Source organism: Exiguobacterium sp. SH5S4 (genome assembly GCF_004337045.1).
Taxonomy (GTDB): domain Bacteria; phylum Bacillota; class Bacilli; order Exiguobacteriales; family Exiguobacteriaceae; genus Exiguobacterium; species Exiguobacterium aurantiacum_A.
The window spans coordinates 56,330-114,000 of the sequence record NZ_SJUQ01000002.1; the positions used below are offsets into that span (position 1 = coordinate 56,330).

The following is a 57,671-nucleotide window of genomic DNA, read 5'->3' on the forward strand; positions in this document are numbered from 1 at the left end:
AAACAAGGCGTCATCGAGTTGAAGCGCGAGCGCTTCAGCTTCCCGTCGTGTCGCCGTATAGATGACGGCCGGTGTCGGCATTTCTCGAACGAGTTCGATCAGTCGCGGCATCTTTTGTTCCGTCTCGAGCCGTTCGACGATGAGACGGATCTCAGGTCGATTGGCCGAATGGACGAACTGGGACGGCGAGAATAAAGCTAATTTCTCGATAATATCCCGTTTCACGTTTTCCGGGGCCGTCGCCGTGACGGCCATGCATTGCGGGCTTCCGAGTTGTTTACGGAGCTCCCCGAGCCGTGCGTATTCCGGCCTGAATTCGTGACCCCATTGCGAGATACAGTGCGCTTCATCGATGACGAGCATTTGAATCGGAGTCCTTGCGAGCGCCCGGGTCACGTGCGGCACAGCGAGCTGTTCGGGAGATAGGTATAAGAACCGATAGCGCTTCAAATGATTCAGTATGTCTTGCTTCTCTTCTAACGTCTCCATCGACGTCAGTCTCGCCACGCCACGCTCGCCGCGCTCCCGAATATGGAGCATTTGGTCTTCGATCAACGACAAGAGCGGTGAGACGATAATCGTCAAGCCTTCATTCTTTAAATACGACGGGAGTTGGAACGTCAATGATTTCCCGGCACCCGTCGGCATGATCGCCAACACGTCCTGCCCTTCGGCGACCGCTTCGATGACGTCACGCTGTCCGGGACGAAACGTCTCGTGACCGAACACACGCTTCAACGTTTTTTCATACAAATGTCTCACCTCGTTTCAATCTCGCGAACACTAACCGAATTTGGAAGTAACTGAGATTGTCGGTTTTCTCGAAGATCGGCTTTAGCGCCCAGCTGTCTTCTTCCCGTAACCGTTCGACTTCGGCAATCGCGTCGGCTGGCACGAATTGATCGAGCGGGAAGTCGTCCAAATACATCGCCATCTCGACGACGTGGTCTTCGATCGTGCTCGTGCGCAGGCGCCTGATCGATTGTACTTGCGCGAACGTGCGACCGGCCGAAAACAAATCGAACGATTCACGCGCCGATAACGTCATCCGCTCATCCGACAATCCGTGGGCAAACCCTAGTATTTTAGCATCTCGCGGCACAGTCCGTAACAGCGCGTTCCATCCGGCCAAGAAATAAAGCCGTGCCGTCCGAGCATCGACGTCAAGGAGCGTCGCGATCTGTTCATACGTGTATCCCGTCTCGAACGCCCCGGTGAAACGATAGACGACTGCCGTCGCATATGGATCACCGACCGTTTCAAGCGCTGTTTCGAGTTCTTGATGAAACGAGGCGATCAGTTCTTTCCACTCTCGTTCCGTTCGCACGATTTGCTTGACCCACCGCTCGGCCATCCGATCGGCTTGAACCGGATAAAACGTGCGCTCGTGTTCGAGTGACATGAACGTCTGGATAAATAAACTGAGACGTTTCCATGTCATCGTCGTATAGTCCCGGTACTCGCCACCGAGCCGGTCAAACAACTGGCTGACCGCGTCCGGACTAGCGAGCATACTTCCGGCTTCGGTTAACGTGAACGTCGCCCGATTGAGCCAGCCTCTTTTCTCAAACGAGACTAACAGCTTCTCATAATCATATTTCGTATAAGGGAACAGTCCGAAAATCGGTTCAAGGTCATAAAAAAAAGCATCTTGGAGCGTCGTCGCCGAACGTTTTCCGTTTAAAACGTGAAACAGGCTACGTTCGCTGCGCTCCCCTTTTAAGCGTTGAATCGATAGGAGCAACACTCCGTCGGCTAAATGAACCATCCTTCCACCCTCTCTCATTATCACTATCCCTCCAAAACGTTATTCGTTTCCTCATTGAAATATTAGGGTATGTAGACTACAATTACTCATAGTCAGTAGAAAGTCATTTCTATGCAGAGAGACGAAATGTTTGGAGGGTTACAAATGGCAAAATTTACTATCGTTGACAAAGATACATGTATCGCATGTGGTGCTTGTGGAGCAGCTGCTCCCGACATCTTCGACTATGATGACGAAGGTCTCGCCTTCAACTTGATGGACGACAACACAGGCACAGTCGAAGTACCTGACGAACTGTCGGAAGATTTGATGGACGCGTTCGAAGGATGTCCGACCGACTCAATCAAAGTCGCTGATGAATCGTTCGATGGCGACGCACTCAAATACGAATAAGAGAGACATGTGTGTCAAGTTGACACACATGTCTTTTTTTAACGGGCCGCTCTTCTAAACCCGGCCGCCTCGGCCTCTCCTTCCGTACAGAACATTTCCTCCGGGTTCGTGCGTTCATAGCTCGCACCGCCCGGCACGTGATAAATTTTCTCGCCGTCCCGATTAATGTTCCCTTTAATGTCACACGCTTCGCTCGGCTCCGGTCGAGGTTTCGCCGGTCGCGCCGCTCCATGGTCGAAACCGTTGCCGGTCACGTAGTCCTCGATGCTCCAAATGCCGAGCAGCTCGCGCCGGGCAGCGCGTTCGACATCGCGGAACGCATCGATGTGCTGGGTGTTCGGGGCGTAAACGTACGCGACGCGTGCGAGACCGCGACGCAGCAGCTCTTCATTGAGCATCGCATCATCATACCATACGTAAGCGAGCGTCCGCTGATAGCGGTCGTAGCGCCCGACGTCGTACTCGAGGACGATCGTCTCACCTTCCGGTAACCAACGCGCGACGAACGCCTTCGCGTCCTCACCGAACGGTTGGACCGGCAACGTCGGATGACTCGTCTCAGGCGTGTCGACGAGCAGGAGTCGAACCGACTCGGTCGCACCGCTCTCAAACTCGACTTTAAGCGTATCGCCATCGATGACGCGGTCTAACGTGACCGTCTCCGTCTTGCCGATCGGCGCTTTAACTTTTGTCCCGACGTCCGCTGCCGGGTAATCCGACTCGAGTTCGACGAGCGATTCCGGCGGCTCGATTTGCTCGGCGAACCAGTCATCGACCGAGCAACCGGCTAACGAAACGCTCAGCACGAGAACGAGCAGTAGTTGCCACCATTGTTTCAATTGTCTCACCTCTACACCAGTATAACAAAAAAGGTTGTTTGACTTAAGCGTCAAACAACCTTGGCAAAACGAGACATATGTCCTTTCCCTCGTCAGCGCTTCCCTTTAATATACGGGATACCAACTGATCTCGGAGCGTCCGCTCGTCCGACGACACCTGCTAGGGCGAGGATCGTCAACGCGTACGGCGCGATCAAGAGCAATACTTGCGGTACGTTATTGATGACCGGCAAGTTACTGCCGATGATCGATAGCGCTTGGGCGAACCCGAAGAATAGACCAGCGCCCAGGGCACCGAGCGGGTTCCATTTTCCGAAGATCATCGCAGCAATGGCGAGGAAGCCTTGTCCGACGATCGTCGTCCCACTGAAGTTGGTCGTAACCGTGACGGCATAGACCGCACCAGCCAAACCACCGAACGCACCTGAGAGCATGACGCCCATGAAGCGCATCTTCGTGACGTTGATTCCCATCGTGTCCGCCGCCATCGGATGTTCACCGACTGAACGAAGACGAAGACCGAACGGCGTCTTAAAGATGACGAACCAGACGACGAACGCGAGGATGATCGCGATGAACGACGTGTATTGGACGTTGATGAAGAACATGCGGAGCACCGGGATGTCTGACAGAATCGGCACGTTCTCTTTGGCGATCCGATACTCGATGAAATCGGTCTGTCCTTTATTGTAAAGAACCCGAACGACGAAGATGGCGAGCCCGACGGCGAGCATGTTGATCGCGACACCGAGAACGGTTTGGTCAGCCCGCCAGAGGATGGCAGGAACGGCCAAGAACAGCGAGAACAGCGCGCCGACGACCATGGCGATCAACAGTGAGAGCCACGGGCTGAGCCCGCCAAATCCCATATCGGTCAGTGTGAGCGTGACGATGATCCCCGTCGCCGCACCGATGACCATGATGCCTTCTAGAGCGATGTTGACGACACCCGAACGTTCACTGAAAATGCCGCCGAGCGCCGCGATGATGAGTGGAGTCGCATAGGCTAACGCAACCGGAACGACGATGTAGAGTACTTCTAAGAAGCTCATTTTTTCTCCACTCCTTTCTTACGGTTTCCTTTAAGTTTTTCAATCACATAGTTTAAAGCATACCCTGACGCCACGAAGATGACGATGGCGGCAATGATGACTTTGACGAGTTCAGACGGGATGTTGGCCCCGAGTTGCATCGCAAGTCCGCCGATGTTGAGACCGGCGAACAAGATGGCTGCCAGGAAGACACCGACCGCCGTGTTCGCACCGAGCAGGGCGACAGCGATCCCGTCGAATCCGACGCCGGTGAACGACGCGCTGAGCGTCATTCCGTTGAACGTCCCGAGACCTTCCATCGCGCCGGCAAGTCCGGCGAACATTCCAGAGATGACGAACGAGAGAATGATGTTCCGGTTAACGCTCATCCCCGCATACTGCGAGGCGTGTTTGTTAAATCCGACGGCACGAAGCTCATACCCGAGCGTTGTCCGTTGCAAGATGTAGTAGTAGACGATCGCTGCGAGCACGGCGATGAGAATACCCCAGTGCAGACGCGAGAACGTCGTCAATTCTTGCAGCAACGGCGAGGCGAGCGAGGCCGAGTCTTTAATATCATCGGTCCGTTCGTTCGTCACACCGATGACGCCACGCAAAATCGCGTTCGTCGTGTAGAGGGCGATATAGTTCATCATGATTGACGTGATAACTTCATGGACGTGGAACTTGGCTTTCAAGAAACCAGGCACGAACGCCCATAGCGCTGCCGCGAACATGGCCGCGAGAAGCGCGAGCGGCAAGTGAATGAACATCGGTAAGTCAAAATTGATCCCGACATAAACCGCTGCCACCCACCCGATCAAGACTTGACCTTCGACACCGATGTTGAACAGTCCGGTCCGGAAAGCGAACGCGACGGCCAAACCTGAGAAAATGAGCGGTGCTGCCGCACGGAGCGTCTCACCGATCGCATACGGGCTGCCGACCATGCCGCTGAACAGTGATGAGAACCCTTGGACCGGGTTGTAACCACCGATGAGCATGACGATCGCACCGACAAGTAGTCCCATCAAGATCGACAAAAGCGGGATAAGAAGTCGATTAAATTGTAGCTTGTTCATACTGTTTCTTCCCCTCTCTTACCGCCGGCCATCAAGAAGCCAAGCTCTTGCTCGGTCGTTTCTTTCGGGTCGCGAATTCCGACGATCTTTCCTTCGTATAAAACGGCGATCCGGTCGGAGACGTGAAGGATTTCTTCAAGCTCGAACGAGATGAGCAGGACGGCGCGTCCTTTCTCCCGTTCTTTAATGAGTTGCTCGTGAATGAATTCGATGGCACCGACATCGAGCCCCCGCGTCGGTTGCGCGGCGATCAACAAGTCTGGTGACCGGTCGACCTCTCGGGCGATGATCGCTTTTTGTTGGTTACCGCCAGATAACGCGCGGGCCGGCACGTCGATTGATGGAGTTCGGACGTCAAACTTCTCAATCAACGCTTTCGCTTTCTCAGCGACGGCTTTATAGTTCATCAAGCCACGCTTTGAGAACGGCTCTTTATAGTACGTTTGGAGCACCATATTGTCACGGATCGAGTAGTCGAGGACGAGTCCGTGCTTGTGACGGTCTTGCGGGATGTGCCCGACACCGGACTCTGTCACTTTACGCGGCGTGAAGCCGGTCACGTCTTTCCCGTTCAATAAGATTTTACCTGCTTCAGGCTTTTTCAGACCTGAAAGCGCTTCAATTAATTCAGTCTGACCGTTCCCGTCAATCCCGGCGATACCGAGAATCTCCCCAGAACGAATTTGTAAATCCAAGCCTTCGACGACTTTCAGTCCGCGGCTGTCTTTGACGACGAGCTGTTGAACGTCGAGCACGACTTGCTGTGGATCTGCCTTGGAATATTCCGCATCAAAGTTTACTTCACGCCCGACCATCATCTCGGCTAAGCTATCTTCATTCACGGTCTCGTCGACTTCGACGGTACCGATATAGCGTCCGCGACGAATGACCGTACAACGGTCGGCGACTTGCATGATTTCTTTTAATTTATGCGTGATCAAGATGATCGATTTGCCTTCTTCAATGAGACGCTTCATGATTTGAATGAGTTCTTGGATTTCTTGCGGCGTCAAAACAGCGGTTGGCTCATCAAAAATCAAGATTTCAGCCCCGCGGTAGAGCGTTTTCAAAATTTCGACACGCTGTTGCATCCCGACCGAAATATCTTCGATTTTGGCATCAGGATCGATGCGAAGACCGTATTGCTCCGAGATGTCCATTACTTTTTTACGAGCCGTCGCCCGGTCGACTGTCAATCCACTTCTCGGTTCAGACCCGAGGATGATGTTCTCGGTCACCGTGAACTTCTCGACGAGCATGAAGTGTTGGTGTACCATGCCGATTCCAAGTTCGTTGGCGATGTTCGGATTTTCAATATTCACTTTCTCCCCGCGCACTCGAATCTCTCCACCTTCTGGTTGGTAGAGACCGAACAAGACGTTCATAAGCGTTGATTTCCCGGCACCGTTCTCGCCGAGCAGCGCATGAATCTCGCCTTTGCGAAGTTGGAGGGTGATGTTGTCGTTGGCTACGAACGTTCCGAACTCTTTGCGAATATTGAGCATTTCAATTACATATTCCAAGAAAGTCCACCCCTAACTTTAAGTAAAGGGAGACCGCATGGGTCCCCCCTAACTCAATGAATTATTTTACTGTCTTCATGAACTCTTCGAACTCAGCGTCAGTCGCTGGCGCCGTGAGTTCTCCGTCGATCAACTGTTGACGGTACTCTTCTACTTTGTCAAGAATCTCAGCAGATACATGCTTGTCAGATGTTTCAGCGATACCGACGCCGTCATCTTTCAAACCAAATTCGATGATCTCGCCACCTGGGAAGTTTCCATCCATCGTCTGTTTCGATACTTCGTAAGTCGCCGTATCAACACGTTTGACCATTGAAGTAAGGGTTACATCTTCAGGAAGTCCTTCTTCGTACTGGTCACGGTCAACTCCGATGACCCATACTTTTTCACCGTTCTTCTTACGGTTTTTCGCTTCTGTGAAGACACCGACACCCGTTCCGCCTGCTGCGTGATAGATGATGTCAGAGCCTGCTCCATACATACCTGAAGAGATTGCCGTTCCTTTTTCAGCTGAGTTGAAGTCTTCAGCGTACTTGACGTCAATTGTCGCGTCTGGGTTGACGGCCATGACACCCGCTTTATATCCGTTCTCGAACTTCTTGATCAAGTCTGACTCGACGCCGCCGATGAAGCCGACTTTGTCCGTTGTCGTTGTGAGACCTGCGACGACACCGACGAGGAACGAACCTTCTTGTTCTTTAAACGTGATTGACGCGACGTTCGGTGCGTCAACGACCATGTCGACGAGCGCAAAGTTGTTGTCCGGGAACTGCTCGGCCACTTTCTTGATGTCTTCACCCATCAAGAAACCGATACCGTAGATCAAGTTGAAGTTATCGCGTGCCAATTGCTGCAAGTTTGGCTGATAGTCCGCTTGTTTCGAAGATTGAAGATATTTGTAGCCTTCGTTTTCAGTCAAGTTGTTGTCCGCTCCGAACTTTTGAAGACCTTCCCAAGCTGATTGGTTGAACGATTTGTCGTCAACGCCGCCAGTATCGGTTACCATCGCGACTTTGAAGTCGCTGCCTTCGCCGCCTTCGCCGTTTGAAGTAGTACCCTCGTTGTCATCCCCACCGCATGCTGCGAGTACTGTTGAGAGCGTGAGACCTGCTGCTAAAGCTGAAAGAATCGTTTTTTTCTTGTTCATCATCGTCGTGTTTCCCCTTTCGGATCATAACAATTAAGGTTGTCATGTCATCAGTCGTCTTTACACCGGTATAAGAAAGCGCTTTCACGCCATTCCCCAAAAATAACCATTTCCGCCTTACAAGAACTTGCTTAGACGCGTTTGCGAACGACGTGGAAGTCGAAGCGGTCCGCTCGGAAAAAGTTTGCCGAATCGAGCAACGGTAAATCGCTCTCATCGTAATGCAGTTGTTTTAAAGCGAGTAACGGTTGGTCCGTTTGAAGTTGGGTCGAGATCTCTGAACTGACACTCGGTTCGATGTGCGTGATCGCGTATGCGACCCGACGTCCTACCTCTTTTTCAAGCGCATCGAATAACGACTTTCCTTCTGTCAATGCTTCAGGATTAGAAACGAGATGGGCTGGAATTTTATCCACGCAGTATACGACCGGTGTTTCATCTGCGTAACGAATCCGGACAATCCGATAAATCGGTGAGTTCGGTTCAATTTTCAGACGCTCAGCTTCTCTCTCTGTCGCTAACACTTTTTCGGCCACCAATACTTTTGTTCCTGGTGTCATCTTGGCGCGCATAATCATGTCCGTCACACTGAACAGTTCCTCGATCCCAGAAGTGAATGGGGGTTTTGAACTGATGAATGTCCCGACACCATGTTTCCGCACGACAAATTTCTCGTCTTCGAGAATGCGAAGCGCTTCTCGGAGCGTCGCTCGACTGACTCCTAGTTGCTTCGACAACTCGAATTCTGAAGGAAGTTTCTCTCCTTCACGATAGACACCATCGTCGATATCCTGCTTGATTTTCTCAATCACGCGAAGATAGAGCAAGCGATGATCGAGCTTGATCGACATGGGCCTCACCACCTTTACCTATTTCTTACCAGTGCTCAGACATCTGACGTATGAATGTCCTTGCCAATTCTAAGTATAGGGATTCCGCAAAAAGAACGCAATACTTTTTTGTTCGGAATCAAGGAAATGTTTTAAAGCCAAGGGATTATGTATACCACTTAGTCTATATTACCTGTTCTACGAGTTTTTGAAAAGAAATCGTAAAATGAAAACGGTATTAAAAAATGAAAGCGTTTCAACGTTTTCAGTAGTATGTCTCAATAGGTCATATAGTCCAGATGTGCTATATAACTTCTACTGTACATGTTTATCCGACGCGAGGTAACTGAATTGACGATACTTTTAAAAACAAACAAAAAACGAACTATTTCGAACGCATTCGTTCTTATAGTTCGTTTTTAGTATTATGCATCTTGTTGGTTAACGAGTACTTTCCGTGGCTTCGATCCTTCCGAAGGACCGACGTACCCTGCTTGTTCGAGCGAATCAATCAAGCGGGCCGCCCGATTATAACCGATTCGGAATCTTCGTTGAATCATCGAAGTCGACGCCGTTTCTTGCGTCAAGATGAATTGGACGACTTCTTCGAACAACGAGTCGTCCGAGTCGATCGTCGTCACTTCTTCTTCTTTTGGCATCATCGCCTCGACGTACTGGGCCCGCTGCTGGGCGATGACATGGTTGACGACCGTCTCGACTTCCTGATCAGAGACGAACGCCCCTTGGACGCGTACCGGCTTGTTCATTCCGTTCGCGAGCATGAGCATATCACCTCGACCGAGCAGCTTCTCAGCTCCCCCGCCGTCGAGGATCGTTCTTGAATCGGTCGCTGACGAGACCGCGAACGCGATCCGGGACGGGATGTTCGCTTTAATGACACCCGTGATGACGTCGACGGATGGACGTTGCGTCGCCAGTACCATATGGATACCGGCCGCTCGCGCCATCTGGGCGAGCCGCATAATCGCGTCCTCGACATCGTTTGAGGCGACCATCATCAAGTCGGCCAACTCGTCCACGATGACGACGATGAACGGGAGCCGTTTAGCGTCTTCGTCCTCTGACTTGTCGACGAGGTCGTTGTAGCCCTCGATGTTACGGACACCGTAGCGGCTAAACAGCTCGTAGCGGCGCTCCATCTCGGCAACGACTTGCTTGAGCGCTTGAGCCGCTTTTTTCGGATCCGTCACGACCGGCGTCAATAAATGTGGGACGCCGTTATAGACGTTCAACTCGACCATCTTCGGGTCGATCATCATGAGGCGGACTTGATCTGGCCGCGTCCGCATCAAAATAGACACGATCATCCCATTGATACAGACCGACTTCCCGGAGCCGGTCGACCCTGCGACGAGTAGATGAGGCATCTTGTTCAACGCGATCGTGACCGTCTCACCGCTAATACTGCGACCGAGCGCGACGAGGAGCGGTGCCTCATCGCGTTTGACAGGCTCCGCTTCTAACACTTCACGCAGACAGACCGGCGCGACTTCTTGGTTCGGGACTTCGATGCCGATGGCCGCCTTCCCTGGGATCGGTGCTTCGATGCGAATGTCTTTGGCGGCAAGTGCGAGTGCGAGATCATCACTCAATGAAGTGATCCGGCTCACTTTGACGCCGATGTCCGGTTGCAGCTCGTACTTCGTGACAGTCGGACCGAGATGGATTTTGAGCACTTTCACCCCGACGCCGAACGACTTGAGCGTTTGGACGAGTTTCGTCGCGTTCGCCTTCAATCGTGCGTTCTCCCCTGACAAGTCGGTCACGACCGGTTCACTTAAAATCGTGAACTTCGGCAATTCGTATGTCGCAGACACGTCCTGAGCCGCTGTCATCATCATGTCCTCGGTCGGGATATCTGATACGACCTCGCTCTTCACGGTCTCGTCAGACGCTTTCTGACGCTTCTCGGCGTCGACGGTCTCACTAAACCCGACAATCGGGATATCATGCATGACGATGGCGTCCGCCTCGGCCTCCACTTCTTGAGGCTTGGCTGTTGACTCGGACGCGCGTGCGTCGACCCGCTTCTTCTCAGTCGGTTTCGGTTTGGCGGGTGTACGTTCCCGGTCACGCCATTCTTGTTTAACCGCAACGAAACTTTCGAGCAACCGGTTCCCGATCGTCCGCCAAATCGCCGGAGACAGAAGCGAGACACCGACGACGAGGCTGATGATGCCAAGGAAGATAATCCCGAAGTCCGATAGCAAGTATTGGTTCAATCCGTAGAGCGCCCCGTTCACCACTCCCCGTTCCGTTCCCCACACCATGTCCCCGAACAATAGGAAGGACACGAACAGCAGGAAGATGCCGGCTCGTTGGATCGGACGGAAATCGTTCAAGAATACGAGCAAAATGAATGCGACGATCAAATATGTGAGTGCACCCCAGCCCCCAAACAGCGTCGTCGCAAACGTCGCTGTCTGAGTCCCGACCCAGCCGAACTCGAACAGCGAAAAGATGAACGCGATCATCGACAAGATAAAGCCGGCCCAACCATATGTACGAAGTGGGATTGGCTGTTTCCGCTTACGATTCCTCGTCGTCGGTCGCGGCTTACGCTTCACCGGGGTCTTTCTCGTTTTTTGTGCCAACTTCTATTCCTCCTAAAAAAAGAGGCAAAAGTCAGATGACTTTTGCCTCGATCTCAATTCTTTAAATTTCCATGATGATCGGCAAGATCATCGGACGACGTTTCGTCTGTTCAAACAAGAAGACGCTGAGCCGCTCGCGGATATTTGATTTCAATTCGGTCCAATCACTTCCAGCTTCGAGACTCTTCTCAATCTGTTTCGTGACAATCCGGTTCGCTTCTGAGATCATCACTTCTGATTCGCGCATATAGACAAATCCACGCGAGATGAGTTCAGGGCCTGAAATCAACTTCTTCTGTTTACGGTTCAACGTGACGACACAGAGGACGACACCGTCTTGCGACAAGAGGCGACGGTCGCGGAGAACGATATTCCCGACGTCCCCGACACCGATTCCATCGATCAAGACGTTGCCGGCAGGAACTTTACGGCTCATCCGGGCTTTGCGGCCCGTGAACTCGACGACGTCACCTTTCTCGACGATAAAGATGTTACTTGAATTGATCCCGACCTGTTGGGCGAGTTTCGAGTGGGCCATCTGCATCCGGTACTCCCCGTGAATCGGGAGGAAGTATTTCGGCTTGACGAGGTTGAGCATGAGCTTGAGCTCTTCAGCCGAACCGTGACCGGATACGTGCACTTTACGCTGGTTATAGATGACGTTCGCACCAGAACGGAATAAGAGATCGATCGTTTTCGAGACCGATTTTTCGTTACCCGGAATTGGCGTCGCCGCGATCACCACGGTATCATTCAAGCGAATATTCACTTGTTTGTGGGCGTTACGCGCCATGCGCGTCAAAGCCGCCATCGGCTCACCTTGTGAACCGGTCGTCAAGATGACGACTTTATCGTCCGGCAAACGGTTCACTTGCGAGAGCTCGACGAGCGTCTTCGGCTTGAAACGAAGGTAGTTCAGACGTTGTGCGACTTCGACGATGTTGACCATGCTGCGTCCGACGACTGCGACTTTACGGTCGTTCGCCTCGGCTGCAGCAAATACTTGTTGCAAACGATGGACGTTCGAAGCGAACGACGCGACGATCACACGCCCCTCGGCTTGATAGATCACATCGTTTAATTCAGCACCGACTAACGATTCAGACCCTGTTTGGCCTGGTCGTTCCGCGTTTGTTGAATCTGACAATAAACAGAGCACACCGCGCTGACCGATGGCTGCTAACTTGTTAAAGTCAGACTGCTTCCCATCGACCGGCGTGTAGTCGAATTTAAAGTCGCCGGTATGAACGATCGCGCCTTGTGACGTTTGAATGCAGACACCGACACAGTCAGGGATTGAATGGTTGACGCGGAAGAAAGTGATGAAATGATCAGCGATAGTCAATTTCGTTTTAGCGTCAATCAATCTAAGGTCGACTTCTTTCAATAAGCCTGCCTCTTTTAACTTGAGCTCGATTAAACCGAGCGTCAATTTCGTCCCGTAGACCGGGACATGCTTCAAGTCACGGAGTACGTAGCTGAGTCCACCGATATGGTCTTCGTGACCATGGGTGATGAAAATAGCGCGTACCCGATCTTTGTTTTCTTTTAAATACGTAATGTCCGGGATGACGATATCAATCCCGAGCATCTCATCGCCTGGAAACATAAGGCCGGCATCGATGACGAAGATGTCGTCGTCTAGTTCCACGACGTACATGTTCTTCCCGATTTCGCCTACGCCACCAAGCGCAAAGACGCTAACGTTCTCTGTCTTCTTCTTTGACACTAACAAAAACCTCCTAGATGATTCATATTCTGTTTCGTTCACTTATCGCTACTGAATATTGTATCGGAAAAAACGCTTATATGCCACCATTTCCGTTCAATCGACTAGAGGTTTCATCACATCAGCGAGCGGCATCGTCGCTTTAGTGTCCGGCCGCTTGCCGGCTGCGAGCTGTCGAACCGATAAGCCGAAGTCCATCTGCAAGTGTGGATAGTCCGGAAAACTTCTCCAATCCCCACCCCATTCGAAGCCGAGTGCCTTTCCGAGTTCACCGAGTTCTTGCCAGTCGGGTTCCCCCGACTTATTGTGATCTGCGCTCAAATCGTAGTCGGCCCGGTTATCGTGGATGATGACAAAATCGACCGCGAGTCCATAGTTATGATAACTTTGTCCCGCCTTGGCGTTCGTCACGACTTGCCCTGGTTTTGAGCGTCCTTGCGCGTAGAGCGCATTCTGCTCATCGGCCGAACGATAGCCTGACGTCAAGCGGACCTCAAGCCCGAGACATGAATACGCCAGTCTTACGAACGATTCGCCACGATCTCGCACATGAGGATGCAAGTTGGCAAACGCCTTGTCACTACGGTCGACAATCGTTTGTTCCGAGCGCGGGCTCCGTTCGCACATCCCGGCTTCGAACGTCGGTTCATCGACCCAAGGCATTGGCCCGGGCCGCGAGAACGTATACGCCAAGAAGATCCCAATCAAAAACGCCGTCATCGCAAACGTCAAAACGCCTGACCATTTCATCTTCTTAACCGTTTACGGAGTCCTTTGACGAGCGGTAACCCTGTCTCGAGGGCAAAGTAGAGCGGCCGGTTCAAGACGAGGTCGAACTCGCCGACTTTCTCGATTTGATCGCTGCCCCAGCCCGATTTAAACGCATACAGGCCCGCATATTCATCGTCCGGCTCCGTGCTGCCCGATACACCACCGAAATCATAGCGCTCGGCACCGCTTGCCTTGGCAGATTGCATCATCGTCCATTGCATCAAGTGGTTCGGCATGAACTCCCGAAACTCGTTCGAGGAAGCACCGTATAAGTAATACGAGCGGCGGCCGGCGAGCGTCAACAAGCCGCCCGATAACACGAGACCGTCCGGATAGCTGGCATGAAGCTGTTCGAGTTCCGGCAAGGCCGCTTCAGCTTTCACGAGTTGATCGCGCGTCTGTTTCTGACGATTCGACAAACTGATCCGTTTTTTCTCGACCGTTTCTTTTTCCAAAGACCGTTCGATCTTGTCAAGGTCCCGTTTTGCCTTGTCGAGCGTCGCCATTTGTTGATCGAGCGCGAGTTTCGGTTCAAGTTTCGTCAAAAACAAACGAGCGTCATTCGGCTGCAGGCAATCGTACAAGTTCTCGAAGTAATCGAGCCCGCGAATGGCGAAGCCGTCACGCTCACCCGTGACTTTCATCAGTTCGGCGAACGTTTTCAAGCCGTCCCGACCGACTTCGGTACAGACAATCCCTTTACGCTCGGCAAGACGGACGTTATAGCGAAACTTATGATGGAACTTGGCGAAAATATCTTTCTCGCTCGGACGGAGGTCCGTCTCCATCGTGAAACGGGGTTGGGCATAGTCAAAGCCGCCGCCGTACCCTTTATGTGTAAAACCGAGGCTAGACATTTCCGTAAGTAAGCCCGGTACTTCGTCCCGGTCGATGTTCGGATCGATTTTGATGACGATCGCCTTTTTCAGTTTGGCGACGCGTTTCGCTTCCTCGGTCAAGGCACGCAATGATGCCACGTCATCGTAATCGACGACGAAACCGCGCGGTGCGTAACAAAGCGTGAACGGTAGCTTTGGCACTTGTTTGAATAAAAGAAGCGCCACTCCTGTCGTCTCACTATTTGTAGCGACGGCAATCCGCTCAGCGGACCAACCGTTTTGTTTTTTGACGTCTGCCCAACTCGAAAGTTGGAGCAAGTCGCCGCGGTCGTGTGCTTTGACGAAATCGTCATGCTCTGTCTCTGTCAAGGTAATCGGTTGTACTGCCATAAATCAAGATTCCTCCGTATTTAAAATTGTCGCCCGGACGATCGCTTCCTCATCGAGCGGGATTTTCTCGTTACCGATGATTTGGTACTTCTCATGTCCTTTACCGGCCAACACGACGATATTATCCGCTTTGGCTAGACGCGCGGCGTAAGACACCGCTTCTTCGCGGTCGCCGATTTCAACAAAGTTGTCATGGGTCATCCCGGCGGCAATGCCGCTCGTGATCGAATCATACGCCTCAAAACGTGGATCATCCGTCGTGATGATGACGGTACCGGCATATTTTGAGGCCATCTCGCCCATTGTCGGACGTTTCGTCACATCGCGATTCCCGCCCGTCCCAATCAAGAAGACGATGTTCTCTTTAGGGACACCGACAAGCGACTTCAAGCATTGCTCAATCCCGTCCGGTGTATGGGCATAGTCCGCATAGACGTTATACCCAGGCACGTCGAGTCGTTGCATCCGTCCTTTGGCCGGATGAATCGATTCGAGCGCTTGGATGATCTCAGGTAAGCTGTACCCAGCCGCGAGCAGGCAACCCGTCGCGAGCAACAGGTTGTATACGTTGAAACGTCCGATGAACTGGACCGTCACCGGCAGACTCGCTCCCTGATAGTTGAGACGGAAACTCGTGTCTGACAGTGTCTGAACGATGTCTGACGCTGTCACGTCCGCCATTTCGTCGATGGCGTACGTGATGACACGAGCACCCGTCATCGTCTCGTAAAGCTTGCTGTACGGATCGTCCGCATTCAAGACGGCAACTTTGTCGCGCGACGCCATCTGTCCGAGTTGGGCGAACAGCAAACCTTTGGCCCGCGCATAGTTTTCAAACGTCCCGTGAAAATCGAGATGGTCGTGCGTCAAGTTCGTGAAACCGACGATGTCGAAGTCCGTTCCGATGACACGACCTAGTTCAAGTCCGTGTGATGACACTTCCATCATCACATCGGTCACCCCTTCACCGCGCATGCGAGCGAGTAGCTGCTGAAGCTCAGAACTTTGCGGCGTCGTGTTCTTGCTCGGGACGACCGTATCGTTAATCCGGACCTCGACCGTACCGATCAATCCGGTGCTATGTCCAAGCTTTGATAAAACGTCACGTAAAATCGTCGTCGTCGTCGTTTTTCCGTTCGTCCCCGTGATGCCGAACAGACGCATCTGTTCAGACGGATAGTTATAAAATGCCGACGCTAATAAGCCGACCGTACGCGAACTATCGCGCACGAGCAGGTTTGGGACGCTGATGTCGAGCGGACGCTCACTGACGACCGCGACCGCTCCTTTACTCACCGCTAAGTCCGCATAGTCGTGGCCGTCGACGGTGTAGCCTTTAATCGCGACAAACAGCGTTCCGGGTACGACTTCCCGTGAATCGGTCGTGACATGGGTCACGTTGATGCCCTCTATAGTTGGTTGATTAATCAATTGTATCTTGGTTACTAAATCCGTTAAGTTCAAGTCTTTCCCTTCTTTCACCTGTATCCTGTCCAATGTAAAGAATACCTCTTAATCAGTGTAGAGAACTTACAATCTGGTTTCAAGTCAGTCTTCGGACGGAAGAACATATGATTTTGCTGGGACGTGCCCAAGCAGCTCCCGAATCAAGGCGTTGACTTCATCGGTTTCGATGCGGTCGATTTTATTGAGCACTTCGTCCAAATCCTCGACTTCGTCAAGTAAGACGAGGTTACGCCCGTTCCGGTTCATTCGGGCGCTCGTACTTTCGTTGCCGAGGACGAGCGAACCTTTCAACTGGCGTTTGCCTTTAGCGACTTCTTCTTCGGTTAACCCCTGCGCCTTGAGCGCTTCAAGTTCACGCTCCATGATCGTCTCGACTTGAGTGAGCGTTTCCGGTGACGTCCCGATATAAATCGTGAACGTGCCATGGTCAACGAACGTCGTATAGTACGAATAAATCGAGTAAGCTAACCCTTGTTCTTCACGAATCGATTGAAACAGCCGTGACGACATCGTCGCACCGATCGCGTTGTTTGCCAGCGCGAGGTGTGGGAGCCGGTCGTTCGTTGCCGAAATCGCCTCAAAATTCCAACAGAGGTGCGCCTGCTCCGTCTCTTTATGCTTTTTCAACACATCACTGTATAGAACCGGAATTGTCGATTCTTTCGGTGATTCCCCTGATGGGAGTTCCGCAAACCTCGACGTGACCGCTTCGACCAGCTCGTCGGTCACATGACCGGCGATCGAGACGACGACACGGTTGCCTGTATACATCGATTCGACATACCGCAACAATTGATTGCGAGAGAAGCTGAGCACGCTCGCTTCCGTCCCGAGGATCGGCTTCGCTAATATGTCTTCACGGTAGACGGCATAGGCGAGCAACTCATGCACGAGGTCTTCCGGTGTGTCTTCGTACATTTTAATCTCTTCTAACACGACCCGCTTCTCTTTTTCAAGCTCAGTCTCATCAAAGACTGAATGGAACAACATGTCGGCCAGTGCGTCGAAGGCGATGACAGCATGTTCATCGAGCGTCTTGACGTAGTAGCATGTATGGTCTTTTGAAGTGAAGGCGTTCACACTGCCGCCAAGTTCATCAAAAAACGAAGCGATTTCTTTCGCCGTTTTTGTTGTTGTGCCTTTGAACAACATATGTTCGATCAAGTGGCTGATCCCGATCTCATTGTCTTCTTCGGTCCGTGTCCCGGCTTTGATGAATACACCGGTCGATGTACTGCGGACGTCTGCCATTGGTTCGACCACGATGCGGACGCCATTCTTTAAGGTAATCCATTCCATTTTATCACTCCTATGAAAAAGGCCATCGCACCAGACGATGGCCAAAATAATTAGTTTGTTGGTCTTGACGGACGACGGTCTCCGTCACGACGCGGAGGGCGGCTGTCACGTGGCGGACGGCTCTCGCGTTGTGCTTTACGTTTCGCTTCATACGCTTCTCGCTCTTCCGGAGAAAGCCCTTCGACGATCAACGTTTTGTGCGAGGCGTTGACGCGACCTTTGTCGTCAATTTCTGTGACTTTGACTTTGATCGTGTCACCGAGCTTGACGACGTCTTCCACGTTGGCGACGCGGTCGAGGCTGAACTCAGAGACGTGGACGAGTGCGTCTTTGCCTTTGAACAACTCGACGAACGCGCCGAACTTCTCGATCCGACGGACTGTCGCGTCGAACACTTCGCCGACTTCGACTTCACGGACGATGTCACCGATGAGTGCCATCGCCATATCGATGCCATCTTGATCGGTCGAGGCGATGAACACCGTACCATCTTGCTCGATATCAACCTTGACACCGGTTTGGTCGATGATGCTGTTGATCATCTTACCACCAGGCCCGATGACGTCGCGAATCTTATCTGGATTGATTTTCATCGTGACGATCTTCGGAGCATACTTCGACAACTGTGGACGCGATGAGTCAAGCGTTTCGAGCATATGGTTGAGAATGTGGAGGCGGCCTGAACGAGCTTGTTCGAGCGCTTCTTCTAAAATCTCACGCGTGATGCCGGCGATTTTAATGTCCATCTGCAACGCCGTGATCCCGTCTTTCGTTCCAGCGACTTTGAAGTCCATGTCGCCGAGATGGTCTTCGAGACCTTGAATGTCAGTGAGTACTGTATAGTGTTCGCCTTCCATGATGAGACCCATCGCGATTCCCGCGACCGGTGCCTTGATTGGAACTCCGGCGTCCATGAGGGCGAGTGTCGAGCCACAGATTGAAGCCTGTGAACTCGAACCGTTCGACTCGAGCACTTCTGAGACGAGACGGATCGTATACGGGAAGTCTGCTTCTTTCGGGATGACCGGAAGAAGCGCACGTTCACCGAGCGCACCGTGACCGATCTCGCGGCGACCTGGCGCGCGAACCGGACGAGCTTCACCGACCGAGAACGGCGGGAAGTTATAATGGTGCATGAAACGTTTGTTATCTTCTAGACCGATGCCGTCGATGATTTGAGCGTCACCGATGACACCGAGTGTCGCGATCGACATGACTTGCGTCTGCCCCCGTGTGAACAAACCGACACCGTGCGCACGCGGCAGCACGCCGACTTCTGACGCGAGTGGACGGATGACTTCCGGGCGACGGCCGTCTGGACGTACTTTATCGACCGTGATTAAACGGCGGACCTCGTCTTTGACGAACTTGTTCAAAATACCAGATACTTCTTTCAACTTGGCCGGCTCGTCAGCGAGACGCTCTTCATATGACACGACATACTTCGCGATGACTTCGTTAATTGCTTCGTCACGCGCATGTTTCTCTTCAACTTGGACGGCAGCGTTAATTTCTGGACGAGCCGCTTCAAGTTCTTGTGATAACGCGTCGTCAAATTTAGAGACCGTGTATTCAAACTTCGGTTTCCCGACCGCTTCGACGATTTCCATTTGGAACGCGACAAGCTTTTTGATTTCTTCGTGACCGAACAAGATCGACTCGAGCATGACGTCTTCCGGTACTTCGTTCGCGCCTGCTTCGACCATGTTGATCGCAGTTGCCGTTCCGGCGACTTGAAGTTCAAGCTCTGTCTTCTCGAGTTGTGCGACCGTCGGGTTGACGACGAACTGTCCGTCCACACGTCCGACCGTCGCTCCAGCGATCGGTCCGTCAAACGGGATGTCCGAGATCGACAAGGCGATTGACGTTCCGAGCATACCGGCCATCTCAGCCGAGCAGTCCGGATCGTTCGACATGACGTAAATCATGACTTGGATGTCGTGACGGAATCCGTCTGGGAATAATGGACGGATTGGACGGTCGATGAGACGTGACGTTAAAATCGCATTCTCACCAGGACGACCTTCCCGACGAAGGAAACCTCCTGGGATTTTACCGACCGAGTATAATTTTTCTTCATAGTTGACCGTAAGCGGGAAGAAATCTAAATCCTTTGGTCCTTTTGAAGCTGTGACCGCGGCGAGCACGACCGTGTCTCCGTACCGGACGAGTGCAGAACCGTTCGCTTGCTTCGCGAGTTGACCTACTTCTACAGACAGCGGACGACCGCCCCATTCTGTAGAAAAAACTTGTTTCGTACCTAACATGTACATTCTCCTCTCAAACCTTATCTAGTTTATTATGTAACTCATTCATATGTTTGTCTAATGATTTTCCTCCAAAAAAAGAAGAAACGGACTAGGAACGAGTGTCCCAGTCCGTCATTTGGTCCGTTCGGATTAACGACGGAGACCAAGGCGTTGAATCAATTCACGGTAACGTGTTACGTCCTTGTTACGAAGGTACGTGAGCAAGTTACGGCGACGTCCAACCATTTTCAAAAGACCGCGACGTGAGTGGTGGTCTTTCTTATGTGTGCGAAGATGATCGTTCAAAGTGTTGATTTGTTCAGTCAAAACAGCAACTTGAACTTCCGGTGAACCAGTGTCACCTTGTTTTGTCGCGTATTCCGCGATGATTTCGTTTTTACGTTCTTTTGAGAGTGCCATTGCCTCTCCACCTCCATTTAATAGAAAATTGCCGCGTTGCCGAGCCGTCGTTGGTGAATCGTCCAGCCAAGCGAAGCGGTGTACTTTGCGTACCAAACTAGAATACATGACCCCTGCTCCAAAGTCAAGATAGGATTGCCCGAGCCGCCGTCTCATCTCGTTTCAACTGCGCGATCAGCGAATCGAGTCCGTCGAACGCCCGTTCATCGCGCAAATAGTGAACCCATTCGATTTCGAGCAATTGTCCGTACAAGTCCTCCGAAAAATCAAATAAATGACTTTCAATTGAGACGTCTCCGGTGTCATAAAACGTCGGCCGTCGACCAACGTTCGTCATCGCATCAAACGTCCGGCCGTCTTCTAGGCGGACGCGGGTCGCATAAACGCCGAGCCGTGGCATGACATAAGACGCATCCATCACCATGTTCGCGGTCGGATAGCCAATCGTCCGCCCTCTGGCGTCACCATGGATGACTTCGCCACAGATGACGTAAGGCGCCCCTAACAGCTCACTCGCCAGGTCGACACTGCCTGCGCCAAGAAGTTTGCGGATCCGGGTCGAAGAGACTTTGTCACCGTCACTCGTCTGTTCGGCGACGACGGACGTTGTGAAGCGTCCTCGGGCGTGGTAGGGCATCGTCTCCATCGTCCCTTCCCCGAACTTCCCGTACGAATAGTCAAATCCGGCCGTCACGTGCACGGCGCCCGCGCCGATCAAATAATCGTCGACGAACTGTTGCGGCGACAGTGATGCCAACTGTTTTGTGAACGTCAAGACGAGACAACGTTCGACACCGAGCGCGGCGATTCGCTGTAATTTCCGTTTGAGTGGCGTGATGTAACGGACAGCATCCGCATTGTTCGACAGCACTTGTTTCGGGTGCGGATCGAACGTGACGACGGTCACGGGCACGTCAAGCTGCTCCGCGCGCTGTTTGGCGTGCTCGATCACAGCTTGATGTCCGATGTGAACGCCGTCGAAGAATCCGAGTACGATGACCGAAGGGACAAACTCTGGCGTCTCGGGATGTGTGAGATGTATCGTTTCCATACTTCAAATTCCCCCTTAGTCGATTGTCAACATGACCTCGACTGTTGCGTCTGTCGTTCCGTCAAGCCGTCTATAGAGGGCGAGCGGAATTCCTTCTTCATTATAGACAGTAAACAGTTCAAATTCGAGTGAGACGTCGTTTAAGCGCCCACCGTTCCGAATATACCGTTCCCGATTGGCCGGAATGGTGATGGCTGGCCAACGTTTGATCACGTCCTCGAGCGGGATGAGCCGTTCAGCGCGTGCTTCGACCGTCTCTAACGCCGTAAGCTCCGCGAGCGTCACGGCGTCCCTTTCATCGAACGTGCCTGACCGCGTCCGACGCAGATCGCTCATATGGGCCGGATAACCGAGTCCTTCCCCGATTTGGACGGCAAGTGTCCGAATAAACGTGCCTTTTCCGCACTCGACATCAATGCGAAACCGGCAGACGCCGTCCTCGAAGACAGGTTCGTTCGTCCGTTCTAACCGGTGAATCTCGACGATGCGGCGCGGCCGTTCAACCGTCTGTCCTTTGCGGGCGTATTCGTATAGCTTCTTCCCGTTCACTTTGACGGCCGAGAAGTACGGTGGCACCTGCTCGATGCTTCCGGTCAACGTGCCGAGAACGCGGTCGATAGCTTCACCCGTGAACGCATCCGGCGCGACATCAGTTTGCGCGACGACTTCGCCGTGTGCGTCTTCCGTCATCGTTGCCGTCCCGATCGTGACTTCGGCGACGTAGCGCTTGCCCTCATCGGTCAAAAACCGGGACAGCTTCGTCGCGCGGCCGAAACAGATCGGCAACACACCGGTCACTTCCGGATCGAGCGTGCCCGTATGGCCAACTTTTTTCGTTTGAAACAGTTTACGCAGCTTGAAGACGCAATCGTGGCTCGTCATCCCGCTGTCTTTATCTAGTATTAAAATCCCTGTCGGTTCCACGTTCATTCCTCCATATCAAAAAAGGGGAGACACGAGTCCCCCCTCAATTTATTAGTCTTTATTCAAATCACGGATCAACGAATCGATATGGCTACCATATGCGACCGAAGAATCGTATTCGAACGACAATTCCGGCGTCTTACGGAGACGGATCCGGCTGCCGATTTCACGGCGGATGAAGGCGCTCGCCTTATCAAGACCTGCCTGCGTCTCAGCCTTCACGTCGGCGTCGTCTCCGAGCACCGTGTAATAGGCCGTCGCTTGTTGCAAATCTCCTGTCACGTCTACGCTCGTGATGGTCGCGTTCTTTGTACGTGGGTCGTTGACTTCGCGTAAGAGGATATCGGTGATCTCTTTACGCATCTGTTCAGCAACACGTTGGGCACGAATATTCATACGTGTTCACTCCTCGCTTTATTTACGTTCGACTTCTTTCATGATGAACGCTTCGATGACGTCCTCCACTTTGATGTCGTCGAACTTCTCTACTTTAATCCCACACTCGTAGCCTGTCGCAACTTCTTTGACATCGTCTTTGAAGCGGCGGAGCGTATCGAGTTTACCTTCGTACACAACGATCCCGTTACGGATGATGCGTACCCCGGCATCACGTGAGATTTTACCTTCAGTGACGTAACAGCCGGCAATCGTACCGACTTTTGAAACTTTGAAGACGTCACGGACTTCGACTTGTCCTGTCACTTCTTCAACGAACTCAGGGTCAAGCATCCCTTTCATCGCGCTTTCGATTTCATCGATCGCATTGTAGATGATCCGGTGCAGACGCATTTCAACGTGTTCTTGTTCGGCCATTGATCGGGCGTTACCGTCCGGACGAACGTTGAATCCGATGATGATCGCGTTCGCTGCTGAAGCGAGGATGACATCACCTTCTGTGATCGCACCGACACCTTGGTGAACGATGTTGATCTTGACGCCTGCGACGTCGATTTTGCGGAGTGATCCAGCGAGCGCTTCAGCCGATCCTTGAACGTCTGCTTTGATGATGACGTTCAAGTCTTTGACTTCGCCTTCTTGAATCCGGCTGAACAAGTCTTCAAGACTGACTTTAGCCGATTCACGGCGCTGCGACTCGAGGTAACGTTGGTAACGTTTCTCTCCGATTGCACGTGCCTTTTTCTCGTCTTCGAAGACGATGAACTGGTCACCAGCTTGTGGGACATCGTTCAATCCTGTAATTTCGATTGGCGTCGATGGGCCAACTTCTTTCACACGACGACCGATATCGTTGACCATGGCCCGGACGCGTCCGAACGTGCTGCCGACGACGATCGAGTCACCGATACGAAGTGTCCCGTGTTGAACGAGAAGCGTGGCGACAGGACCGCGACCTTTATCGAGCTTCGCTTCGATGACCGAACCGCGAGCTGGCATTTCAGGCGTCGACTTGTACTCTTCGACTTCTGAAACGAGCAAGATCATCTCGAGCAACTCATCAATTCCCTCATCTTTCAAAGCAGAGATCGGTACGAAAATTGTTTCGCCGCCCCACTCTTCCGGTACGAGTCCGAATTCAGTCAACTCTTGTTTGACGCGGTCAGGGTTAGCCCCTTCTTTGTCCATTTTGTTGACGGCAACGATGATTGGGACGTTTGCCGCCTTCGCGTGAGAAATCGCTTCTTCTGTCTGTGGCATGACACCATCATCTGCTGCGACAACGATAATCGCGATATCCGTCACTTCAGCTCCACGGGCACGCATCGTCGTAAAGGCGGCGTGACCTGGTGTGTCGAGGAATGTGATTTTTTTACCGTTGATATCAACTTGGTACGCACCGATATGCTGCGTGATTCCACCAGCTTCGCCAGCGACGACTTTCGTGTTCCGGATCGAGTCGAGCAACGTCGTTTTACCATGGTCGACGTGACCCATGATCGTGACGACGGCAGGACGCTCAATGAGGTCGTACTCAGAGAAGTCGATTTCCACTTCTTCGAAGTCCGTCTCATCGATGATGACTTCTTTTTCGACTTCGAAACCGAATTCAGTCGCAAGCAATTCGATCGTCTCGTCATCGAGTGTTTGGTTGATCGTCGCCATGACGCCAAGACCCATCAATTTCATGATGATCTCGTTTGGCTTTTTATCCATCTTCGCCGCGAGATCCGATACGCTAAGGACATCCTCGTACTTGATGACGTTGCCCATTTCAGACTCTTGCGCTAAACGAGATGCTTTACGCTGGCTCGTTTTCGAATTTGGATCCGCTTCTAACGGGATTGCCGCTTTTGCAGGCTTCCCTTTAAATTTACCGCCGCGCTTTTTGTTGCGGTTATCGTTACGGTTGTTGCCGAAACGGTTGCCACCACGGTTGCCCGCTTGATTGCTCGGGGCGCTAGAAGTTTGTGGACGGGCTTTCGGTGCTTCTTTTTTCTCTGCTTCTTGTTTCGCAGCAGGCTTCGCTTCAGCCGGCTTCGACTCAGCAGGTTTTTCTTGCTTCTCAGCCGAACGATATTTCTCAGGGTTGAAGACACGGTCGAGTTGCTTGACCGACTCATCATCCAATACAGCCATGTGATTTTTCACTGACTTGTTCATCTTCTCGAGCTGAGTAATGACTTGTTTACTTGTTACATTCTGTTCTTTTGCAAATTCATAGACGCGTTTTCCCAAAGCATCCACCTCCGTTAATAGTTAAGAGAGAAGTTGCTTAAGCTTGTTCGCAAATCCGGATTCTGTCACAGACACGACGACTCGCATGTCTTTACCTAAAGCAGCTCCGATTGTATGTCGGTCGCTCACTTCGATTAATGGAACACCATACGATGTACATTTGTCGGTAATCCGTTTTCTCGTCGACGCTCCCGCGTCTCCGGCAAGAATGACGAGCTTGGCTCGGCCAGCCCGTACATCCTTCAAGACAAACTCTTCTCCCATCGTTACCTTCCTCGCACGTGAGGCGAGGCCTAACAATGATTCCCACTGACTCATGATTCGGCACCTGTGACAGCTTGTTCTAGCTGTTCATAAAGTGTCTCGCTCGTCTTTACTTTCAGATGATGATCAAGCGTTCGTTTTTTCTCTGCTAAACGAATCACATCGACATCTCTTGACAAATACGCGCCACGACCGTTCAGTTTGCCGGTCGTGTCGATGACGACGTCGCCTTCCGGCGTCCGTACGACACGAATCAAATCGTTCTTTGGTAACATCTCTTGAGTGATCACACATTTACGCAAAGGAAGTTTCTTTTGCTTCATGGTCATTCCTCTTCTTTTACCGCGGTTGGTTCGAGCGTCACATCAACCGAGTCAGTCTGTTCAACTTCATTGTGAACAATTTCTGGCGTTGATTCAACTTTTTCGGCATACGTATCGAACAAGTTCATGCTCTCTGCATCCGTCTCACTCTTAATATCAATTTTCCAACCTGTCAACTTGGCGGCGAGGCGCGCGTTTTGACCGCGCTTCCCGATCGCGAGCGACAATTGATAGTCCGGCACGACGACTGTCGTCGACTTGTTCGGTTCATTGACATATACGTCAACGACTTGAGCCGGGCTGAGTGCGTTTTTAACGAACTCTTTTGGATCGTTCGACCAACGGACGATGTCGATCTTCTCACCGTTCAATTCATCGACGATCGTCTGGACACGTTGCCCTTTTGGACCGACACATGCGCCGACCGGATCGACGATGTCTGAGTGGACCGCGATTTTCGAACGGTCTCCCGCTTCACGCGACACCGACATGACGTCGACCGTCCCGCTCGCGATTTCTGGAACTTCGAGTTCGAACAAACGACGAAGTAGGCCAGGATGCGTCCGCGACACTTGAATCGCCGCGCCAGAACCTTTCGTCGTCGAGTCAACTTTCGTCACGTATACTTTGATGCGTTCATGAATCTTATACGACTCGTTCGGCATCTGTTCATTCGGCGTCAACACCGCCTCGATGTTGTTCTCTAAACCGATGTACAAGTTGCGCGGGTCAAACCGCTCGACGATCCCTGTCATGATCTCGTCTTCTTTATCGACGAAGTGGTTGTAGATGCGTTCGCGCTCGGCTTCACGCATCTTTTGCGTGACGACTTGTTTGGCCGTCATCGCTGCGACACGACCGAAGTCGCTCGGTGTCACTTCTTCTTTATGGAAGTCCCCTAACTCAAAGTTCGGGTCGATCTCGTGCGCTTCTTCAAGCGAAAGCTGTTGGTCCGGATGCGTCAGGCGTTCAACGACTTCGAGAAGCGCGAACACGCGAATGTCACCTGTCACTTGGTCAAACTCAACTTTGACGTGCTCGTTCGGGTTGGCGACGTTTCGGCGATATGCCGAAATGAGCGCCTGTTCAAGCGCGTCGATGATGATTTCTTTCTCGATCCCTTTTTCTTGTGCAATCTGTTCGATTGTTGTGAGTAATTGTGGCCCCATCTTTACCTCTCCTTAACTAAACGTGACCGCTAGGCGGGCTTGTGCAATTTTATCAACCGGTAGCGATATCGCTTTTTTTCTAGTCTTGATGCGCGTTTCGACAACTGCGGTCTCGCCGTCGTACTCCGTCAAAATACCCTCGAACTCTTTGGCACCTTCAATCGGGGCAAACGTTTTAATGTAGACGTTTTTCCCGATCGCCCGCTCAAAGTCAGTCGGCTTTTTAAGTGGTCGTTCGGCACCGGGACTCGAGACGTCAAGATAATAGGCTTGTTCGATTGGGTCGGTAGCGTTTAATTTCTCCGAGAGTTGCTCGTTGATGTTGACGCAATCATCTAAATCGACGCCCCCCGGTTTATCGATATAGACGCGCAAGAACCAGTCTGGCCCTTCTTTCACGAATTCAACATCGACCAATTCCATGTTCGCTTGCTCGACAATCGGCAACGCGATTGTTTCGACGACTTCTGTTATTTTGGACACTCTCATCCCTCCTTCTGGCTTTTACATACAAGAAAGGAGTAGGGTTCCCTACTCCTTTCCGTCGTAGTATCCAACATTGTTCGATACCAATATATCATATTTTCCCGCTTTTTCGCAACTTACACCCCAAAATCAAAGAACGAAAGTTGGTTCTCGTCAGGCAGGCCTTCGAGACATTTCATCGTATCGAGCGTCTCGATAATCGTCTTCGACAATTTCGCCCGTTTCCGGAGATCCTCTTTTGACAAGAACTGACCTTCGGCACGCGCCTCGACAATCGCTTTCGCCGCGTTCGTCCCGAGTCCATCGACAGCGTTGAACGGTGGAATGAGCGTGTTGCCTTCAATCAAGAACTCGGTCGCATTCGAACGATAAAGATCGATGTTTTGGAATTTCATGCCGCGTTCGAGCATCTCAAGCGCGAGTTCGAGCACGGTGTGAAGCCCTTTATCTTTCGCCGTGGCGTCGAAGCCTTTCTCCCGGATATCAGACATCGCCTTGCGGACGGCCTGAGACCCTTTGATCATCGCCGACAAATCAAAATCGCCGGCGCGGACCGTAAAGTATGTCGCGTAATACAGAATCGGGTGGTGCACTTTGAAGTAAGCGATCCGTACGGCCATGAGCACGTACGCGGTCGCGTGTGCTTTCGGGAACATGTATTTGATCTTCTTACAAGAAGAGATGTACCATTCCGGGACGCTGTTCTCCCGCATCTCTGACTCCATATCGTCAGACAAACCTTTCCCTTTACGGACCGACTCCATGATCTTAAAGGCGAACGACGGCTCAAGTCCGGCGTAGATCAAGTAGACCATAATGTCGTCACGACACCCGATGACGTCTTTCAGTTCACACGTCCCGTTATAGATCAACTCGTTCGCATTCCCGATCCAAACGTCCGTCCCGTGAGACAGCCCCGAAATTTGGACGAGCTCTGAGAACGTGGACGGTTTCGTCTCTTCAAGCATTTGCCGGACGAACTTCGTCCCAAACTCAGGAATACCGAGCGTCCCTGTTTTTGACTCGATTTGCTCCGGTGTGACACCGAGCACTTCCGGTGACGAAAAGATTTTCATGACGGTCGGATCATCCGTCGGGATCGTCAACGGGTCGATGCCTGATAAGTCTTGGAGCATCCGGATGACGGTCGGGTCATCGTGTCCGAGAATATCGAGCTTGAGCAAGTTGTCGTGAATCGAATGGAAGTCGAAGTGTGTCGTCTTCCATTCAGACGTTCGGTCGTCGGCCGGATACTGGATCGGCGAGATTTCGGCGATGTCCATATAGTCCGGGACGACGATAATCCCGCCTGGATGCTGCCCGGTCGTCCGCTTGACACCGGTGACACCCGAGACGAGACGATCGACTTCGGCGTTCCGGTAAATCTTATCGTTTTCGGTCGCATAGCCTTTCACATATCCGTACGCCGTCTTGTCGGCAATCGTCCCGATCGTCCCGGCACGATAGACGTACTCTTCTCCGAACAACACTTTCGTGTACGCGTGAGCGTGAGGCTGGTACTCACCTGAGAAGTTCAAATCGATATCCGGTACTTTGTCCCCTTTAAAGCCAAGGAACGTCTCGAACGGGATATCGTGTCCATCTTTCGTATACCACGTCCCACACTCCGGACATTGCTTGTCCGGAAGATCGTAACCGGAACCGATCGACCCGTCATTAAAGAAGTGAGAGTGTTGACACTTCGGACAGACATAATGCGGTGGTAGTGGATTGACCTCGGTGATCTCGGTCATCGTCGCGACGAGACTCGACCCGACCGATCCCCGTGAACCGACGAGGTAACCGTCGTCGAGTGACTTCTTGACGAGTTTATGTGAGATCAAATAAATGACGGCGAAGCCGTGGCCGATGATTGATTTCAGTTCCTTCTCGAGCCGGGCCTCGACGATCTCCGGAAGCTCGTCCCCGTAAATCGAGCGGGCCATGTCATAACTCATATTACGGACCTCGTCGTCCGCCCCTTCGATTTTCGGCGTATACAGTTCATCCGGAATAATTTGAATCGCTTCGATCTGGTCGGCGATCGCGTTCGGATTCGTGATGACGATCTCCCGTGCGAGCTCGTCACCTAAAAAATTAAACTCTTCCATCATTTCTTTCGTCGTCCGGAAATGGGCATGGGGCAACTCTTTTCTCGTGTTAATGAAGTTGGCCCCGCCTTGCGTCCGAATCAGGATTTCGCGATACGACCGATCCGTCCGGTCCAAGTAATGGACGTTCCCGGTCGCACAGACCGGAAGTCCGGCTTGACCTGCCACGCGAATGATCCGTTTGATGATGTCACGAAGTTCAAGCTCGTTCGTGACGATCTCTTTATCGATCAGATGCATATAAAGTGCCGGCGGATGAATCTCGATGAAGTCATAAAATGCCATCATCTTCTCGAGCTCTTCGTCCGACTTGTTCAAGGCGGCGTCAAAGATCTCGCCGTTGTCGCACGCCGAGCCGATGAGCAGCCCTTCTCGGCGCTTCTCGATCTCTGAGCGCGGCATCCGAGCCATCCGGAACAAATAGTCGATGTGCGACAACGAGATCAACTCATACAAGTGGCGCAATCCTGGTTTTTTCGTCTTCGCGTAAACCGTCGCATGAAACGGACGGATCTTCGAGACGTCACTGCCGACTTTCGCGTTCAGTGACCGATGCGTCTGCATCTCGAACATCTGTTTCGCCAAATCGAGCAACTTCATGAGCAGGTACGCCGTCGCCTCGGCATCATAGATGGCCCGGTGATGCTGCGTCAATTCGATATCAAACCGTTTGGCGAGCGTGTTGAGACGGTGGTTTTTGAGCGTCGGTAAAATCGTCCGGGCCAGTTCAAGCGTATCGATGACCGGATAATCGTCCGGCTCATGTCCTCCGCTTCGGAGCGTCGCCTCGAGAAAGCCCATATCGAACGAGGCGTTATGAGCGACGAGAATCCCGTCCCCGCACCAGTCGACGAACTGTTTCGCGATCACTTCTGGGTCGGGCTGTCCGTGGACCATGTCATCCGTGATCCCGGTCAGTTCAATCGTCGTCGCCGAAAGTTGATGTTTCGGGTCGGCGAACGCTTCGAACCGGTCGATGATCTCACCGTCTTTAATCTTGACGCCGGCGAGTTCGATGATTTTGTTGTAGACGGCCGACAGACCGGTCGTCTCGACGTCGAACACGACGTACGTCGCCTCGTCGAGCGAGACGTCGGTCGGATGATACGCGACAGGCACGCCGTCATTGACGACGTTCGCCTCGACACCGTACAAGATTTTAATGTCGTTCTTTTTCCCAGCATAATATGCTTCCGGGAACGACTGCACACCGGCATGGTCGGTGATGGCGATGGCGCGATGACCCCACTTGGCGGCCCGGGCGACGAGCGCCGACACGTTCGTGACCGCATCCATCTGGCTCATCTGCGTATGGGCGTGCAGTTCGACGCGCTTCTCCCCGGCCCATTCGTCCCGCTTCGGTTCGACTTTCACTTCTTGGAGCTGCGACGCCATCATGCACAGTTCGCGCATGAAGCTATCGTCTTCGACTCGTCCGGCCGCTTGGATCCACATGCCTTTTTTGACGGCACTGAGCATACGGTCGTCATCATCGTCACGTGCGAACACTTTGACGATGAGCGAATCGGTATAATCGGTCATCTTGATCGTGAATAGCTTCTTCCCGCTCTTCAACTCTTTCCGTTCGGCTGAAAACACGAGTCCACGGATGGCGACACGGCGTTCTTCTTCGATAATCGTCTTGATCGGGACGATCTCGTCTTTGATCAAGGCGCCCATCCGCACTTCCGTGATCGGCTCATCGTTCGTCTCGGTCGCTTTGGCGAACTGGGCCGCGAGTGCGAGTTTCGCCTGTTCGATATCTTCTTGGACGACTTGTTCACGCAACGCCTGATTCGCTTCCGCGTCTTCTGAGAAACTGGCTTGGCACGGCTTTTTCATAAACCCGTAAGCACTGTAGAGCGCTTGAACTTCTTGGCACAGCTCTTTATCGACATAGCTCGCCTCAGGTGCGGAGCGGACGGGAATGAGCAACTTGTTTTGCTCGAAGCGCGGTTTGACAGTTGCGAAATAGCTTCGCATCGCCCCCGACACTTGACTGAGCTCACTGACGATGCGCGGCCAGTAGTCGATATAATCCTGCTCGCTTCCACCTGTCTCTGTCGTAAAACGAGCATACACTTCATCGGCAAACGTCGCGTACCGATTCTCGACCCGACTCATGAACAATTGATAAACCTCATATGGCAACACTTGGCGCATCTTAAAGTAAAACGTCCACGTCCGTCGCTGTTTATTGACGACAAGACGCGATAGTTCCGCTCCGTCGAACTGATCACTCTCTGTCGTGATCCCGAGATCCGTCAACAGTAATTGCATCTTTTGATTTGCTTCCACGGGTAAGTCGTCCCCCCCTTTTATATGACAATGTCGAAAAATGAAGGTGACGGCAAGAAACCGTCACCTTCATCGATCAATGCGTCTCGTTGAGTTGCGCGACAATCACTTGCGGCAACTCCTCTACCGTCGTTTCAATCACTTCGCCCGTCGCACGGACTTTCACTTCGACGATGCCTTCGCCGGCTTTCTTCCCGACGTTGATACGAATCGGCAAGCCGATCAAGTCAGCGTCGGCAAATTTAACGCCGGCCCGTTCTTTGCGGTCGTCGTACAATACATCATACTTCGATGATAGTTCACCGTAAAGTCGATTCGAAAGTTCGAGTTGCGTCTCGTCTTTCGCGTTGATCGCAATCAATTGCAGATCAAACGGTGCGACACTCTTCGGCCAAACGATACCGCGGTCGTCGTGATGCTGTTCGACGATTGCCGAAAGCGTCCGCGAGACACCGATGCCGTAACAACCCATGATGAGTGGTTCCGCCCGGCCTTCTTCGTTCAAGAACGTCGCGCCCATCGCCTCTGAGTAGCGCGTACCGAGTTTGAACACTTGACCGACCTCGATCCCACGTGCGAACCGGACTGGACCAGATTCGTCCGGTGCCAAGTCGCCTTCGACGACGAAGCGGAGGTCGTGATACGTCAAGTGCGACAAGTCGCGTTCTGCATTGACGTGCATGAAGTGCGTGTTCGCAACGTTGGCGCCACATACCGCATCGACTAAATATTTAACGGCGTAATCGGCGACGACTTTGACCGGTGCGTTGATCGGTCCGAGCGTCCCTGGTTCACAGCCGAACAATTCAATAATCTTCGACTCGTCTTCCATTTGGATATCGAGTCCGCCGAGGGCGTTCTTCACTTTGACATCGTTCGCTTCGTGATCGCCGCGAACGATCGCCATGACCGTCTCGCCGTCGACGTTGAACAACACCGACTTGATCGTCGTGTTCGTCTCCACGCCCAAGAATCGCGCCACGTCTTCGATCGTCTTATGATCTTTCGTATCGACTTGCTCGAGCTCGAGCACAACACCCGCTTGCATGTCGTAACGGTCAAGCGTTTCCGCCATCTCGATGTTCGCCGCGTATGACGACGAGTCCGTGTAGACGATCGTATCCTCACCGATTTCGGCGAGCGCCTGGAATTCGTGCGTGTCTTTCCCGCCAATCGCGCCTGAATCGGCCACGACCGGACGATACTTCAAACCGGTGCGGTCAAAGATGCGCGAATAAGCGTTGTACATATTGTCGTACTCTTCGTCCAAATCAGCCTGTGTGGCGTGGAACGAGTAGGCATCTTTCATCAAAAACTCACGTCCGCGTAATAATCCGAACCGCGGACGACGCTCATCGCGATACTTCGTCTGAATCTGGTACAAGTTGACCGGTAACTTCTTATACGAGTTCAACTCGTCACGGACGATCGACGTGATCAACTCTTCGTGGGTCGCTCCAAGTGCGAAACGGCGGTCATGACGGTCCGTCAAACGCATCAGTTCAGGTCCGTAGATGTCCCAACGTCCCGTCTCTTCCCATAGCTCCGCTGGTTGGATCGCCGGCATGAGCAGTTCTTGCGCCCCGGCCCGGTTCATCTCTTCACGGATGATCGTTTGAATATTTTGTAACACACGATGACCGAGTGGTAAATAAGAGTAGATCCCCGCTGCATTTTGTCGAATAAATCCACCGCGCACGAGAAGTTGATGGCTGACAGCTTCAGCGTCAGCAGGAACCTCTCTCAAAGTAGGCATAAGCAATCTCGATTGTTTCATAAATATCAACGTTTCCCTTCTCTAACACAGTCTATTTAAAAAATGATTGGATATCGTTCCAAGTGACGATGAGCATGAGCAGCATAAGCAGGGCAAATCCGATAAAGTGGACGAACCCTTCTTTTTTTGGATCGATCGGTCGACCACGCACTGCCTCGAACAACAAGAAGATGAGTCGTCCCCCGTCAAGCGCCGGAAGTGGCAACAAGTTGAAGATCGCCAAGTTGACGGATAACAGTGCCGTCCAGTTGAGCAACATGACGAAACCGCTCGCCGCCACTTCGTCGGTCATGCGGACAATCCCGACCGGACCTGCGAGTTGATCGACTCCGACTTGGCCGGTCACTAAATCACCGACCGCAGAGAAAATCAATGTCGACATCGTCCACGTCGTCTCAGCTCCTGTTGTGAACGCTTTTGTCGGTGATCGCTCGAGCGCATTTGTCACGCCAAGGATACCGACCGTCTCGCCATTTTGTTCGACTGCTTGAGGTGTGAGCGTTACCGTTTGTTCCTCACCCGCCCGAATATAGGTCACCTCGGTCGGTGTATCGGCACGATCGGCCAAGACCGTTCGAAGATCGAGCCAGTTATCAATCGTCTCACCCTCGATCGAGACGATTTCGTCTCCGGTGACGAGCCCGGCTTGATCAGCCGCCGAATCCGGTTGTACTGTCCCGATTTGTCCGTCGTCTGTCGGTGTGCCTTGCACGAGACCGACAATAACGAGCAAGACGAAGGCAAGGACGAAGTTCATGGCCGGACCGGCTGCGATCGCGAGCACCCGTTTCCAAACTGATTGCGCTCCGAACGTGCGGTCGTACGGTGCGATTTGAATCTCCATACCTTGATCGACGAGAAGCGTATCGCGCTCGAGTGTGTACACCCGCACTTCTTCGTCGACGAGCAATTGAATCTTCAATTCACGGATCGAATCGAACTTGTCGACCGTTCCGACGACGTGTACATCCGTCGCTTGGTCCGGTTGGAAATAGACGCGGTCGACTGTGCCCGCGCTCGTTAACCGGAGCCCGACTTGTTGACCGGCCTTCACTTCGATCGGCTCGAAATCCTCACCCGCCATCTTGACGTAACCACCGATCGGCAATAAGCGAATTGTATAGAGCGTCTCATTCTTTCTGAACGAAAAGATTTTCGGTCCAAACCCGATTGCAAATTCGTGACAGAGAATCCCTGCCCGTTTCGCCATGACGAGGTGTCCCCATTCATGAACTGAAATGAGCACCCCAAACATCAAAACGATGGCGATAAAAGTTTGCATGATCTATTCCCCACCTTCACTTTCGTTGCTGAATTTGTTCACGAACCGATTGATCGACTTGAAGGATCTGCTCAAGCGTCGGTTCTACAATGACTGTATGTGCATCCATCGCTTGCGCGACGATCGATTCAATCTCGACGAACGCAATCTTTCCGTTCAAGAACAAATCGACAGCCGTTTCGTTAGCCGCATTCAACACGGTCGGCATTGAACCTCCTTGACGACCTGCTTCATACGCTAGTCGAAGAGCCGGATAGCGATCGAAATCGGCTTCCGCAAAATGGAGCGTCCCGATTTCTCTCAAGTTTAACCGCTTGTTCCCTTCGATTTCAAGCCGTTTCGGGGTAGAGAGCGCATAGAGGATCGGTCCCCGCATATCGGGGTTTCCGAGTTGCGCCATGACTGCGGCGTCTTTAAACTCGACCATCGAGTGAATGATCGACTCCCGATGGAGCACCACTTCAATATCATTATAATCGATATCGAACAACCAGTGCGCTTCGATGACTTCGAGCCCTTTGTTGAACATCGTCGCCGAATCGATCGTGATTTTTGCACCCATCGACCAGTTCGGATGATTGAGCGCTTCTTCGACGGTCACGTTCGCTAATTCAGCGCGTGTCCGATCGCGGAAACTTCCGCCTGAGGCCGTCAAAATGATTTTTGAAACGTCCTCACGACGCTCTCCGTTCAGGCATTGGTAGATGGCCGAGTGTTCACTGTCGACCGGAAGCAAACTGACGCCGTGCTCTTTGACGGCGGCCATGACGAGATGTCCGGCTGTGACGAGCGTTTCTTTGTTCGCCAAGGCGATATCTTTACCGGCTTTAATAGCGGCAAGCGTCGGCTCTAAGCCGACTGCCCCGACGACGGCCGTCACGACCACATTGGCCCGCTCAGCGGTCGCACATTCGATCAACCCTTCGAGTCCGATAAAAAAGAGTGGTTCGTATGTAAGGCGTGGCTTGAGCTGTTCGAGTACCTCGATCGTTTTGGCTGATACGTATTTCGGGCGAAGGCGGTTGATCCATTCCTCGGCTACCTCGACGTTCGTTCCGAACGCGTACGCCTCAAGTTCAAACAAGTCGGGGTGCTGCTCGATCACATCGCACGTCTGTACGCCGATCGAACCAGTCGCCCCGATTAAGCTGATTCGCTTCATCTTGACACTCCTTTTACAACAAATTGAAAATCCAAATGACGGTGAATACCGCGATCATACTATCAAATCGGTCTAAAATGCCACCATGTCCCGGTAATAGATGTCCAGAATCTTTTACGCCAAACTGACGTTTGTACGCTGATTGTACCAAATCACCGAGCTGGCCGACGACAGAAACGACAACCGCTAAGACGAGCACTTCGACGAGCGGTAGGACCGGTTCAATCAAGACATAGACGACACCGACGACGACAGCTGAAACAATACCGCCGACAGCTCCTTCGATCGTCTTGTTCGGACTGATCGAGGGCCATAGTTTCGTCTTGCCGATCGCTTTCCCCGTGAAATACGCACCCGAATCGGTCGCCCAAATGATAAATAAGACGAGCAATACTTTCGCCAGCCCGTCTTCAGACAGACGGACGAGGGCAAAGCTTGAAAACCCGATGACGAGATAAACAGCCGAGACGAAATAAAAACTCGCATCTTCATATGTGAAACGGTTTTTCGTGACGACCGTCCAAAAGAGAAGCAGCATTAACCCGAGCACCATCCATTGACTCGTCGAAATCGGAAGTTCACTCGTCAACAACTGCCGTTCTAAGAGCATCATGACGAACGGGAACGCTACGAGCAACGATGTCACGAGGAACGGGAACGCTGTCAGCTTATGCTCACGCATCATCGTAAACTCGCTCAAACCGATCAAAGCGAGCACGCCCATCAAGATGACGAACGGGCTGCCGCCAAGGGCGATCAAGCTGACAAAGATGGCGCCGGCCCAAAGTCCGGTAATAATTCGTGTTTTCATATTACACTCCACCAAACCGACGCGTACGTGTATTGTACGCTTCGATTGCTTCGACGAAGTGCTCACGTTTGAACTCGGGCCACAATACGTCTGTGAAGTGGAGTTCGGCATACGCCCCTTGCCAGAGCAGGAAGTTCGATAACCGTTGTTCACCGCTCGTCCGAATGATCAAATCGACATCTTGCATATTCGTCATGAGCCGCTCTCCGATCATCGACTCGTCGATCTCATCTGGATTGATGTGTCCGGCCGACACGTCGCGCGCAATGTCACGCATCGCTTGGATGAGTTCGTCACGGCCGCCATAGTTCAACGCGAAGACGAGGTCTAACCCCGTGTTTGTCGCGGTACGCGTCCGCGCTTCCTCGACCGCCTCGCGTGTTCCGCGCGGCAGTTTCGACACGTCACCGGCAACGAGCACTCTGACGTTTTGTTCGTCGAGTTCTTTTAAGTCGGTCTCTAAAAATTGCTTCGGCAACTTCATCAAAAAATTGACTTCTTCTTCTGGACGCGTCCAGTTTTCGGTCGAGAACGCGTAAAGCGTCAGCGACTTGATGCCGAGCTCTTGAGCCGTCCGGACTGATTCACGGACCGATTTCATCCCTTCCCGGTGACCCATGATGCGCGGGAGCCCGCGTTTCTTCGCCCAACGGCCGTTTCCGTCCATGATGATGGCGACATGTTCGGGGATGCTCAATTCCGCCTCAGTCTTCGTTTTAGGATTCACCCATTTAAACATAGTCTATCCTCCTGATTGTATGAAAGAGGGACCCTTTCAGTAAAAGGGTCCCCACACAGCTTTTTGGTATACCACTTCCGTGATTATACTTCCATGATCTCTTTTTCTTTGACCGCTGCAGACTCATCAATCTTTTTGATGTAAGAATCCGTTAACGTTTGAACGTCGTCCGCGTAACCACGGAGGTCGTCTTCTGTCAAATCTCCATCTTTTTCAAGCTTCTTCAAGTTCTCGTTCGCGTCACGACGAACGTTACGAACCGCAACTTTCGCTTCTTCCGCATACTTCTTCGTGATTTTAACGAGTTCTTTCCGGCGCTCTTCCGTCAAGGCAGGGATTGCTAAACGGATGACTGTCCCGTCCGAAGATGGCGACAGACCGAGATCCGCTCTTTGAATCGCTTTCTCGACTTCCGTTACGAGCGACTTGTCCCAAGGTTGGATCAACAAAAGACGAGCTTCTGGCGTGTTGATGTTCGCTACTTGGTTGAGCGGTGTTGGCACACCGTAGTAGTCGACTTGGACCGGGTCCAAAATCGATGCACTGGCGCGTCCGGTGCGGAGCGTCCCAAAATCACGTTTTAATGATGTATGGGCTTTAACCATCTTTTCTTCAGCCGTTTTCATAACTTCGTTTGCACTCATGAATTGATTCCTCCCACTACCGTCCCGATATGTTCCCCGAGAACGACACGTTTGATATTTCCTTCTTCAAGCAATGAGAATACAATCAGCGGAATATGGTTGTCCATGCATAGTGACGTCGCTGTCGAGTCCATGACTTGGAGACCGTCTTTTAAAACGTCCAAGTATGTGAGTGACTCGTATTTGACCGCATCCGGGACAAGTTTCGGGTCTGCCGAGTAGACGCCGTCGACGTTGTTTTTCCCCATTAAGATGACATCAGCTTCGATCTCGGCTGCCCGGAGCGCTGCTGTCGTATCTGTCGAGAAGTATGGGTTACCCGTCCCTGCTGCAAAGATGACGACCCGGCCTTTTTCAAGGTGGCGCATCGCCCGGCGGCGGATATACGGTTCAGCAACTTGACGCATTTCGATTGATGTTTGGACGCGGGTTTGGACACCGTGTGTTTCGAGGCTGTCTTGAAGTGCAAGCGAGTTAAGTACAGTTGCGAGCATGCCCATGTAATCGGCATTGGCCCGGTCCATACCGAGTTCGCTTCCCGTCTTTCCGCGCCAGATGTTTCCGGCACCTACGACGACCGCTACTTCGACGCCCATGGCGACTAACTCTTTAATCTGTCCAGAAATCGAGTTGACGATTGCCGGATCGATTCCGTATCCTTGATCTCCTGCGAGCGCTTCTCCACTCAATTTTAACACAATTCTCTTATATTTCGGTTCCATACTTTGCCTCCTCATGCTTGAAAAAAGGGAACACGCTCCCTTAACGAACTAACTCAAGGTTATACAGACGTGTTCCCAATTTTAATTGCATCATCATATATGACGCAGATTATTTTTTAAGTTGGTTCATTACTTCTTCAGCAAAGTTTTCTTCGCGTTTTTCCATACCTTCTCCAACTTCGAAACGTACGAACGAGTTGATACGGCCGCCTTTAGACTCTACGTATTTTCCAACTTTGAAGTCAGCGTCTTTGACGAACGTTTGGTCGACGAGGCAGATTTCTTCGAAGTACTTGTTCATGCGTCCCGCGATCATCTTCTCGACGATGTTAGCAGGTTTGCCTTCGTTGATCGCTTGTTCAGTCAAGACTTTCTTCTCGCGCTCTGCTTCTTCAGCCGAAACTTCGTCACGTGTCGCGTAAAGTGGGTTAGCTGCTGCTACGTGCATCGCTACGTCTTTCGCTACTGACTCATCTGTCGTGCCGTCGATGACGACGACCGAACCGATGCGTCCGCCCATGTGAAGGTAAGTGCCGAATACAGCGTCGTCCGCTTTTTCAAGAACAGCGATGCGACGGAGCGAGATTTTCTCTCCGATTGTCGATGCTTCTTCTTGAATGTGTGTTTCGAGTGTTTTACCAGCCACGAATTCAGAAGCGTGAGCTGCTTCGACTGTCGTCGCGCCTGAAGCGAGAACCGCTTTCGCCACGTCGCTGACGAGTGTTTGGAACTTCTCGTTTTTAGAAACGAAGTCCGTCTCTGAGTTGACTTCGACGAGAGCAGCTTTGTTGCCTTCAACCGCTACTGCTGTCAAGCCTTCAGCTGCGATACGATCGCCTTTAGCTGCTGCTTTAGCAATCCCTTTTTCACGTAGGAAGTCGATTGCCGCTTGCATGTCACCGTCTGTTTCCACGAGTGCTTTTTTGCAATCGAGCATACCTGCTCCTGTTTTTTCACGAAGTTCTTTTACCATTGCTGCTGTAACTGCCATCGGAAATTCCTCCTTGTAAAACTTACATTTTTTTAAAATAAAAGCACTAGGCTTCGAATAGACTATGTCCTAAAAAAAGGTGATAAAAGGCTTTCCCTTTATCACCTGTTGTCTAACTGATTACTCAGCTTCTGTAGCTTCAGCTTCTGGAGCTACAGCTTCTTCAGCAACTTCTTCTTCGCCTTGCTTCGCTTCGATGATCGCATCAGCCATCTTAGAAGTGAGCAATTTAACCGCACGAATTGCATCGTCGTTCGCTGGGATAACGTAGTCGATTTCATCTGGGTCACAGTTTGTATCGACAATCGCAACGATTGGGATGTTCAATTTGTGAGCTTCTGCAATCGCGATCCGCTCTTTGCGTGGGTCAACGATGAAGAGAGCGTCAGGAACGCCTGGCATATCTTTGATTCCGCCGAGGAACTTCTCAAGACGTGTCATTTCTTTTTTCAAGATGATGACTTCTTTTTTAGGAAGTACTTCGAACGTGCCGTCAGCTTCCATTTTCTCAAGTTGCTTCAAGCGGTTAATACGCTTTTTGATTGTTGAGAAGTTTGTGAGTGTTCCACCCAACCAACGCTCATTGATGAAGTACATACCTGAACGGAGTGCTTCTTCTTTGATTGTATCTTGAGCTTGTTTTTTCGTACCTACGAAGAGGACGTTTCCGCCTTCTGCCGCGAGTTCACGAACGAAGTTGTAAGCTTCGTCTACTTTTTTAACCGTCTTTTGAAGGTCGATGATGTAGATTCCGTTACGCTCCGTGAAGATGTATTTCGCCATTTTTGGGTTCCAACGACGTGTCTGGTGACCGAAGTGTACACCAGCTTCGAGCAATTGCTTCATTGAGATTACTGCCATGATAAATTTCCTCCTTGTGGTTTAAAAAAGTCCTCCGCCTCGTTCATCGTTGTACTCCGACCTTTCGGCACCGAGGAATACCATCCCGAGACGTGTGTGATGTGTTTAACACCGAAAATTACTATAGCATAAGTCTTCAAATCCGGCAACTCTCACTTTTGTCGAAGTTTCGCATAAAGCGCCACTTCGCCTTCCCCTTTTCCGAGGAGACGTGCCGTGTCGCGGACTGAATGACGGAGCAACACCTCTTCGACGCTCGGGTTAACCGCACCGTCTTCAGACGTTTCAGTTTCTATCTCGGCGATTTCAGTCGAGGTCGGTTTTGGCGATTCGGCCGCATCGTTTTTCACAACATCGCCCATCGATTCCATGAATGACAAGAGCAACGCCTCTGTCTCGCGTTTCTCGCTTTCGAGCCGATTGACGCGTTCGTTCAATGTTTGGATCTGCCGGAACCCGATCAACAGACCATAGGCAATCACGATCCCCGCGATCAGCAACACAAAAGTCATCCCTTCACCTCCTCACGATGTCTTTTCTTCTAGATACGAGCGGCCTAGTGCCTGTTTGAGTGTCTTTAACGCTTTCGAATGAATCTGTGAGATGCGGGAAGTCGATAATTCTAACACTTCCCCAATCTCCGTCAACGTCAACTCGTCAAAATAAAATAGCGAGACGACAAGACGTTCTTTTTCAGACAGTTGATCGATCTCGGTCGTCAGCACGTCGACTAACTCGCGTTGCAACAACGTGTCTTCCGGTTTTTCCGAATCGGGGTCAAAATACGTGACCGACATGACTTTCCCTTCTTCTTGGAGCGTCACCGCCTCGTCAATCGACAACATGTTCGCGAAATACCCTTCCGCCATCGCCTTTTCGATATCAGCGATCGGAAGCGCGCACGCGTCGGCCAATTCTTCTTTCGTCGGGGCACGGTGCAGCTTTTGCTCGAGTTGTTCGGCGACATGGTCAATCTTCTTCACGCGCTCCCGTACCGAGCGCGGCAGCCAATCGATTTTTCGAAGTCCGTCGATAATCGCGCCCCGAATCCGAAACGCCGCATACGTATCGAATTTATTATTATGTTCCGGATCATATTTCATGAGGGCATCGTACAATCCCATGTAACCCAAACTTTTCAATTCGTCGCGTTCGACGCTCTTTGGGAGCGTCACGATCATTCGTTGCACGTGATAATGGATCAGAAATTCATAATGTGATAATAATTCATTTGCCGTATCCATATCGCGGTCAGTATTCCAACGATCCCACAACTGGGTAAGCTGAGTCGTCATGTCGATCCCCCCCTTATAGTTCTTTTGTTCCGATACTCACTGTCCGAATCGATAAGACGCATGTTGCGACGTCAAATTCAATCGTTCGTCCGTTATGCCCACCACAATCCTCGGCGATTAGCGGGATGTGGTGTGCTTTTAAAGCGACGCGGATTGCTTCGGCATTTCGTTCCCCGATGCGCATCGCCGCGTTCTCATATTTGAATTGAAACATTTGAGCCCCACCGGCCATCTTGGCTTGCAGACGTCCTGCCCCGGCCCGTTTGAGCGACTCGACGAGCGCGTCAATTGCCGTATCCGCATATTTCCCGACTTCGATCGTCTGGTGTTTCCTTGCGATCGCCGAATCTGGAAGCATGACGTGCGCCATCGCCGCCACTTGCAGCCGGGCATCATACAAGATGACACCGACGCATGAGCCGAGTCCCGCCGTGCGGAGCCGGTTCGGTGCTGTCGTTTGCTTCCACTCGGCAATCCCGATTTTAAGAACTTCAGCCATGGCCAAGCAACCTTCGTTGAATCCGATCTAGCGAGCCGTGCGTCGGTAAGAAGAGCACATGCCCGGCACTCACCTTCTCGTCAATCATGAACGTCGTGTCGATATAGAGCGCGGCATCTTCTTCCGGTTGAACGGACGTGACGACAAATTCGACGATCGATCCGGCCATATCAATCGCGGTCGCCGGCACTTGAATCATGATCGGCGTATTGAGCCAGTCGCCTAACGCTCGCGCGTAGGCCCCGCTCATAATGTTACCGATCTCTTCCCACGCCGATTGACCGAGCTCGTTGTTCGATTGGAACGTGAACGGTGAGCCGATCAGCGAAGCCACCATACTCTCCGCATCATCCACCGGGAACATGATCAGGATCATGCCACTGATCTCGCCTCCAAGCTCTAACAGGACAGAGGCCACATGGCGCTCCGGACCGCCGACGCGGTCCGGTAAATACGTGATCGGTTCCATTTCGGCAGACGATACCGTGATGTTGACCGGCTTGGCGAGCAGTGTCGAGAGCGCGGTCGCCGCATGACCAGACCCGATATTCCCGAGTTCTTTTAACAAATCTTGTTCAAATTCACTCAGCATGTTGGTCCTCGAACAACGCGTTCGCATCGAGAAGCGAGAACAGCTTGTCCTCACCTTTGGCAATCGCCGTCAAGTGTGCCGAGTGCATCTCGTGGCTCGAATCCGGAATCGGTTCGATCCGGACTTCATCGCTCTCGACGACTTCGTTGGCACGATCGACGATAAAACCAGCATCGCCTTGATTCAAAGAAGCGATCAAAATCCGTGTCTCGTCTGTCGGTGCGATTTCTTCATAACCGAGGCGAAGCCTGAGGTCGATGACCGGCGTGACCACACCACGGAGGTTGATGACGCCCTTCACGTGTGCTGGTGCGTTCGGCACCCGGGTGACAGGTTGTAACCGTTCAATCGAACGGACTGATTGGACATCGATTCCGTACGTGTTCGATGCGAGTGAAAACACTACCCATTTTTGTTCCATCTTTCTTCCTCCTTAAAAGAGATCGTTGCTGTCTACGATGAGAGCGACCCGTCCATCTCCGAGAATCGTTGCCCCCGAAATAGCCGGAATACCTTCGAGATACGTCCCGAGCGGCTTCATGACAATCTCTTGTTGACCAATCAAGTCGTTCACGACGACTCCGACGAGTTTATTTCCTTTACGCACGACGACGACCGGGAACTGTGATTTTGTTTCCGAATCGATTCCGAAAATTTCTTTTAAATAAACGAGCGGGACGAGTTGTCCGCGGAAATCGAAGACACGTTCACGATGGGCCGTCAGGATGTTGGCTTCATCGAGCAATGTCGTCTCGAGAATCGATGACAATGGGATGGCATACGTCTCATCGCCCGCTTGGACGAGCATCGCCGAGATGATTGATAACGTGAGCGGTAGGCTGACTTGGAACTTGGTCCCTTGTCCGACCACTGTCTCGAGCGTGACCACACCACCGAGTGACTCGATTTTATTTTTGACGACGTCGAGTCCGACGCCACGACCTGACAAGTCTGTGACAACGTCTGCCGTTGAGAAGCCCGGTGCAAAGATGAGCATCGCGAGCTCGTTGTCCGTCATCGCCGCCGCTTCTTCAGTCGTGATGACACCACGTTCGAGCGCTTTCGACCGGACTTTATCGACATTGATTCCCGCTCCATCATCTTCGATCTCGATGAAGACACGGTTACCGCCATGGTAAGCACGGAGGGCGAGTCGCCCTTGTTGCGGTTTGCCGGCTTGGACGCGTTTGTCAGGAAGCTCGATGCCATGATCGATCGCGTTGCGAATCAAGTGGACGAGCGGATCGCCGATCTCATCGATTACGGTCCGGTCGAGTTCCGTGTCAGCTCCTGAGATATCGAGTTGAACTTTTTTATGAATGTCTTTCGCGACCGAGCGGACCATCCGTGGGAACCGGTTGAACACTTGCTCGATTGGCATCATCCGTAACGTCAACACGAGTGATTGCAGTTCGTTCGTGCCCCGTTTGATTTTCTCGACCGTCTCGTTTAGTTCAGGCTGTCCAACCTCGTCGGCAAGGCGTTCGAGTCGGCCGCGGTCGATGATGAATTCTTCAAACAAGTTCATGAGACGATCGATCCGTTCTAAATTGACACGAATCGTCTTCGCTTGAGCGACAGCTTGTTCTTTCGGTTCTTCTGCTTCTTGCGCTTTCGGTTTTATTTCTTGCACCGCTACCGTTTCTGCACTCACAGCAATTTCCGGCTCGCTCTCGCTCTCGCTCACGCCCGTAAATACCGAGACGTGGACTGTTTCAACTTCCGACACTTGCGAGACGGCGTGTTCGATGACTGCAGCCGTCTCTTGTGACAAGAACAAGACGTCAAACGACAAGTCGAACTGTTCTTGCTCAATCGCTTCCGTCTCCGGATGGGTCCGAACGACTTCACCGAGCTCTTGGAGACGATCAAACACCATGTAAGCCCGGGCTGCTTTTAAGACGACGGCATCCGATAACTTCACATGGAGTTGGAACGCCTCAAAACCGGTCTGTTTCGCTTGTTCGATGACCGAATCCGCATACAAGTCGACAGTAAACACCGACGATTCTTCCGCCGCAGCGACCGTTTGTTCTTTACTCCCGATAAACGACTGGAATGCCGAAACCGTCGCTTTGACGTCGACGTTCGTGCCGGTTCCACCCGTCTCGATGTCGGCAATCATCGCTTCAATTTGTTCCATTGCGGTAAACATCGTATCAAGCAACAATTGGTTGCTCTCTTTTTTGCCTGACCGGACAAGGTCAAGGGCGCTCTCCATTTCGTGTGTCAAGTTGGCCACGCTTTCGTACCCCATCGTCGCCGACATCCCTTTGAGCGTATGGGCCGAACGGAAAATCTCTTGAACCGCTTCAGCGCTAGCCGTCTGCTCAAATTTCATCAACTGTGTGTTGACCGATTGGATATGCTCTTGCGACTCATCCAAAAACAACCCTAAGTATTCGTTCACGTCCATCTATATTGCCTCCCTGTCGTTAGACTCGCTTCCACTGTTGCCGCAAATTCCCAATCAACCGATCCATGAAGTGCCGTGGCTTCGGTGGTGTACCGGTAAGCGTTGTCAAAATACGCTCAAGCCGCCAGCTAATATCACTCTTTCGGTCAAATTGGTAAAACGGGACTTGGGCGATGACCGCTTTCCTTACAGAAGCGTCATCTGGTAAAAAACCAAGGAACCGAATCGGTTTATTCAAAAACTGTCGGCATGCGACTTCCATACGTTCGTAACACTGGAGCGCTTCTTCCCCCGACTGCGCCCGATTGACAATGACCCCGATCGGTAAATCCGGACTTTGACGATGCACGAGTTTCGTGTACGCGTAACCATCCATCAGCGATGTCGGTTCTGGGGTCAGGATGAGAAACATCTCGTCACATCCTTCAATGAATCGTAACGATGTGTCCGTTGCTCCTGCTCCCATGTCAAACAGTACGTAATCATAAGTCGTCAGCACTTCAAGTTCACGCATTAAAAACTGCATGTCTGCTTCTGAGAATTGAACTAATGTGTCAAGTCCACTTCCCCCATGTAATATATCGACACCGTGCACGTCTTTCTGAACCGAAGACGCAAGCGGAGTCCGAGTTTTCACAGAATCGACCATCGTTTTAGACTGCGCCGCATTCAAAAGAATGTGCACGTTCGCCATCCCGATGTCGAGATCGACGATCAAGACACGCTTTCCGAGTTCGACGAGCCCGATTGCGGTATTCACGCAGACGTTCGTCTTGCCGACGCCGCCTTTTCCGCTCGCGAACGCGATTGTCGTTGGCGCGACATCCGTCTTCGCTCTTAAACGCCTTGCTTGGTCCATCGTGTCCACCCTTCCTTCTCAAGCATCTTTTGCGTCAAGATGTCTGGGTCGCCGGCGACCATATCGTCCGGCACTTCCTGGCCGTCTGTCAGCCAAGCGACGGGGAGTCCGCTCTCGCGCACCATCCGATACATCGCGTGGATATCACTCGTCTCATCCGATTTCGTGAAGATGAGCGACCGGAGCGGCAATTTTTCAAACTGTCGGTAAATCAAATCCATGTCTTTCATCTTCGACGTCAGACTGAGCACGAGTGACAAGCTCGTCTCCGAGAAGTCGTGATGGTTATGAAACTGTTCGACGTACGCCTCATCGCGGAAATTGCGTCCGGCCGTATCGATCAAGACGATATCTTTTCTTGCAAACAGTTGTTTCGCCCGTTTAAAGTCGTCAAAGTCATAGGCGACCTCGACGGGGATATTTAAAATCTCGGCGTATGTCTTCAGCTGTTCGATCGCTGCGATCCGGTACGTGTCGGTCGTAATCAAACCGACCGACATCCCTTGGTCGAGCTTATAGTGAGCGGCAAGCTTCGCGAGCGTCGTCGTCTTGCCGACACCGGTCGGACCGACGAGCATGATGTAGCGCAACGCATCCGGGACTGGTAAAAAGGAACTGCGGATCTGGTCATAGACGTATTGCTCGACGACCTCTAGCGATTTAGTCGTATAGTACAGTTCGTTGATTCTCTCTTCCCACGATTCATTCGTGAACGACTCAGACGCTAAGAGCGACTCGATATGGGTCAGCCCCGCCGGCAAACGCCTCTTTTCAGGAACAGGCGTCACCAGTTGTGGAGTGGGCGTAGGTGCAGGAACCGGCTTCGCCTTTGCTTGTTTCGGCTGCAGTTTCGGCTCGGTTCGAGGCTTGACCGTTAGCGGCGCTTTCTCGAGTGCGGCAATCACTTCAACTTCTTGTGAAGCGAACAACCCGAACCATCCTTTCTTGACTTGGCGAGAATTTAAGATGACAGCCTCGTCGCCGAGCTCTTGTTTCACTTTCGCCATCACTTCGGACATCGTCTTGCCTGTATATTTTTTAATTTGCATATTAAATCACCCCAATACTTTTCACTTCGAGCGAGCTGAGCAATTCGTTATACGCAAGGACCGGAACGTCAGGATAGTACCGTTCGAGCAGTTGTCTCACGAATATCCGAATCGTCGGCGAGCAAAGAATGACGGCCGAAGCCCCGTAGCGTTCAAACATCGACAGTTGTTCGCCAGAGCGCTCGATGATTTCGCGCGCTTGCTCCGGATCGAGCGCCAAATAGTTGCCGAACTCGGTTTTTTGGACAGCGTCTTGAATCAGTTGCTCGGTCTGCCCACCGAGTGTGACAACGTAGAGTGGACCGTCCGGCGGGCTGACTTGGTCAGTCAACTGACGGGCGAGTCCTTGACGACAGTATTCGCCTAATATATCAGCGTCTTTCGTCACTTTCCCATAATCGGCCATCGTCTCAAACAGGAGCGGCAAGTTGCGAATCGAGACGTGCTCTTTCAATAGATGACGAAGTACTTTTTGGATATCTCCGATTGAGAGCACGGATGGGGTCACATCTTCGACGAGCACCGGATGTGTCTCTTTCAAATGCTCGACGAGCTGTTTCGTCTCTTCCCGTCCGAGTAAGTCGGACGCATGTTTCTTGAGCGTCTCCGTTAAATGCGTGGCGACGACTGAAGGTGGGTCGACGACGGTGTAACCGCTCATCTCAGCCCGCGTCCGCGTCTCTTCATCGATCCAGAGAGCGGGCAATCCGAAAGCCGGTTCCGTCGTTTCGATCCCGTACACTTCAGGGTCTTCAATTCCAGGACTCATCGCCAAGTAGTGATCGAGTAATAACTCACCTTCTGCAACAACATTGCCTTTCACTTTGATCCGGTAAGCGTTCGGTGACAGTTGCAGGTGGTCACGAATCCGGACCGTCGGTAAGATGAACCCGAGTTCGAGTGCGAGTTGACGGCGGATCATGACGACACGGTCGAGCAGATCGCCGCCTTGCGATTCATCCGCGAGTGGGATCAGCCCGTAGCCGAACTCGAACTCGATCGCATCGATTTGCAGGAGCGAGACGACGGTCTCGGTCGGTGCCGCTGGTTCCTCATCCGGTAGCGGTTCAGCAATCGCTTGCTTCAGGCTGCGGCGCATCGAGTACGCCCCGAAGAATGTCGCACCCGCGATGAGCGTCGTCACCGGAAGTAAACTTGGTGACACGAAACCTAGCAAGAAGATGACCGTGCCCGCGATATAGAGCAACGTCGGATTTTGACCGAGCTGGTCGACCACGTCTTCCCCGAGATTGCCGTCCGAGACGGCACGGGTGACGATGATCCCGGTCGCCGTCGAAATGAGGAGGGCCGGAATCTGACTGACGAGCCCATCCCCGATTGTCATAAGCGAGAACGTCGTAAACGACTCACCGACAGGTAATCCCATTTGGACAACGCCGATGATGATACCGAAAATCAAGTTGATGACGACGATAATGATTCCGGCAATGGCGTCACCTTTTACGAATTTCGAGGCCCCGTCCATCGAACCATAAAAATCAGCCTCGCTTTGAATCTTTTTACGACGGATTTGGGCGTCTTTGTCATCGATCAACCCGGAGTTCAAATCGGCATCGATTGCCATTTGTTTCCCCGGCATCGCGTCGAGTGTGAATCGAGCCGAGACTTCAGATACCCGTTCGGCACCTTTCGTGATGACGACGAATTGGATGATGACGAGAATGAGGAATACGACAAATCCGACGAGAACGTTTCCGCCGATGACGAAGTTCCCGAACGTCGCAATGACTTCCCCACCATATCCGGTCGAGAGGATCGAACGGGTCGTTGACACGTTCAACCCTAGCCGGAACAGCGTGATGATCAGCAAGAGGGACGGAAAGACAGAGAAATCAAGCGCTTCCCGGGCGTTCATCGCCACGAGTAAAATCATGAGGGCGATCAATATATTTATAATGATAAGAAAATCTAGTAAGAACCCCGGTAACGGGATGACCAGCATGACGACGATCATAAGAACGCCAATCAATACTGCGAAATCTTTAGCTTTTACAGCCAACGCATACTCCTCCTCAAGACGGTTGTTTCAGTTGATAGACGAACGCCAGCACTTCGGCGATCGCCTGATAAAACGACTCGTCGACGACTTCTCCGATGTCTAGCTGCGCATAGAGCGCACGGGCCAGTGGTTTATTTTCCACGATCGGGATATCGTGCTCTTTTGCGACGTCACGAATATTGAAAGCGACTTGGTCGACCCCTTTGGCGACGACGAGCGGCGCAAAGTCTTTCGTATCGTCATAACGGATGACGACAGCGAAATGGGTCGGGTTAGTGATGACGACGTCCGCGTTCGGAATCTCTTGCATCATGCGCCGCATCGCCATCTCCCGTTGTTGTTGTTTGATTTTCGACTTGATGAGCGGGTCGCCTTCACTGTTCTTATACTCGTCTTTAATGTCTTGTTTCGACATGCGGATCGACTTTTCAAAGTCGAACCGTTGATAAAAGAAGTCGAGCAGTGCGAGCGCGAGCAACGCGACGCTGACCCAAAGCCCGAGTTCGATCGTGATTGCAGCGAGTGCGACGACCGATTCACGAACATGTTCGACGGCCATGCGTGACAATTCTTTTTGGTTTTGCCAAAGTATAGCGACCGCAGTCGTCAGGATAATCAATAATTTGAATAAGGACTTTAAAAATTCGACGACTGCTTTCATGCTGATGATGCGCTTGACCCCTTTGAGCGGGTCAATCCGCTCTAACTTTGGTTGAATCGCCTCTGTTGAGAACAGTGAACCGATTTGGAAATAGTTGATTAAAATACCGAACACGACCGCAACGATCAAGAACGGTGCTAAAATGATCCCGGCGCGAATGACCAAATCAATCATCATCCCGGACATGCCTTCTGATAAGTCGTACAGCAAATACGTTGGACCGAGCAGCTCTTTCGTCAGGCCAAACAACTGCTGACCGACATAAGGTCCGAGAAAAGATAACATGAGGAACATCGCGAACAAGGCGAACGCTCCGGTCAGATCGGCTGATTTCGCAACTTGTCCTTTTTTACGCGAGTCTTCTCGTTTTCGAGGTGTTGCTTTTTCCGTTTTTTCTCCTGCAAAAAACTGAAGATCGACCGATAAAGAGTATAGAGGCTTCATTGAGCGTCTCCTAACAACGTCATAAAATCACGTAATATTTCTTGCAACACCGGGATGAATTGGCTGATCCCATTCAACGTCAACCCCATCATCATGACCATCACGGAAAACCCGGCGATCAATTTGAACGAGAACCCGATGGCAAAAATGTTGAACTGCGGGGCCGATTTTGCTAAGAAGCCTAGCGCCAAGTCGACGAGAAGCAACGATGCCATGAGTGGGAACGCGAGTTGCAACGCGACCATCATCGTCATCGTTACGACCTTCACGGCCATCATGAGCGATGCTTCGCTAAAGTTGATCATCGGCTGACCAGGCGGATAAATTTGAAAGCTGTAATAGATACCGTCGATCAACAGTAAGTGCAAATTACTTGATAGCATGATGAACAGCGTAAAGATGTAATAAAATCGTCCGATCAACGGCGACTGTCCGCCAAACATCGGGTCATACGCTGACGCCATCGCCAGACCGAGCTGCAAATCGATGATTCCCCCGGCAATCTGTGGGGCAAAAAATAAGATGTTGATCAAAATGCCGAGCAGAAGTCCAATCAGCACTTCGTACAGCACTTGAACAATGAATGCTTGTCCGAGTTCAAGCGGCTCCGTTACCGTGAACATCGCATAATAAGCTAAAAAGGCGCTAAACGCGACACGGTGCATGACCGGAAGCTGCTTTGAAGAAAATAAAGGCACACTTACGAAAAATCCGGACAGACGAGCAAACGTCAATCCATATAAACTAATGAAATCGACCGCATTCATTTCGAGGCGACCTCGACCATCAGTTCAAAGATCATCCGCGTAAATCCTTCCATCTGTTGCAGCATCCACGGGGCGAAAACGACGAGCCCGATAAAGACCGCGACTAGCTTTGGAACGAACGATAATGTTTGTTCTTGAATTTGAGTCGTCGCCTGTAAAATCGAGATGACGAGTCCGACGACGAGGGCGATCAAAAGAAGTGGCATCGCAATCTTTAATAACGTCCATACACTCTCTGTCGCCAAATAGATGACCATTTCATGCGTCATAATCGTTCCTCCTACATACTTCTAAGCAATGATTCCACGATTAAGTGCCATCCATCCACTAATACAAACAACAACAATTTGAACGGCAGAGCGATCATGACCGGTGGAAGCATCATCATCCCCATCGACATGAGCACACTCGCCACGACCATATCAATGATCAAAAAAGGCAAGAAAATCATAAAGCCGATTTGAAACGCCGTCTTGAGCTCACTGATGGCGTAAGCTGGTACCATCGCGAGCAAAGGAACGTCTTCGACCGACTCCGGTTGCTCATAATTCCCGTATTTGATAAACAGTTGCAAATCTTCCTGTCGCGTATACTTTGCCATGAATCGTTTCATCGTGTTACCGGCTTCCTCGAACGCCTCATCTTGACTGATCTCGTCGTCCATATATGGAGACAACGCCTTGTCGTTTAAATCAGATAAGACCGGAGACATGACGAACAGCGTGATGAACAAGGCGAGTCCGATGATCAATTGGTTCGGCGGTGTCTGTTGTGTCCCTAAGGCTGGCCGAATGAACGACAGGACGACGACGACACGTGTAAAACAAGTCATCAAAATCAAGAATGACGGCGCCAGCGTGAGCAGTGTCAATACGACCAACAATTTAATCGAAGTCGACGTGCTGTCCGGCGTTTCTAAATTGATCAGTTGTTCAATCGTCGTCATTGCTTCTTCCTCACTTCTTCAATCTGTGACAGTTGTTGCTTGAACGTATCTAAGAACGTTGATGTATTCGAAGCGTTCAGTGAAGGTGCGTCATACGCTGCTTCATCGATCGATTCCGCGTCGATTCGATCAATCAATTGAATCGATTCACCGACACCGAGCACGTATACTTGCTCCCCTAGCTTGACGAGCTGCACCGAGCGGTCTTTCCCAAGCGGTACTCCGCCGAGATGTTTCATATGTTGCGCCGTCTTCACACCTTGCGTCCGTGCGTTTAACCAACGCATCAAGACGAGGAATCCTCCAATTACGACAACTAAACTCAAGACGACCTTGACCAACGTCCCGACCGTCGAGACGGTCGTAGGGACAGATTGATCTTTGGCTTCAGGCTGCTGTTGTTCGAACTGTTTATCCACGGTGGCGGCCTCGACCGTGGCCGGCATAGACAGCCCGACCACGAGCAGGAAAATCAACCACCACTTGTTCATTGCGCGACCGTTTTCGAAACTGCCTCGACGACACGTTCCGCGTTGAACGGTTTCACAATGAAGTCTTTCGCTCCCGCTTGGATCGCATCGATGACCATCGCCTGTTGTCCCATCGCCGAACACATGATGACTTTGGCGTTCGAATCGAACCCGCGAATTTCTTTCAATGCCGCCAGGCCGTCCATTTCTGGCATCGTGATGTCGAGAGTGACGAGATCTGGCGTGAGTTCACGGTATTTTGCGACCGCGTCAATACCGTTCTCTGCCTCGCCGACCACTTCAAACCCGTTCTTCGTTAAAATGTCTTTAATCATCATGCGCATGAACGCCGCATCATCTACCACCAAAATTTTTGCACTCATTATTCTTCCTCCTTAAACGATTCCAATCCGCTCATGCGGTTGGATGATTTCTGTTACACGTACCCCGAAGTTCTCTTCGATGACGACGACTTCGCCGCGGGCAATGCGTTGTTGGTTCACATAAATATCGACAGGTTCCCCCGCCAATTTATCAAGTTCAATGATCGATCCTTGCGACAGTTCGAGCACTTCTCGCACCGACCGTTTCGTCCGACCGAGTTCGACCGTCACGTTGAGCGGCACATCATACAGTAAACCTAGGTTTGCCGGCACCGAATCGTTTGACGTCGGGGCGTGGAGTGGCATGAACTCGGCTTGGCTGACCGCCACTTCCGGGGCTGACGTTTTTTCAGTGCGTGCCGGAGCAGGTGCCTGCGCTTTCGCTGGTGTGACCGCCGCTTGAACTTTCGGTTGCTCTTGTTTAGGCGCGGCCGGGGCTGACGTCGTAGCTGCGATCAGTTCGTTCACCAGTTGTTTCCCGAATTGAATCGGGGCAATTTGAACAATTTTTGAATCAATCAACGTACCGACTTTCAAATTGAACTCGATCAGTACCATCGTCTCCCAAAGCTCAAGCCGGTCAATGATCGTTTGATTTTTCGTCGCATCGAACACTTCGACGAGCGGCGGCGAAATATCAATCTTTTTAGAGAACACGGTCGAGAGCGATGTGGCCGCAGCCCCCATCATTTGGTTCATCGCTTCTTGAACGGCCGACAACCGAATCTCATCGAGCCCGTCCGGATCGACACCGATTCCGGTCCCGCCGAGCATCAAATCAGAAATGATGGCCGCATCTTCACGAGTCAAGACGAGGACGTTCTCCCCTTTCAACCCTTCGGTGTAACCGACCCGAAGCGCCACGTGAGGTGTCGGATAACGCTCTCTGAGCTCATCGATCGTCACTTCACTGACGACCGGGGTCGTGATTTCTACTTTTTGTTGCAGTAACGTCGACAGCGCCGTCGCGGAATTTCCGAACGAGATATTTCCAATCTCTCCAAGGGCGTCGCTTTCCATCGAGTCGAGATGTTCTTCGCTCTCGTCTACCGGTTTTGGCGAACTGTCGCTCGTTCCTCGTAATAACGCGTCAATTTCATCTTGTGACAACATCTCACTCATTGCTCTTCCTCCTTCACCCGGTGAAGCACTTGGACCGCCATCCGCTTCCCACTCACACCGACTTGCCCTCTGAACACTTTATTTTCCCCTACTAGGACGGATAGCGGGTCTTTCACTAGTTGATCGAGCGTCAAACAGTCACCGATTTCTAAATGCAACAAGTCACCGAACGTGATTGTCGTCTCCCCGAGTAGGGACACGACCTCTACCGTCGAATTCATCAATTGGGCTTTGAGCGGTTCTTGACTGTTCCCGCTCGCATTGCGGCGGTTCGCCTCCTGCATCCAATAATGACTCGATAGTTTCGATAGCACCGGCTCGATCGTCACGAACGGCAAGCAGACGTTAATCGTCCCGCTCACTTCTCCGATCGTGACCCCGATCGAAATGAGCACGACCGTCTCGTTTGGTGACACGAGTTGAAGGAACTGTGGGTTCACTTCAACGGCCGTCATTTCGGACTTGATCTCGGCAATCGACTCCCACGCTTCCCCGTAACCGGCAAAAGCTCGTTTATATAGCTGGGTCAAGATTCGCATCTCGATTTCAGTGAAGCTTTCGACTTTTTCAATCTCGACGCCAGGTCCCCCGAGCAGTCGATCCAACATCGCGTAAGAGATGTTCGGATTGACTTCGATGATGAACCGACCGTTAAGCGGGGGCGCCTCGATCAAGTTGATCATCGTCATACTCGGAATCGAATGAATGAACTCATCGTATGGAAGCTGTTCGACTGAATTGACCGTAAACTGGACATACGTCCGAAGTTGGGCCGAGAAAAATGTCGTCAGCATCCGTGTGAAATGTTCATGGATCCGGGTCAAGCTACGAATTTGATCTTTAGAGAAACGGACGGCCCGTTTAAAGTCATACTGCCGTACTTTTCGTTCTTCTTCTTGATTCAAAAAGGAATCGGCTTCGACATCTCCACTGCTTAGCGCTGATAACAGGGCATCAATTTCTTGTTGAGACAGTACTTCTCCCATGATGCCACCTCACTGTATAATTTTCTTCGTCATATAGACGCGCTGGACCTCACCTTTTTCCAGCAGTCCGTTTAATTGCGCTCGAAGGGATTGCTCGAACTTCTGCATATCTTCCTTCGTCGTGAGCTGTGCCTTCGTCATCCCGGCCAAATCGCCGAGAATGACGTTATGGACTTGGAACTTACGAAGTTCAAGATCTTCTTTCGTCTCAGGCGCATCGGTCACAATCGTGAATTGGACGTTGATGAACCGTTCGTCTTGAATATTCGTCGTCATATCCTCGGTCGTGAAGCTGCGCTCGGCGAGTTCTTCTGCCGTCACAGGTTTCGTTTTAGCCGTCACGTTGTCGCCGAATACATATTTATAAGTCATAAACCCAGCGCCCCCCATGACGAGCAGGACGACGAGCAGGATGAGCACCATTTTCATGGCGCCTCCTTTTGGTTTTTCTTCACTCATCTTCTTCACCTCTTGTGACTGTCGTTCCCATCAAACCGATCGAGCCGTAAAACGCCGTCGTCCGATCGATGATTTGATCTTTCGTCTCTGTGACGATATACGTCTTGCCGTTATACAAATGAATGATCGTGTCAGGTTCGGCCTTGACCGTCTCGATGAACAAGGCGTTCAAGACAAATTCCTCACCCCGCAATGTCGTGACGCGTATCATCAGCGTTTCAAGTTGACGAGTTCTTGTAAAATCTCGTCTGACGTTGTGATGATCCGTGTGTTCGCTTGGAATCCACGTTGCGCGATAATCATTTCGGTGAACTCTTCAGACAAGTCGACGTTCGACATCTCGAGGGCGCCTGAGACGAGTTCACCACGTCCGTTGTCACCTGAAGCACCAATCGTCGGATCTCCTGAGTTTTGCGATTGTAGGTAGTTATTTGCCCCAACTTTTGACAGCCCGGCGTTGTTCGGGAAGTTGGCGGTGACAATATATCCAGCAGTTTGTAAAGCGCCTGCCGCGTCGACGTAGCTGACTTGGCCGTCTTTTCCGATTGAAAGTGACCGAGCATCAGTCGGAACTTTGATTTTCCCGTAAGTTGCTGCACCTGGTGTGACATCAGGGATATTTCCAACAAGGTTAGGGGCTGCTAGATTCCCATTTGCTTTATCACCTGTCCCAAGCAAGTAAGTTCCGTCACCCGTTACCAAGTTTCCTTGGTTATCCGTGTAAAAGTTACCGGCGCGCGTATACTGCGCTTGTCCGTTGACCATCGTCACGAAGAATCCTTCACCGGAGATCCCGACGTCGAGCGCTCTCCCTGAGTTTTGCATCGCGCCTTGGTTATAGACGTTGTCGACGGTCGCCATCGTGCCCCCGAGTCCGATTTCTTTCGGGTTGATCCCGCCGGCCGTGTTGCCGTTCCCGCCGGCAGCACTACCGACTTGTTGGCTGACGAGGTCTTTGAACGTGACGCGGCCTTTTTTATACCCGAACGTGTTGACGTTGGCGATGTTGTTACCGACGACATCAAGCTTTGACTGGAAGTTCTTTAATCCACTGATTCCTGAGTACATTGCTCTTAACATGATGAATCCCCCTTATGCTTGTTTGATGGACGTAATATTGTAGACGCTTACCGAGCTGCCGTCTTCGAGATCGGCCATGTACCCTGACTCATCCGTTCTTGAAATCGAGACGACACGTCCCGATCCTTTGATCGTCTCCGTTTCAGTCTCCGTTTTATGGTCGACCGTCTTGCCGATCATATTGCTGAACTCGGAAATTGAAGACATGTGGCGATCGACGAGTACTGAATCAAGTTGCTTTGAAATCGTCTGCATTTGTTCGAGTGATGAAAATTGAGCCATTTGTGAGATGAACTCACGATCTTCCATCGGTGACATCGGATCTTGGTTCGCGAGCTGGGCCATCAATAGCTTTAAGAACATGTCCTTATCGTATTGGTTCTTCGCTTTAGGCAGCGATTGATCGGGTAACGTATAATCATTCGTCTTCGGTTGGATGGTCGTCATCGTCGGGTTCCCCTTTCGGTTGTTCCTGTTGTTCTGGTTCAGGTTGGTCTGACTCGCTAAACGTCGATGATTTCGCTTCGAGCGCTTGTTGCGTCAAACTCACTTCGACCCGGATATGCTGCGACAACGGTTGGAGCGTCTGTTGCAGTTGTTGCATTTGTGACTGGAGCAACTGTTTCGCTTCTTGGTTGCTCGCGAACAGCTTGACGACGAGTTCACCGTTATGGCGCTCGAGTTTGACGACGAGTTCGCCTAGCTGTTCCGGGTATAGTCGAACGGTGAACACTTTCGATCCGTCGGCCCCGCTTCGGAACGGTGCTCTTTGAAGAGCAGCCTCGATCCGGGCTTGGAGGTTCTCCGGAAGCGACCCTTTAGACGCGTACATGACCGTTTCTGAGTCGATCTGTGGTCGTGACCACGTCATGCCTTTCGGCAACCAGTCGACGTTTTCTTTTCCAGCTTGTGGTAATACATTCGCCGGCGTTTCAGTTTGATAAGGGAGGGGAATATGTTTTGAAGTCTGGGTTAAACTCCC

57 protein-coding genes (2 of these 57 running past the window's edge) are annotated in these 57,671 nt (G+C 51.8%); 1 reads left to right on the plus strand and 56 read right to left on the minus strand.

What is annotated here, in order from left to right; all coding sequences use genetic code 11:
- Together EVJ32_RS01510 and EVJ32_RS01515 are read right to left on the minus strand one after the other, a co-directional pair.
- Nucleotides 1–762: the 5' portion of a RecQ family ATP-dependent DNA helicase gene (locus EVJ32_RS01510; RefSeq protein WP_131456150.1), read on the minus strand. It extends 666 nt beyond the left edge of the window; the window shows 762 of its 1,428 coding nt (coding positions 1–762); the start codon lies at nucleotides 760–762; its stop codon lies off the left edge, out of view.
- Nucleotides 746–1,768 (minus strand): YpbB family protein, encoded by a 1,023-nt coding sequence (locus EVJ32_RS01515; protein ID WP_070327450.1) that lies wholly within the window; start codon nucleotides 1,766–1,768, stop codon nucleotides 746–748. Before EVJ32_RS01515 ends, EVJ32_RS01510 begins: the two co-directional genes overlap by 17 nt.
- Nucleotides 1,769–1,912: 144 nt before the next feature.
- Between EVJ32_RS01515 and EVJ32_RS01520 the strand changes: the two genes are divergently transcribed.
- Nucleotides 1,913–2,161, plus strand: coding sequence for a ferredoxin (locus EVJ32_RS01520; RefSeq protein ID WP_016510114.1), 249 nt, complete (start codon nucleotides 1,913–1,915; stop codon nucleotides 2,159–2,161).
- A 38-nt stretch (nucleotides 2,162–2,199) separates the two neighbouring features.
- On the opposite strand, the gene EVJ32_RS01525 is transcribed toward EVJ32_RS01520, so the two are convergent.
- The 54 genes from EVJ32_RS01525 to EVJ32_RS01790 all read right to left on the minus strand — a co-directional run.
- Nucleotides 2,200–3,009 (minus strand): thermonuclease family protein, encoded by an 810-nt coding sequence (locus tag EVJ32_RS01525; RefSeq protein WP_131456152.1) that lies wholly within the window; start codon nucleotides 3,007–3,009, stop codon nucleotides 2,200–2,202.
- A gap of 83 nt (nucleotides 3,010–3,092) precedes the next feature.
- Entirely contained in the window at nucleotides 3,093–4,052 is a 960-nt protein-coding gene (locus EVJ32_RS01530) for an ABC transporter permease (RefSeq protein WP_070327452.1), read from the minus strand.
- A complete protein-coding gene (locus tag EVJ32_RS01535) occupies nucleotides 4,049–5,113 on the minus strand; it encodes an ABC transporter permease (protein ID WP_131456154.1) in 1,065 nt (354 codons plus the stop codon). Before EVJ32_RS01535 ends, EVJ32_RS01530 begins: the two co-directional genes overlap by 4 nt.
- The gene (locus EVJ32_RS01540) at nucleotides 5,110–6,636 is read right to left on the minus strand and encodes an ABC transporter ATP-binding protein (protein WP_131456156.1); all 1,527 of its coding nucleotides are present in this window, start codon (nucleotides 6,634–6,636) and stop codon (nucleotides 5,110–5,112) included. The genes EVJ32_RS01535 and EVJ32_RS01540 overlap by 4 nt, the downstream gene beginning before the upstream one ends.
- A gap of 61 nt (nucleotides 6,637–6,697) precedes the next feature.
- A complete protein-coding gene (locus EVJ32_RS01545) occupies nucleotides 6,698–7,783 on the minus strand; it encodes a BMP family lipoprotein (RefSeq protein WP_131456329.1) in 1,086 nt (361 codons plus the stop codon).
- Nucleotides 7,784–7,914: 131 nt separating this feature from the next.
- On the minus strand, nucleotides 7,915–8,634 hold the full coding sequence (locus EVJ32_RS01550) for a GntR family transcriptional regulator (RefSeq protein ID WP_016510124.1): 720 nt from the start codon (nucleotides 8,632–8,634) through the stop codon (nucleotides 7,915–7,917).
- Nucleotides 8,635–9,038: 404 nt separating this feature from the next.
- Complete coding sequence (locus EVJ32_RS01555; RefSeq protein WP_236639462.1) at nucleotides 9,039–11,228, minus strand: FtsK/SpoIIIE family DNA translocase; 2,190 nt, start codon at nucleotides 11,226–11,228, stop codon at nucleotides 9,039–9,041.
- Between the two features lie 61 nt (nucleotides 11,229–11,289).
- Nucleotides 11,290–12,957: a ribonuclease J gene (locus tag EVJ32_RS01560; RefSeq protein ID WP_070327456.1), complete on the minus strand. Its 1,668-nt coding sequence runs from the start codon at nucleotides 12,955–12,957 to the stop codon at nucleotides 11,290–11,292.
- 96 nt (nucleotides 12,958–13,053) lie between these two features.
- Nucleotides 13,054–13,707 carry a M15 family metallopeptidase gene (locus EVJ32_RS01565; RefSeq protein ID WP_131456158.1) on the minus strand — a complete coding sequence of 218 codons (654 nt, stop codon included), beginning with the start codon at nucleotides 13,705–13,707 and terminating at the stop codon, nucleotides 13,054–13,056.
- Nucleotides 13,704–14,957 (minus strand): lipid II:glycine glycyltransferase FemX, encoded by a 1,254-nt coding sequence (locus EVJ32_RS01570; protein ID WP_070327458.1) that lies wholly within the window; start codon nucleotides 14,955–14,957, stop codon nucleotides 13,704–13,706. Before EVJ32_RS01570 ends, EVJ32_RS01565 begins: the two co-directional genes overlap by 4 nt.
- Before the next feature lie 3 nt (nucleotides 14,958–14,960).
- On the minus strand, nucleotides 14,961–16,421 hold the full coding sequence (locus tag EVJ32_RS01575) for a UDP-N-acetylmuramoyl-L-alanyl-D-glutamate--2,6-diaminopimelate ligase (protein WP_236635470.1): 1,461 nt from the start codon (nucleotides 16,419–16,421) through the stop codon (nucleotides 14,961–14,963).
- An 84-nt stretch (nucleotides 16,422–16,505) separates the two neighbouring features.
- On the minus strand, nucleotides 16,506–17,723 hold the full coding sequence (locus EVJ32_RS01580) for a M16 family metallopeptidase (protein ID WP_131456160.1): 1,218 nt from the start codon (nucleotides 17,721–17,723) through the stop codon (nucleotides 16,506–16,508).
- 50 nt (nucleotides 17,724–17,773) lie between these two features.
- Nucleotides 17,774–19,990, minus strand: coding sequence for a polyribonucleotide nucleotidyltransferase (pnp, locus tag EVJ32_RS01585; protein WP_131456162.1), 2,217 nt, complete (start codon nucleotides 19,988–19,990; stop codon nucleotides 17,774–17,776).
- Nucleotides 19,991–20,122: 132 nt separating this feature from the next.
- Nucleotides 20,123–20,392 carry a 30S ribosomal protein S15 gene (gene rpsO, locus EVJ32_RS01590; RefSeq protein WP_015881433.1) on the minus strand — a complete coding sequence of 90 codons (270 nt, stop codon included), beginning with the start codon at nucleotides 20,390–20,392 and terminating at the stop codon, nucleotides 20,123–20,125.
- Between the two features lie 124 nt (nucleotides 20,393–20,516).
- Entirely contained in the window at nucleotides 20,517–21,443 is a 927-nt protein-coding gene (locus EVJ32_RS01595) for a bifunctional riboflavin kinase/FAD synthetase (RefSeq protein WP_070327461.1), read from the minus strand.
- Nucleotides 21,444–21,458: 15 nt separating this feature from the next.
- Entirely contained in the window at nucleotides 21,459–22,367 is a 909-nt protein-coding gene (gene truB / locus EVJ32_RS01600; protein ID WP_131456164.1) for a tRNA pseudouridine(55) synthase TruB, read from the minus strand.
- A gap of 51 nt (nucleotides 22,368–22,418) precedes the next feature.
- The gene (rbfA, locus tag EVJ32_RS01605; RefSeq protein ID WP_016508272.1) at nucleotides 22,419–22,763 is read right to left on the minus strand and encodes a 30S ribosome-binding factor RbfA; all 345 of its coding nucleotides are present in this window, start codon (nucleotides 22,761–22,763) and stop codon (nucleotides 22,419–22,421) included.
- 18 nt (nucleotides 22,764–22,781) lie between these two features.
- Nucleotides 22,782–25,001, minus strand: coding sequence for a translation initiation factor IF-2 (infB, locus tag EVJ32_RS01610; RefSeq protein WP_131456166.1), 2,220 nt, complete (start codon nucleotides 24,999–25,001; stop codon nucleotides 22,782–22,784).
- A 21-nt stretch (nucleotides 25,002–25,022) separates the two neighbouring features.
- The gene (locus tag EVJ32_RS01615) at nucleotides 25,023–25,319 is read right to left on the minus strand and encodes a YlxQ family RNA-binding protein (protein ID WP_070327464.1); all 297 of its coding nucleotides are present in this window, start codon (nucleotides 25,317–25,319) and stop codon (nucleotides 25,023–25,025) included.
- On the minus strand, nucleotides 25,316–25,594 hold the full coding sequence (rnpM, locus tag EVJ32_RS01620) for an RNase P modulator RnpM (RefSeq protein WP_233589595.1): 279 nt from the start codon (nucleotides 25,592–25,594) through the stop codon (nucleotides 25,316–25,318). The genes EVJ32_RS01615 and rnpM overlap by 4 nt, the downstream gene beginning before the upstream one ends.
- Nucleotides 25,591–26,757, minus strand: a complete 1,167-nt coding sequence (nusA, locus tag EVJ32_RS01625) for a transcription termination factor NusA (protein ID WP_070327466.1) — start codon at nucleotides 26,755–26,757, stop codon at nucleotides 25,591–25,593. The genes rnpM and nusA overlap by 4 nt, the downstream gene beginning before the upstream one ends.
- A 12-nt stretch (nucleotides 26,758–26,769) precedes the next feature.
- On the minus strand, nucleotides 26,770–27,240 hold the full coding sequence (rimP, locus tag EVJ32_RS01630) for a ribosome maturation factor RimP (protein ID WP_070327467.1): 471 nt from the start codon (nucleotides 27,238–27,240) through the stop codon (nucleotides 26,770–26,772).
- A gap of 119 nt (nucleotides 27,241–27,359) precedes the next feature.
- Entirely contained in the window at nucleotides 27,360–31,652 is a 4,293-nt protein-coding gene (locus tag EVJ32_RS01635) for a PolC-type DNA polymerase III (protein ID WP_131456168.1), read from the minus strand.
- A gap of 76 nt (nucleotides 31,653–31,728) precedes the next feature.
- On the minus strand, nucleotides 31,729–33,429 hold the full coding sequence (locus EVJ32_RS01640) for a proline--tRNA ligase (RefSeq protein ID WP_131456170.1): 1,701 nt from the start codon (nucleotides 33,427–33,429) through the stop codon (nucleotides 31,729–31,731).
- Between the two features lie 31 nt (nucleotides 33,430–33,460).
- Entirely contained in the window at nucleotides 33,461–34,711 is a 1,251-nt protein-coding gene (gene rseP, locus EVJ32_RS01645; protein WP_131456172.1) for an RIP metalloprotease RseP, read from the minus strand.
- A gap of 16 nt (nucleotides 34,712–34,727) precedes the next feature.
- A complete protein-coding gene (dxr, locus tag EVJ32_RS01650) occupies nucleotides 34,728–35,873 on the minus strand; it encodes a 1-deoxy-D-xylulose-5-phosphate reductoisomerase (protein ID WP_131456174.1) in 1,146 nt (381 codons plus the stop codon).
- A 13-nt stretch (nucleotides 35,874–35,886) separates the two neighbouring features.
- Complete coding sequence (locus EVJ32_RS01655; RefSeq protein WP_070327472.1) at nucleotides 35,887–36,684, minus strand: phosphatidate cytidylyltransferase; 798 nt, start codon at nucleotides 36,682–36,684, stop codon at nucleotides 35,887–35,889.
- A 1-nt stretch (nucleotide 36,685) separates the two neighbouring features.
- On the minus strand, nucleotides 36,686–37,423 hold the full coding sequence (locus tag EVJ32_RS01660; protein ID WP_070327473.1) for an undecaprenyl pyrophosphate synthase: 738 nt from the start codon (nucleotides 37,421–37,423) through the stop codon (nucleotides 36,686–36,688).
- 83 nt (nucleotides 37,424–37,506) lie between these two features.
- Nucleotides 37,507–38,067, minus strand: a complete 561-nt coding sequence (gene frr, locus EVJ32_RS01665; RefSeq protein WP_035385902.1) for a ribosome recycling factor — start codon at nucleotides 38,065–38,067, stop codon at nucleotides 37,507–37,509.
- Entirely contained in the window at nucleotides 38,064–38,789 is a 726-nt protein-coding gene (gene pyrH / locus EVJ32_RS01670) for a UMP kinase (RefSeq protein ID WP_071399619.1), read from the minus strand. The genes frr and pyrH overlap by 4 nt, the downstream gene beginning before the upstream one ends.
- A gap of 109 nt (nucleotides 38,790–38,898) precedes the next feature.
- A complete protein-coding gene (tsf, locus tag EVJ32_RS01675) occupies nucleotides 38,899–39,780 on the minus strand; it encodes a translation elongation factor Ts (RefSeq protein ID WP_131456176.1) in 882 nt (293 codons plus the stop codon).
- 120 nt (nucleotides 39,781–39,900) lie between these two features.
- The gene (rpsB, locus tag EVJ32_RS01680; RefSeq protein ID WP_021067146.1) at nucleotides 39,901–40,641 is read right to left on the minus strand and encodes a 30S ribosomal protein S2; all 741 of its coding nucleotides are present in this window, start codon (nucleotides 40,639–40,641) and stop codon (nucleotides 39,901–39,903) included.
- Between the two features lie 152 nt (nucleotides 40,642–40,793).
- Complete coding sequence (locus EVJ32_RS01685) at nucleotides 40,794–41,153, minus strand: hypothetical protein (RefSeq protein ID WP_131456178.1); 360 nt, start codon at nucleotides 41,151–41,153, stop codon at nucleotides 40,794–40,796.
- Nucleotides 41,154–41,165: 12 nt separating this feature from the next.
- Nucleotides 41,166–41,936, minus strand: a complete 771-nt coding sequence (locus tag EVJ32_RS01690) for a FliA/WhiG family RNA polymerase sigma factor (protein ID WP_131456180.1) — start codon at nucleotides 41,934–41,936, stop codon at nucleotides 41,166–41,168.
- 13 nt (nucleotides 41,937–41,949) lie between these two features.
- Complete coding sequence (locus EVJ32_RS01695; RefSeq protein ID WP_131456182.1) at nucleotides 41,950–42,435, minus strand: chemotaxis protein CheD; 486 nt, start codon at nucleotides 42,433–42,435, stop codon at nucleotides 41,950–41,952.
- Complete coding sequence (locus EVJ32_RS01700) at nucleotides 42,428–43,027, minus strand: chemotaxis protein CheC (protein ID WP_070327478.1); 600 nt, start codon at nucleotides 43,025–43,027, stop codon at nucleotides 42,428–42,430. Before EVJ32_RS01700 ends, EVJ32_RS01695 begins: the two co-directional genes overlap by 8 nt.
- Nucleotides 43,017–43,448: a chemotaxis protein CheW gene (locus EVJ32_RS01705; protein WP_070327479.1), complete on the minus strand. Its 432-nt coding sequence runs from the start codon at nucleotides 43,446–43,448 to the stop codon at nucleotides 43,017–43,019. Before EVJ32_RS01705 ends, EVJ32_RS01700 begins: the two co-directional genes overlap by 11 nt.
- A 12-nt stretch (nucleotides 43,449–43,460) precedes the next feature.
- Nucleotides 43,461–45,443 carry a chemotaxis protein CheA gene (locus EVJ32_RS01710; protein WP_131456183.1) on the minus strand — a complete coding sequence of 661 codons (1,983 nt, stop codon included), beginning with the start codon at nucleotides 45,441–45,443 and terminating at the stop codon, nucleotides 43,461–43,463.
- 19 nt (nucleotides 45,444–45,462) lie between these two features.
- The gene (locus EVJ32_RS01715) at nucleotides 45,463–46,302 is read right to left on the minus strand and encodes a MinD/ParA family protein (protein WP_070327481.1); all 840 of its coding nucleotides are present in this window, start codon (nucleotides 46,300–46,302) and stop codon (nucleotides 45,463–45,465) included.
- The gene (locus tag EVJ32_RS01720; RefSeq protein ID WP_131456185.1) at nucleotides 46,281–47,351 is read right to left on the minus strand and encodes a flagellar biosynthesis protein FlhF; all 1,071 of its coding nucleotides are present in this window, start codon (nucleotides 47,349–47,351) and stop codon (nucleotides 46,281–46,283) included. Before EVJ32_RS01720 ends, EVJ32_RS01715 begins: the two co-directional genes overlap by 22 nt.
- Nucleotide 47,352: 1 nt before the next feature.
- Complete coding sequence (flhA, locus tag EVJ32_RS01725) at nucleotides 47,353–49,371, minus strand: flagellar biosynthesis protein FlhA (protein ID WP_255417540.1); 2,019 nt, start codon at nucleotides 49,369–49,371, stop codon at nucleotides 47,353–47,355.
- Nucleotides 49,372–49,384: 13 nt separating this feature from the next.
- Nucleotides 49,385–50,476: a flagellar biosynthesis protein FlhB gene (flhB, locus tag EVJ32_RS01730; RefSeq protein ID WP_071399611.1), complete on the minus strand. Its 1,092-nt coding sequence runs from the start codon at nucleotides 50,474–50,476 to the stop codon at nucleotides 49,385–49,387.
- The gene (gene fliR / locus EVJ32_RS01735; protein ID WP_131456187.1) at nucleotides 50,473–51,243 is read right to left on the minus strand and encodes a flagellar biosynthetic protein FliR; all 771 of its coding nucleotides are present in this window, start codon (nucleotides 51,241–51,243) and stop codon (nucleotides 50,473–50,475) included. The genes flhB and fliR overlap by 4 nt, the downstream gene beginning before the upstream one ends.
- Nucleotides 51,240–51,512: a flagellar biosynthesis protein FliQ gene (fliQ, locus tag EVJ32_RS01740; protein WP_035385907.1), complete on the minus strand. Its 273-nt coding sequence runs from the start codon at nucleotides 51,510–51,512 to the stop codon at nucleotides 51,240–51,242. The genes fliR and fliQ overlap by 4 nt, the downstream gene beginning before the upstream one ends.
- Before the next feature lie 11 nt (nucleotides 51,513–51,523).
- Nucleotides 51,524–52,189, minus strand: a complete 666-nt coding sequence (gene fliP, locus EVJ32_RS01745; RefSeq protein ID WP_016508219.1) for a flagellar type III secretion system pore protein FliP — start codon at nucleotides 52,187–52,189, stop codon at nucleotides 51,524–51,526.
- The gene (locus tag EVJ32_RS01750) at nucleotides 52,186–52,680 is read right to left on the minus strand and encodes a flagellar biosynthetic protein FliO (protein ID WP_236634000.1); all 495 of its coding nucleotides are present in this window, start codon (nucleotides 52,678–52,680) and stop codon (nucleotides 52,186–52,188) included. The genes fliP and EVJ32_RS01750 overlap by 4 nt, the downstream gene beginning before the upstream one ends.
- On the minus strand, nucleotides 52,677–53,042 hold the full coding sequence (locus EVJ32_RS01755; protein ID WP_035385909.1) for a response regulator: 366 nt from the start codon (nucleotides 53,040–53,042) through the stop codon (nucleotides 52,677–52,679). The genes EVJ32_RS01750 and EVJ32_RS01755 overlap by 4 nt, the downstream gene beginning before the upstream one ends.
- Nucleotides 53,043–53,054: 12 nt before the next feature.
- The gene (gene fliY / locus EVJ32_RS01760; RefSeq protein WP_131456189.1) at nucleotides 53,055–54,164 is read right to left on the minus strand and encodes a flagellar motor switch phosphatase FliY; all 1,110 of its coding nucleotides are present in this window, start codon (nucleotides 54,162–54,164) and stop codon (nucleotides 53,055–53,057) included.
- On the minus strand, nucleotides 54,161–55,150 hold the full coding sequence (gene fliM / locus EVJ32_RS01765; RefSeq protein ID WP_070327489.1) for a flagellar motor switch protein FliM: 990 nt from the start codon (nucleotides 55,148–55,150) through the stop codon (nucleotides 54,161–54,163). Before fliM ends, fliY begins: the two co-directional genes overlap by 4 nt.
- Nucleotides 55,151–55,159: 9 nt before the next feature.
- Complete coding sequence (locus tag EVJ32_RS01770; protein WP_131456191.1) at nucleotides 55,160–55,609, minus strand: flagellar basal body-associated FliL family protein; 450 nt, start codon at nucleotides 55,607–55,609, stop codon at nucleotides 55,160–55,162.
- A complete protein-coding gene (locus EVJ32_RS01775) occupies nucleotides 55,602–55,820 on the minus strand; it encodes a flagellar FlbD family protein (RefSeq protein WP_016508262.1) in 219 nt (72 codons plus the stop codon). The genes EVJ32_RS01770 and EVJ32_RS01775 overlap by 8 nt, the downstream gene beginning before the upstream one ends.
- Nucleotides 55,820–56,689: a flagellar basal body rod protein FlgG gene (gene flgG, locus EVJ32_RS01780; RefSeq protein WP_131456193.1), complete on the minus strand. Its 870-nt coding sequence runs from the start codon at nucleotides 56,687–56,689 to the stop codon at nucleotides 55,820–55,822. The genes EVJ32_RS01775 and flgG overlap by 1 nt, the downstream gene beginning before the upstream one ends.
- 12 nt (nucleotides 56,690–56,701) lie before the next feature.
- Nucleotides 56,702–57,136, minus strand: coding sequence for a flagellar hook capping FlgD N-terminal domain-containing protein (locus EVJ32_RS01785; protein ID WP_070327492.1), 435 nt, complete (start codon nucleotides 57,134–57,136; stop codon nucleotides 56,702–56,704).
- Nucleotides 57,108–57,671 carry the 3' portion of a flagellar hook-length control protein FliK gene (locus EVJ32_RS01790; RefSeq protein WP_236633999.1) on the minus strand. 519 nt of this gene lie beyond the right edge of the window, so 564 of the gene's 1,083 nt are visible here — the last part of the coding sequence; its start codon lies beyond the right edge, outside the window; it ends in the stop codon at nucleotides 57,108–57,110. The genes EVJ32_RS01785 and EVJ32_RS01790 overlap by 29 nt, the downstream gene beginning before the upstream one ends.

Excerpts from the sequence above, each read along its gene's own strand:
- frr (WP_035385902.1), bottom strand. The coding sequence starts at position 38,067 with ATGAGTGCAAACGAAGTTATGAAAACGGCTGAAGAAAAGATGGTTAAA.
- flgG (WP_131456193.1), bottom strand. The coding sequence starts at position 56,689 with ATGTTAAGAGCAATGTACTCAGGAATCAGTGGATTAAAGAACTTCCAG.
- EVJ32_RS01580 (WP_131456160.1), bottom strand. The coding sequence starts at position 17,723 with ATGGAATGGATTACCTTAAAGAATGGCGTCCGCATCGTGGTCGAACCA.
- rpsB (WP_021067146.1), bottom strand. The coding sequence starts at position 40,641 with ATGGCAGTAATCTCAATGAAGCAATTGCTCGAAGCTGGTGTACACTTC.
- EVJ32_RS01770 (WP_131456191.1), bottom strand. The coding sequence starts at position 55,609 with ATGAGTGAAGAAAAACCAAAAGGAGGCGCCATGAAAATGGTGCTCATC.
- EVJ32_RS01640 (WP_131456170.1), bottom strand. The coding sequence starts at position 33,429 with ATGAAACAATCGAGATTGCTTATGCCTACTTTGAGAGAGGTTCCTGCT.
- EVJ32_RS01775 (WP_016508262.1), bottom strand. The coding sequence starts at position 55,820 with ATGATACGCGTCACGACATTGCGGGGTGAGGAATTTGTCTTGAACGCC.
- EVJ32_RS01655 (WP_070327472.1), bottom strand. The coding sequence starts at position 36,684 with ATGAAAACACGAATTATTACCGGACTTTGGGCCGGCGCCATCTTTGTC.
- EVJ32_RS01550 (WP_016510124.1), bottom strand. The coding sequence starts at position 8,634 with ATGTCGATCAAGCTCGATCATCGCTTGCTCTATCTTCGCGTGATTGAG.
- EVJ32_RS01700 (WP_070327478.1), bottom strand. The coding sequence starts at position 43,027 with ATGCTGAGTGAATTTGAACAAGATTTGTTAAAAGAACTCGGGAATATC.
- EVJ32_RS01545 (WP_131456329.1), bottom strand. The coding sequence starts at position 7,783 with ATGAACAAGAAAAAAACGATTCTTTCAGCTTTAGCAGCAGGTCTCACG.
- pyrH (WP_071399619.1), bottom strand. The coding sequence starts at position 38,789 with ATGGAACCGAAATATAAGAGAATTGTGTTAAAATTGAGTGGAGAAGCG.
- EVJ32_RS01690 (WP_131456180.1), bottom strand. The coding sequence starts at position 41,936 with ATGACGACTCAGCTTACCCAGTTGTGGGATCGTTGGAATACTGACCGC.
- dxr (WP_131456174.1), bottom strand. The coding sequence starts at position 35,873 with ATGAAGCGAATCAGCTTAATCGGGGCGACTGGTTCGATCGGCGTACAG.
- pnp (WP_131456162.1), bottom strand. The coding sequence starts at position 19,990 with ATGTTAGGTACGAAACAAGTTTTTTCTACAGAATGGGGCGGTCGTCCG.
- rbfA (WP_016508272.1), bottom strand. The coding sequence starts at position 22,763 with ATGAATATTCGTGCCCAACGTGTTGCTGAACAGATGCGTAAAGAGATC.
- fliY (WP_131456189.1), bottom strand. The coding sequence starts at position 54,164 with ATGAGTGAGATGTTGTCACAAGATGAAATTGACGCGTTATTACGAGGA.
- nusA (WP_070327466.1), bottom strand. The coding sequence starts at position 26,757 with ATGGGGCCACAATTACTCACAACAATCGAACAGATTGCACAAGAAAAA.
- EVJ32_RS01595 (WP_070327461.1), bottom strand. The coding sequence starts at position 21,443 with ATGGAAACGATACATCTCACACATCCCGAGACGCCAGAGTTTGTCCCT.
- EVJ32_RS01705 (WP_070327479.1), bottom strand. The coding sequence starts at position 43,448 with ATGGAACAAAAATGGGTAGTGTTTTCACTCGCATCGAACACGTACGGA.
- EVJ32_RS01660 (WP_070327473.1), bottom strand. The coding sequence starts at position 37,423 with ATGTTTAAATGGGTGAATCCTAAAACGAAGACTGAGGCGGAATTGAGC.
- EVJ32_RS01750 (WP_236634000.1), bottom strand. The coding sequence starts at position 52,680 with ATGAACAAGTGGTGGTTGATTTTCCTGCTCGTGGTCGGGCTGTCTATG.
- flhB (WP_071399611.1), bottom strand. The coding sequence starts at position 50,476 with ATGAAGCCTCTATACTCTTTATCGGTCGATCTTCAGTTTTTTGCAGGA.
- EVJ32_RS01710 (WP_131456183.1), bottom strand. The coding sequence starts at position 45,443 with ATGGACGTGAACGAATACTTAGGGTTGTTTTTGGATGAGTCGCAAGAG.
- EVJ32_RS01570 (WP_070327458.1), bottom strand. The coding sequence starts at position 14,957 with ATGGCAGTACAACCGATTACCTTGACAGAGACAGAGCATGACGATTTC.
- EVJ32_RS01720 (WP_131456185.1), bottom strand. The coding sequence starts at position 47,351 with ATGCAAATTAAAAAATATACAGGCAAGACGATGTCCGAAGTGATGGCG.
- rseP (WP_131456172.1), bottom strand. The coding sequence starts at position 34,711 with ATGCAAACTTTTATCGCCATCGTTTTGATGTTTGGGGTGCTCATTTCA.
- rpsO (WP_015881433.1), bottom strand. The coding sequence starts at position 20,392 with ATGGCACTCTCAAAAGAACGTAAAAACGAAATCATCGCGGAATACGCG.
- EVJ32_RS01520 (WP_016510114.1), top strand. The coding sequence starts at position 1,913 with ATGGCAAAATTTACTATCGTTGACAAAGATACATGTATCGCATGTGGT.
- EVJ32_RS01615 (WP_070327464.1), bottom strand. The coding sequence starts at position 25,319 with ATGAGTCAGTGGGAATCATTGTTAGGCCTCGCCTCACGTGCGAGGAAG.
- EVJ32_RS01755 (WP_035385909.1), bottom strand. The coding sequence starts at position 53,042 with ATGAGTGCAAAAATTTTGGTGGTAGATGATGCGGCGTTCATGCGCATG.
- EVJ32_RS01530 (WP_070327452.1), bottom strand. The coding sequence starts at position 4,052 with ATGAGCTTCTTAGAAGTACTCTACATCGTCGTTCCGGTTGCGTTAGCC.
- EVJ32_RS01695 (WP_131456182.1), bottom strand. The coding sequence starts at position 42,435 with ATGGCTGAAGTTCTTAAAATCGGGATTGCCGAGTGGAAGCAAACGACA.
- EVJ32_RS01685 (WP_131456178.1), bottom strand. The coding sequence starts at position 41,153 with ATGACTTTTGTGTTGCTGATCGCGGGGATCGTGATTGCCTATGGTCTG.
- EVJ32_RS01535 (WP_131456154.1), bottom strand. The coding sequence starts at position 5,113 with ATGAACAAGCTACAATTTAATCGACTTCTTATCCCGCTTTTGTCGATC.
- EVJ32_RS01515 (WP_070327450.1), bottom strand. The coding sequence starts at position 1,768 with ATGGTTCATTTAGCCGACGGAGTGTTGCTCCTATCGATTCAACGCTTA.
- fliM (WP_070327489.1), bottom strand. The coding sequence starts at position 55,150 with ATGGGAGAAGTACTGTCTCAACAAGAAATTGATGCCCTGTTATCAGCG.
- fliP (WP_016508219.1), bottom strand. The coding sequence starts at position 52,189 with ATGACGACGATTGAACAACTGATCAATTTAGAAACGCCGGACAGCACG.
- EVJ32_RS01785 (WP_070327492.1), bottom strand. The coding sequence starts at position 57,136 with ATGACGACCATCCAACCGAAGACGAATGATTATACGTTACCCGATCAA.
- EVJ32_RS01715 (WP_070327481.1), bottom strand. The coding sequence starts at position 46,302 with ATGGACCAAGCAAGGCGTTTAAGAGCGAAGACGGATGTCGCGCCAACG.
- fliQ (WP_035385907.1), bottom strand. The coding sequence starts at position 51,512 with ATGACGCATGAAATGGTCATCTATTTGGCGACAGAGAGTGTATGGACG.
- rnpM (WP_233589595.1), bottom strand. The coding sequence starts at position 25,594 with ATGACCATGAAGCAAAAGAAACTTCCTTTGCGTAAATGTGTGATCACT.
- EVJ32_RS01565 (WP_131456158.1), bottom strand. The coding sequence starts at position 13,707 with ATGAAATGGTCAGGCGTTTTGACGTTTGCGATGACGGCGTTTTTGATT.
- fliR (WP_131456187.1), bottom strand. The coding sequence starts at position 51,243 with ATGAATGCGGTCGATTTCATTAGTTTATATGGATTGACGTTTGCTCGT.
- tsf (WP_131456176.1), bottom strand. The coding sequence starts at position 39,780 with ATGGCAGTTACAGCAGCAATGGTAAAAGAACTTCGTGAAAAAACAGGA.